This is a genomic window from Streptomyces sp. NPDC002896, assembly GCF_040295225.1.
Lineage (GTDB): Bacteria > Actinomycetota > Actinomycetes > Streptomycetales > Streptomycetaceae > Streptomyces.
In genome coordinates, this window is sequence record NZ_JBEOVA010000036.1 from 1 (window position 1) to 57,671 (window position 57,671).

The 57,671-nt window shown below is 70.5% G+C and carries 42 protein-coding genes, 10 tRNA genes, 1 other RNA gene and 1 riboswitch (1 of these 54 running past the window's edge); of the genes, 26 read left to right on the forward strand and 27 right to left on the reverse strand.

Features of this window, described 5'->3' with window-relative positions; all coding sequences use genetic code 11:
- Positions 1 to 91 precede the first annotated feature (91 nt).
- The 6 genes from ABT009_RS39440 to ABT009_RS39465 form a co-directional block, all read right to left on the reverse strand.
- A complete protein-coding gene (locus tag ABT009_RS39440; protein ID WP_351306179.1) occupies positions 92 to 304 on the reverse strand; it encodes a hypothetical protein in 213 nt (70 codons plus the stop codon).
- Positions 301 to 750 carry a hypothetical protein gene (locus tag ABT009_RS39445; RefSeq protein ID WP_351306181.1) on the reverse strand — a complete coding sequence of 150 codons (450 nt, stop codon included), beginning with the start codon at positions 748 to 750 and terminating at the stop codon, positions 301 to 303. The genes ABT009_RS39440 and ABT009_RS39445 overlap by 4 nt, the downstream gene beginning before the upstream one ends.
- A 259-nt stretch (positions 751 to 1,009) precedes the next feature.
- Positions 1,010 to 3,034, reverse strand: a complete 2,025-nt coding sequence (locus ABT009_RS39450; protein WP_351306183.1) for a DNA recombination protein RecN — start codon at positions 3,032 to 3,034, stop codon at positions 1,010 to 1,012.
- A gap of 5 nt (positions 3,035 to 3,039) precedes the next feature.
- Positions 3,040 to 3,618, reverse strand: a complete 579-nt coding sequence (locus ABT009_RS39455) for an ABC-three component system middle component 2 (protein WP_351306185.1) — start codon at positions 3,616 to 3,618, stop codon at positions 3,040 to 3,042.
- Between the two features lie 40 nt (positions 3,619 to 3,658).
- Positions 3,659 to 4,633, reverse strand: a complete 975-nt coding sequence (locus ABT009_RS39460) for a serine/threonine protein kinase (RefSeq protein WP_351306187.1) — start codon at positions 4,631 to 4,633, stop codon at positions 3,659 to 3,661.
- A 332-nt stretch (positions 4,634 to 4,965) separates the two neighbouring features.
- A tRNA-Ser gene (locus tag ABT009_RS39465) sits at positions 4,966 to 5,053 on the reverse strand.
- 72 nt (positions 5,054 to 5,125) lie between these two features.
- On the opposite strand from ABT009_RS39465, the gene ffs reads away from it, so the two are divergent.
- The 6 genes from ffs to ABT009_RS39495 all read left to right on the forward strand — a co-directional run bounded on the left by ffs (position 5,126) and on the right by ABT009_RS39495 (position 14,563).
- Positions 5,126 to 5,220: signal recognition particle sRNA small type (ffs, locus tag ABT009_RS39470), an RNA gene on the forward strand.
- A 133-nt stretch (positions 5,221 to 5,353) separates the two neighbouring features.
- On the forward strand, positions 5,354 to 7,714 hold the full coding sequence (locus tag ABT009_RS39475) for a DNA polymerase III subunit gamma and tau (protein WP_351306189.1): 2,361 nt from the start codon (positions 5,354 to 5,356) through the stop codon (positions 7,712 to 7,714).
- A gap of 229 nt (positions 7,715 to 7,943) precedes the next feature.
- Complete coding sequence (gene purD / locus ABT009_RS39480; RefSeq protein WP_351306191.1) at positions 7,944 to 9,203, forward strand: phosphoribosylamine--glycine ligase; 1,260 nt, start codon at positions 7,944 to 7,946, stop codon at positions 9,201 to 9,203.
- A 343-nt stretch (positions 9,204 to 9,546) separates the two neighbouring features.
- Positions 9,547 to 11,511, forward strand: a complete 1,965-nt coding sequence (locus ABT009_RS39485) for a hypothetical protein (protein WP_351306254.1) — start codon at positions 9,547 to 9,549, stop codon at positions 11,509 to 11,511.
- A gap of 273 nt (positions 11,512 to 11,784) precedes the next feature.
- The gene (locus ABT009_RS39490) at positions 11,785 to 13,464 is read left to right on the forward strand and encodes a N,N-dimethylformamidase beta subunit family domain-containing protein (RefSeq protein WP_502990046.1); all 1,680 of its coding nucleotides are present in this window, start codon (positions 11,785 to 11,787) and stop codon (positions 13,462 to 13,464) included.
- 199 nt (positions 13,465 to 13,663) lie between these two features.
- Positions 13,664 to 14,563 (forward strand): phosphoribosylaminoimidazolesuccinocarboxamide synthase, encoded by a 900-nt coding sequence (locus ABT009_RS39495; RefSeq protein WP_351306195.1) that lies wholly within the window; start codon positions 13,664 to 13,666, stop codon positions 14,561 to 14,563.
- 96 nt (positions 14,564 to 14,659) lie between these two features.
- Here ABT009_RS39495 and ABT009_RS39500 read toward each other — a convergent pair.
- From ABT009_RS39500 to ABT009_RS39515, 4 genes are all read right to left on the reverse strand, one after another.
- Positions 14,660 to 14,735 (reverse strand) — tRNA-Gly (locus tag ABT009_RS39500).
- 349 nt (positions 14,736 to 15,084) lie between these two features.
- Positions 15,085 to 15,157: transfer RNA gene (locus ABT009_RS39505), tRNA-Gly, on the reverse strand.
- 93 nt (positions 15,158 to 15,250) lie between these two features.
- Positions 15,251 to 15,322: transfer RNA gene (locus ABT009_RS39510), tRNA-Gly, on the reverse strand.
- Between the two features lie 195 nt (positions 15,323 to 15,517).
- Entirely contained in the window at positions 15,518 to 15,868 is a 351-nt protein-coding gene (locus ABT009_RS39515) for a histone-like nucleoid-structuring protein Lsr2 (RefSeq protein WP_351306197.1), read from the reverse strand.
- 364 nt (positions 15,869 to 16,232) lie between these two features.
- Between ABT009_RS39515 and purS the strand changes: the two genes are divergently transcribed.
- The 7 genes from purS (at position 16,233) to purM (ending at position 23,986) form a co-directional block, all read left to right on the forward strand.
- A complete protein-coding gene (purS, locus tag ABT009_RS39520; protein WP_351306199.1) occupies positions 16,233 to 16,502 on the forward strand; it encodes a phosphoribosylformylglycinamidine synthase subunit PurS in 270 nt (89 codons plus the stop codon).
- On the forward strand, positions 16,499 to 17,179 hold the full coding sequence (gene purQ, locus ABT009_RS39525; RefSeq protein ID WP_351306201.1) for a phosphoribosylformylglycinamidine synthase subunit PurQ: 681 nt from the start codon (positions 16,499 to 16,501) through the stop codon (positions 17,177 to 17,179). The genes purS and purQ overlap by 4 nt, the downstream gene beginning before the upstream one ends.
- Positions 17,179 to 19,428: a phosphoribosylformylglycinamidine synthase subunit PurL gene (gene purL / locus ABT009_RS39530; RefSeq protein ID WP_351306203.1), complete on the forward strand. Its 2,250-nt coding sequence runs from the start codon at positions 17,179 to 17,181 to the stop codon at positions 19,426 to 19,428. Before purQ ends, purL begins: the two co-directional genes overlap by 1 nt.
- 131 nt (positions 19,429 to 19,559) lie before the next feature.
- Positions 19,560 to 20,360, forward strand: coding sequence for a maleylpyruvate isomerase family mycothiol-dependent enzyme (locus ABT009_RS39535; RefSeq protein WP_351306205.1), 801 nt, complete (start codon positions 19,560 to 19,562; stop codon positions 20,358 to 20,360).
- A gap of 51 nt (positions 20,361 to 20,411) precedes the next feature.
- Positions 20,412 to 21,287, forward strand: coding sequence for an META domain-containing protein (locus tag ABT009_RS39540; RefSeq protein ID WP_351306207.1), 876 nt, complete (start codon positions 20,412 to 20,414; stop codon positions 21,285 to 21,287).
- Positions 21,288 to 21,344: 57 nt separating this feature from the next.
- Positions 21,345 to 22,871, forward strand: coding sequence for an amidophosphoribosyltransferase (gene purF, locus ABT009_RS39545; protein ID WP_351306209.1), 1,527 nt, complete (start codon positions 21,345 to 21,347; stop codon positions 22,869 to 22,871).
- A 47-nt stretch (positions 22,872 to 22,918) separates the two neighbouring features.
- Positions 22,919 to 23,986: a phosphoribosylformylglycinamidine cyclo-ligase gene (gene purM, locus ABT009_RS39550; RefSeq protein WP_351306211.1), complete on the forward strand. Its 1,068-nt coding sequence runs from the start codon at positions 22,919 to 22,921 to the stop codon at positions 23,984 to 23,986.
- Between the two features lie 192 nt (positions 23,987 to 24,178).
- Here the strand turns inward: purM and ABT009_RS39555 are convergent, their stop codons facing one another.
- Positions 24,179 to 24,445 (reverse strand): DUF3073 domain-containing protein, encoded by a 267-nt coding sequence (locus ABT009_RS39555; protein ID WP_067273880.1) that lies wholly within the window; start codon positions 24,443 to 24,445, stop codon positions 24,179 to 24,181.
- A 299-nt stretch (positions 24,446 to 24,744) separates the two neighbouring features.
- Positions 24,745 to 25,833: a Leu/Phe/Val dehydrogenase gene (locus ABT009_RS39560; RefSeq protein ID WP_351306213.1), complete on the reverse strand. Its 1,089-nt coding sequence runs from the start codon at positions 25,831 to 25,833 to the stop codon at positions 24,745 to 24,747.
- 188 nt (positions 25,834 to 26,021) lie between these two features.
- On the opposite strand from ABT009_RS39560, the gene ABT009_RS39565 reads away from it, so the two are divergent.
- Entirely contained in the window at positions 26,022 to 26,864 is an 843-nt protein-coding gene (locus ABT009_RS39565; protein WP_351306256.1) for a DUF8083 family protein, read from the forward strand.
- 479 nt (positions 26,865 to 27,343) lie between these two features.
- Positions 27,344 to 27,550 (forward strand): developmental transcriptional regulator BldC, encoded by a 207-nt coding sequence (bldC, locus tag ABT009_RS39570; protein WP_003949541.1) that lies wholly within the window; start codon positions 27,344 to 27,346, stop codon positions 27,548 to 27,550.
- A 516-nt stretch (positions 27,551 to 28,066) separates the two neighbouring features.
- Here bldC and ABT009_RS39575 read toward each other — a convergent pair.
- From ABT009_RS39575 to ABT009_RS39595, 5 genes are all read right to left on the reverse strand, one after another.
- Complete coding sequence (locus tag ABT009_RS39575; RefSeq protein ID WP_351306215.1) at positions 28,067 to 28,306, reverse strand: DUF6274 family protein; 240 nt, start codon at positions 28,304 to 28,306, stop codon at positions 28,067 to 28,069.
- A 298-nt stretch (positions 28,307 to 28,604) separates the two neighbouring features.
- Positions 28,605 to 28,679, reverse strand: a tRNA-Asp gene (locus ABT009_RS39580).
- Positions 28,680 to 28,797: 118 nt separating this feature from the next.
- Positions 28,798 to 32,757 carry an ATP-dependent RNA helicase HrpA gene (gene hrpA / locus ABT009_RS39585; protein ID WP_351306217.1) on the reverse strand — a complete coding sequence of 1,320 codons (3,960 nt, stop codon included), beginning with the start codon at positions 32,755 to 32,757 and terminating at the stop codon, positions 28,798 to 28,800.
- Between the two features lie 166 nt (positions 32,758 to 32,923).
- Positions 32,924 to 33,220 carry a S24/S26 family peptidase gene (locus ABT009_RS39590; RefSeq protein ID WP_351306219.1) on the reverse strand — a complete coding sequence of 99 codons (297 nt, stop codon included), beginning with the start codon at positions 33,218 to 33,220 and terminating at the stop codon, positions 32,924 to 32,926.
- Entirely contained in the window at positions 33,221 to 33,781 is a 561-nt protein-coding gene (locus tag ABT009_RS39595; protein WP_351306221.1) for a hypothetical protein, read from the reverse strand.
- 568 nt (positions 33,782 to 34,349) lie between these two features.
- Between ABT009_RS39595 and ABT009_RS39600 the strand changes: the two genes are divergently transcribed.
- The gene (locus tag ABT009_RS39600; RefSeq protein ID WP_351306223.1) at positions 34,350 to 34,715 is read left to right on the forward strand and encodes a hypothetical protein; all 366 of its coding nucleotides are present in this window, start codon (positions 34,350 to 34,352) and stop codon (positions 34,713 to 34,715) included.
- Positions 34,716 to 34,889: 174 nt separating this feature from the next.
- Here the strand turns inward: ABT009_RS39600 and ABT009_RS39605 are convergent.
- The 4 genes from ABT009_RS39605 to ABT009_RS39620 all read right to left on the reverse strand — a co-directional run bounded on the left by ABT009_RS39605 (position 34,890) and on the right by ABT009_RS39620 (position 37,143).
- A tRNA-Phe gene (locus ABT009_RS39605) sits at positions 34,890 to 34,963 on the reverse strand.
- Positions 34,964 to 34,987: 24 nt separating this feature from the next.
- A tRNA-Asp gene (locus ABT009_RS39610) sits at positions 34,988 to 35,062 on the reverse strand.
- Positions 35,063 to 35,101: 39 nt separating this feature from the next.
- A tRNA-Glu gene (locus ABT009_RS39615) sits at positions 35,102 to 35,174 on the reverse strand.
- Between the two features lie 298 nt (positions 35,175 to 35,472).
- Complete coding sequence (locus ABT009_RS39620; RefSeq protein WP_351306225.1) at positions 35,473 to 37,143, reverse strand: metallophosphoesterase family protein; 1,671 nt, start codon at positions 37,141 to 37,143, stop codon at positions 35,473 to 35,475.
- A 111-nt stretch (positions 37,144 to 37,254) separates the two neighbouring features.
- On the opposite strand from ABT009_RS39620, the gene ABT009_RS39625 reads away from it, so the two are divergent.
- Complete coding sequence (locus tag ABT009_RS39625; RefSeq protein ID WP_181660974.1) at positions 37,255 to 37,605, forward strand: metallopeptidase family protein; 351 nt, start codon at positions 37,255 to 37,257, stop codon at positions 37,603 to 37,605.
- A 206-nt stretch (positions 37,606 to 37,811) separates the two neighbouring features.
- On the opposite strand, the gene ABT009_RS39630 is transcribed toward ABT009_RS39625, so the two are convergent.
- Positions 37,812 to 38,240, reverse strand: coding sequence for a hypothetical protein (locus tag ABT009_RS39630; protein WP_351306227.1), 429 nt, complete (start codon positions 38,238 to 38,240; stop codon positions 37,812 to 37,814).
- 357 nt (positions 38,241 to 38,597) lie between these two features.
- Between ABT009_RS39630 and ABT009_RS39635 the strand changes: the two genes are divergently transcribed.
- From ABT009_RS39635 to ABT009_RS39650, 4 genes are all read left to right on the forward strand, one after another.
- Positions 38,598 to 40,889, forward strand: a complete 2,292-nt coding sequence (locus ABT009_RS39635) for a DEAD/DEAH box helicase (RefSeq protein WP_351306229.1) — start codon at positions 38,598 to 38,600, stop codon at positions 40,887 to 40,889.
- Positions 40,890 to 41,605: 716 nt separating this feature from the next.
- Positions 41,606 to 41,869 carry an FG-GAP repeat domain-containing protein gene (locus tag ABT009_RS39640; RefSeq protein WP_351306230.1) on the forward strand — a complete coding sequence of 88 codons (264 nt, stop codon included), beginning with the start codon at positions 41,606 to 41,608 and terminating at the stop codon, positions 41,867 to 41,869.
- Positions 41,870 to 41,994: 125 nt separating this feature from the next.
- A complete protein-coding gene (locus ABT009_RS39645; RefSeq protein WP_351306232.1) occupies positions 41,995 to 43,584 on the forward strand; it encodes an amino acid permease in 1,590 nt (529 codons plus the stop codon).
- 85 nt (positions 43,585 to 43,669) lie between these two features.
- Positions 43,670 to 43,742 (forward strand) — tRNA-Lys (locus tag ABT009_RS39650).
- A gap of 80 nt (positions 43,743 to 43,822) precedes the next feature.
- On the opposite strand, the gene ABT009_RS39655 is transcribed toward ABT009_RS39650, so the two are convergent.
- Entirely contained in the window at positions 43,823 to 44,191 is a 369-nt protein-coding gene (locus tag ABT009_RS39655; RefSeq protein WP_351306234.1) for a nuclear transport factor 2 family protein, read from the reverse strand.
- Positions 44,192 to 44,597: 406 nt separating this feature from the next.
- Here ABT009_RS39655 and ABT009_RS39660 point away from each other — a divergent pair.
- From ABT009_RS39660 to ABT009_RS39670, 3 genes are all read left to right on the forward strand, one after another.
- A tRNA-Met gene (locus ABT009_RS39660) sits at positions 44,598 to 44,671 on the forward strand.
- Between the two features lie 197 nt (positions 44,672 to 44,868).
- Positions 44,869 to 46,050 carry a PP2C family protein-serine/threonine phosphatase gene (locus ABT009_RS39665; protein ID WP_351306236.1) on the forward strand — a complete coding sequence of 394 codons (1,182 nt, stop codon included), beginning with the start codon at positions 44,869 to 44,871 and terminating at the stop codon, positions 46,048 to 46,050.
- A gap of 246 nt (positions 46,051 to 46,296) precedes the next feature.
- Positions 46,297 to 46,441: riboswitch (cyclic di-AMP (ydaO/yuaA leader) on the forward strand.
- Positions 46,442 to 46,452: 11 nt separating this feature from the next.
- Positions 46,453 to 47,613 carry a M23 family metallopeptidase gene (locus ABT009_RS39670; protein ID WP_502990047.1) on the forward strand — a complete coding sequence of 387 codons (1,161 nt, stop codon included), beginning with the start codon at positions 46,453 to 46,455 and terminating at the stop codon, positions 47,611 to 47,613.
- Between the two features lie 25 nt (positions 47,614 to 47,638).
- Here the strand turns inward: ABT009_RS39670 and ABT009_RS39675 are convergent, their stop codons facing one another.
- The 4 genes from ABT009_RS39675 to ABT009_RS39690 form a co-directional block, all read right to left on the reverse strand.
- A complete protein-coding gene (locus ABT009_RS39675; protein WP_502990048.1) occupies positions 47,639 to 49,063 on the reverse strand; it encodes a PrsW family intramembrane metalloprotease in 1,425 nt (474 codons plus the stop codon).
- Between the two features lie 44 nt (positions 49,064 to 49,107).
- Positions 49,108 to 49,935 (reverse strand): tRNA (guanosine(46)-N7)-methyltransferase TrmB, encoded by an 828-nt coding sequence (gene trmB / locus ABT009_RS39680; protein ID WP_351306262.1) that lies wholly within the window; start codon positions 49,933 to 49,935, stop codon positions 49,108 to 49,110.
- Between the two features lie 132 nt (positions 49,936 to 50,067).
- Entirely contained in the window at positions 50,068 to 51,297 is a 1,230-nt protein-coding gene (lhgD, locus tag ABT009_RS39685; RefSeq protein ID WP_351306238.1) for an L-2-hydroxyglutarate dehydrogenase, read from the reverse strand.
- 99 nt (positions 51,298 to 51,396) lie between these two features.
- Complete coding sequence (locus tag ABT009_RS39690; RefSeq protein WP_351306240.1) at positions 51,397 to 52,830, reverse strand: NsdA family TPR-like regulatory protein; 1,434 nt, start codon at positions 52,828 to 52,830, stop codon at positions 51,397 to 51,399.
- A 735-nt stretch (positions 52,831 to 53,565) separates the two neighbouring features.
- Here ABT009_RS39690 and ABT009_RS39695 point away from each other — a divergent pair.
- Entirely contained in the window at positions 53,566 to 55,659 is a 2,094-nt protein-coding gene (locus tag ABT009_RS39695; protein ID WP_351306242.1) for an asparagine synthase-related protein, read from the forward strand.
- Positions 55,660 to 55,800: 141 nt separating this feature from the next.
- On the forward strand, positions 55,801 to 57,671 hold the 5' portion of the coding sequence (locus tag ABT009_RS39700) for an AfsR/SARP family transcriptional regulator (RefSeq protein WP_351306244.1). 1,666 nt of this gene lie beyond the right edge of the window; 1,871 of the gene's 3,537 nt are visible here — the first part of the coding sequence; its start codon is at positions 55,801 to 55,803; its stop codon lies off the right edge, out of view.

The following is a 57,671-nucleotide window of genomic DNA, read 5'->3' on the forward strand; positions in this document are numbered from 1 at the left end:
CACCCGGACAGCCTGGCGACACCGCGCCGTCCGGGCCAGTACCCGAACGGCGTGTCACATCACAACAGGGCAAAGGTTCTCTGATGCGGCACTAGTACGGCTGGTCGTCGCCGGCCGAGCAACTGCACTCGGCGCCCTCGGCCGCCTCGTCCAGGTCGGCGATGATCTGGATCTCGTCGTCCTTGATCGACGGGGTGGGCAGCGGCACCGGCAGACCGCCGGTCGGAGCGGCTGCCGGACGGCGGCCGATGGTGAGGAGTACCGGCTCGCGCCGTGGAGTGAGTGTCGCGGTGGGCGGAGTCATGATCCGTAACCTGCATGCTGGCAGTAGAGCTCTCGTCGGTCCCCCGCCTCCTGGTAGAGCTTGGCCAGCGGTCGGCACGTGCGGCACGTGCCGACCTTCGTGCAGCCGGAGCAACCACCGGTGCGGAGCTGTAGGGACTCGGCGATGGCGCCGAGTCGGGGGAGGGCTTCGACGCCCTCGGTGATGAGGTTCGCGCTCGGGTCGCGGCCGACCTTGCAGATCGATGCGATGCCGTGCGGGTTGACGTGGAAGAACGTGTGGCCCGCGTTGCAGCCGGTGAAGATGCTCCGGGCCGTGAGGTGGCTCTGCGCCTGCATCGCCAGCGGGTTCGCCTCGCCGTCGATCGTGGGCGACATGTTGGTGAAGACTTGGTGGGGGAAGCCGTACCGCTCCGCGAGGCGGATCATCGCGTCGGTTTCATGCGCGTTGTCGTCCGAGACGATCACGTTCAGCCGGACCGGCAGCCTGTCCTCGCGACTACGAGTCCCGCCCCCTAGGCCGTGTATCGAAAGCAAACCTTGGGATCGTCGAGTGGCAGCTGAACGGGCCCATTAATTTGATCTTCCGGCTCCTGACCGTCAGCGCCGGTGAACCCGGCGATCTACAGCCATAACGACCACAACACCACCAGGGCGCGGGCGCGCCTCGAGAGCGCTGGCGGCCGATCGCCAACGCCGCGGCAGACGCAGGGGCGGGGGGAATGGCCTAGGCGGGGTGAGGAGGTTGTTCGGGGCTGCCTTCGTCTGTAGTGGTCTCGTCGTCGATCAGCCCGTAGGGGGGTCGGTCCTCGTTGCGGCTGTACCGGACCACGACGTTCTCTTCCGCGAGCACGGGTGGACTGTTGTCGACGATGATCACCTGGGCGCCGGCCCCCTGCTCAGCCAGCCAGCTGCTCAGGTGGCGGTAAAAGTCGTCGATGGCGATCGCGTCTGCGATTACCGCGTCCCGGGTGGCGCCGTGGCCCAGGTTCTTCTGCGGGCTGTCGATCATGAGGAAGCCGGGGTGGGCGGCCGATGTTTCGACGGCCACCTCGAAGACGGCCAGCTGCCAGGCCAGGGTCAGGAGTGTTCGGGCGCCGGATGATGCCTCGCGGTAGGAGTCGCCGCGTACGTGAGGAACCAGGTTCGTGTCGATCATCGGCTGGCTGAGTTTCGGGTAGCGCCACTGCCGCAGGAGGTCGCTGTACCGGCCGCTGATTCGGCCGACGACCAGGTCCCTGTCCTGTGCGGCATCTCCCAGCCGGTCGCGTTCCTCCCGCAGGCGTTCGATCTGTGCCTCCTGCCGCTCCACGAGCGCGGCGCGCTTCTCCAGGCCAGCCTGAAGCTTCCTCGCGTTCTCGGCGTGCTGGAGATGACGGAGGACTTCCTCGCGCCGGCGCTGGAGGTTGTCGCGAGCGGCGAGGAACGGGGTGACGGTGGGCGAAGTGGCTTCGTCGACCGCGGCCGCGGCACGTTCTTCGTCGATGGCGGCGTCTTCTGCCTGGAGCTTCAACGTCGCGAGCGAGCTGTCCAGGCCCTCGATGTAGGCAGTGATCTCCTTCAAACGGGCCTTGGTGGCCCTGACCTCGGCCGCGACGTCCAGCCGCCCTTCATCCGACGAGTGCTCGGCTGTGGCGGTGCCGAGCGTCAGGTGACCGTCGCCGTGGGGCAGCTCGTGGCTGCACAGACTGCACGAGCCGTTCTCCACCGACGGGGGAGCGGGCAGCCGATTCAGGCACGCCGGGCAGGTCGTGACGCTGAGGGGGTCGAACAGGCGCTGCGCTTCGGCCAGCATATTGAGCTTGACGAGGTCGTCCGCGTACTGCGCCCGCAGCGGCATCATCCGGGTGAGTTGCGTCTCGCAGTCACGTACCACGCCGGCGGCTCGCCGGGCGCGCTGGGCAGCTTGCTGGTGCTCGCGGCGCAGACGCCCGGCGAAGGTGGTGCCGGCTTGCGCTGCCTCGTCGAGGACCCGTAGCTGCTCGGTCAGCTCCCGCAGCTCGCCTTCGTACTGCTCAGCGATCAGCGCACCGACCGTGGGAACGTCCTGCTCGTCGACGAACGCCCGTGCTGCGGCGAGTTCGGAGCGTGCCTGGGTGAGTCGGGCGCCCAGTTCTTTGATGCGTTGCCCAAGCTCGACGGCGCGGTCGTCGTGAACGCCGAAGACGACGTCGACCACCTGCTTCAGCTTGTGCTTCTTCATGTACTCGTTCTCGAACAGGAAGTTCTTGGAGGCGACGCGCTCGTTGGGCAGGAACGCGAGGTTCATGAGGTCGCGGATGCTCAGGGGGTCGGTCCGGGACTCACGGCTGGAGGGGGCCTCCCGCAGCTGGACGCCTTCGAGCTTGCAGTGCCCCAGCAGCAGAGCGGAGAGGCTCTCGGGCGCTCCCGCCGGCTCGATGGTCCTGCTCTCAGGCTTGGAGAGCGGCGGGCTGTCCAGCGTCCCCCGGCGTACGTAGGCGACCTTCGACGGCTCCCCGACGGGCCGCTCGATGACGTGCGGTTCGCCGGACAGCTCGACTTCCAGAAGGCAGGAACGGACCTTCCGCAGCACCTCAGGATGCCGTGGATGGCGCTTCCCACCGAGGCCGTAGGCGATGAACTCCAACACCGCGGTCTTGCCCGAGCTGAATGCCCCGGCCACCACGGACAGGTCCCGCACCCGCTGGTCCTGCGTGAAATCGACGTCATAGTTTCGGCTGACGCCAGCAAGGCGCAGGCGCCGGATCCGGATGCCAGGCAGAGGCTGCATGGTGGTCATCCCTCCCAGGGCATGTCAGGTGCCTGCGGTCCAGGACCCAGCACGCTGAGGAGCGCGGCACCGGGACCGCCCTCTCCATCCGGCCGCAGCCACCGTGCGGTCTGTTCCCGCAGCGCCTTGTCGCTGAGCTTGCGGAGGCTACGCACGACGATGGACGCCGCAGTGGTGAACGACGCGGCGTAGGTGGCGGTGAAGCGAGCCCCGAGTTCCCGACCGCGGTTGCTGATCGAATAGGCGAAGGCGCCGTTGCGGTTGTGGACCTCGCAACACCCGTAAGCCACGAGCAGTCCGAGATCGTGCTGGATGCGCTCGCGTCGACTGGTGAAGCGCTGCGAGGAGGACGCGTACGAGAGCACCTGCGGATCGAACCCGGCCAGCCTGAGGATATTGCCCTCCCGGCCGTCGGAATCGACGACGAGGAAGGGATTCGCCGACAGGAAGTCGTAGTAGCCGATGCGCTCCAGGCTCGCCCCCTTCGCGTCCTGTCCGGCGACAGCGTCGAGAAGAAGCAGCAGCTGCGCCAGCCGGAAGGTCACCTCGTCCTCCGGCATCATCACCGGCCGGTGTGCTTCCACAGCGAACTCCTCGTAGGTCTGACAGGACAGGCGACGGCGGTCAGCCGTCGGAGTGCTCGGCGGCGATCTGCCGCCAGTGTTTGACCCAGCCCGCCTTGCGGTTGTCCACGAGCCGGTGGACCAGCCCCCAGCTGTGCACCAGCTCCAGGCGGAGCGACTTCGGCAGTTTGTCGTGCTCGTTGCGTACATCCCGCCAGACACGGGTGTGGAGAACCCGAAGCGCGTCCTCGGCCGCGCATTCGTTGAACTGCATCTCCCATAGCCCGTGGAGCGTCGCATCGGCGGAACTGAGCGCCGCCACCTCCGCCGGAACATCCTTGTGCGCGATCTCGCGAGCCACCAGATCGGCATTGAAGAACTGCCTCTTGGCCGAGTCCAGCTCCACGTGGCCGGCCTCGGTCATCTGCCGAATGAACAAGGCGGAGCCAAGGGCGGCTGCCTTGTCGTCCTCGACCTCGAGTACCAGCCGAAGCTGCTCCACGGGGGCGGGGGCGCCCTGAGCGTACGTCTCGTAGAAGCCGCGACGCACGTCGTCGCCCTCGGGGCTAAGCAGCTTCTTCCTGAGGGCGGTCTCGTCCCAGAGCTGGATGACGAGGCTGTGTTCCTTCTCCCTCGCCTTCGTCCACGTGTCCCACCATGCCGTCATGGGGCCGTCCATGCTGGAGGGGATGCACAGAATCCAGCTGGCAATGGTGTGGCCGTTCTTGACGGCTGCCTTCAGCACGTTGTCGAGTGAGTCTGTGACCTGCTGTACGTGCTTCTTGGTGGTGACCGGCATGAAGTACTTGGACTGCCACACTGTGATCGCTCCGCCGAGGTTTCCGGCGAAGGCGTCGATCCCCCAGTCGCCCGGGTTCGCAGCGACGGACCGTACGTTTGGGGTCGTCGCGGCGGCAAGCTGAGCGATCATCGTTTCGAAGTCGTCGCGGGCTCCGCCGAGGCTTCCCCCGCGGACTGCGTGCACGTCGAAGCTGATTGGCTGGACACCCGTCGGCACGGCTATCGAGTCAGGCACAGCCCACCCCCCTGCGCCGGTGGCTGCACACAGGATGTTCCCCGTGCGTCACACGCCGTATCGGTGGAGCCTATCCAACGGCCACTCGTCTGATCAAGAAGTGGAACGCGCCGGCATCTCAAATACGGTCCACCGCGCAGCACGGCAATCGCGCGAAACCTGCGGGCCACGGTTCAGGCGTGCAGGTCGTCTTGGCGAGAGGGCTGCAGCCCTCTCCCGCAGGGTGCCGTCGCGGCCTGATCGCGGCAACTGCAACCCAAACTGCAACCCTCAACGTCGAAGGGCCCCACCGCGAACGGTGGGGCCCTTCGACATCGTGCCCGGTGAGGCACTGGCGGAGGATACGAGATTCGAACTCGTGAGGGGTTGCCCCCAACACGCTTTCCAAGCGTGCGCCCTAGGCCTCTAGGCGAATCCTCCGCCGGAAACATTACATGACGGCGAGCAGTGCTCGCGAACTCGTTCGCGCCCGTCGAATCGGGTACCCTGTGCAGAGCCCCTCACGTGGCGCTATCTGACTGAACTCCCCCAGGGCCGGAAGGCAGCAAGGGTAGGTTGGCTCTGGCGGGTGCGTGAGGGGCGTTTTGCGTCTGCACCGGGTGACTTCTCGTGACGCAGGCGGGAGGGGCCCTCGAAGCCTCCGCGTCGAAGCGCGGGCAGAGCCCCGTGCACAACCGTGTGCAGTCCGTGTTGTCAGTGGGCGCCTATAACCTCGTATGCGTGTCGTCTCTCGCGCTGTACCGCCGCTATCGCCCGGAGTCGTTCGCCGAGGTCATCGGGCAGGAGCATGTCACCGGCCCGCTGCAGCAGGCGCTGCGGAACAACCGGGTCAATCACGCGTACCTGTTCAGCGGGCCGCGCGGCTGCGGCAAGACGACCAGTGCCCGGATCCTGGCGCGGTGTCTGAACTGCGAGCAGGGACCCACGCCGACGCCCTGCGGTGAGTGCCAGTCGTGCCGGGACCTGGCGCGGAACGGGCCGGGGTCCATCGACGTCATCGAGATCGACGCCGCGTCGCACGGTGGCGTGGACGACGCCCGTGACCTGCGAGAAAAGGCGTTCTTCGGGCCGGCCGCCAGCCGGTACAAGATCTACATCATCGACGAGGCGCACATGGTCACCTCGGCGGGGTTCAACGCCCTGCTGAAGGTGGTCGAAGAGCCGCCGGAGCATCTCAAGTTCATCTTCGCCACGACCGAGCCCGAGAAGGTCATCGGGACGATCCGGTCGAGGACGCACCACTACCCGTTCCGGCTCGTCCCGCCGGGGACCCTGCGGGACTATCTGGCAGAGGTCTGCGGGAAGGAGAACATCCCCGTCGAGGACGGGGTGATTCCGCTCGTCGTGCGCGCCGGTGCCGGATCCGTGCGTGACTCCATGTCCGTTATGGACCAGCTGCTCGCCGGTGCCGGCGAGGACGGTGTGACGTACGCCATGGCGACGGCCCTCCTCGGATACACCGACGGGTCCCTGCTCGACTCGGTCGTCGACGCCTTCGCCTCCGGAGACGGCGCGGCGGCCTTCGAGATCGTGGACCGCGTCATCGAGGGGGGCAACGACCCCCGGCGGTTCGCCGCCGACCTGCTGGAGCGGCTGCGCGACCTCGTCATCCTGGCCGCGGTGCCGGATGCCGCAGAGAAGGGGCTCATCGACGGTCCCGCCGACCTCGTGGAGCGGATGCAGGCGCAGGCCGGTGTCTTCGGCGGCGCCGAGCTCACCCGCGCCGCCGACATCGTCAACGAGGGGCTCACGGAGATGCGCGGCGCGACCTCGCCCCGCCTCCAGCTCGAGCTGATCTGCGCGCGCGCTCTGCTGCCCGCCGCATACGACGACGAGCGTTCCGTGCTGGCCCGCCTCGACCGGCTCGAGCGCGGGGGGAACTTCGTACCGGGCGGTGCCGGGCCCGCGATGGGATACGTTCCCGGGCCCGACGCCCATGCCCCGATGCCGCCGGCCGCCGGACCGGTTGTTCCTCCCGGCGGGGGACCTGCGGCGGCGCGCGCGGCGGTACGCGGGGGTGCAGGCGGAGAGGTGGCCCAGCAGGCTTCTGCGGCTCCCGCGGGCGCACCGGGAGCCCAGCAGGGCAACGTTCCGCAGGGCGCCCCCATAGGTCCGCCCACGCCCAGTAGTGCGTCCGCGCCCGCAGCTCAGCACGAGGCTTCCGCGCCCGGACCTCAGACCTCCGCCGCACCGAATCCGGTGGAAGCCCCTTCCGGGAACACTCCCGGGGCCTGGCCGACAGCGGCAGGTGCCGGTTCAGGCGGCGGGCGGCGCCCCGGCGGCTGGCCCACGGCGGCAGCTGCGGGCGGCGGGACCGGCCCGGCAGGAGCCGCCCCGTCCGGTGAACCCGCGCCGTCCGTGACCGCCGCTTCCCCGTCGGCTGCCCCCTCGGCACGGCCGGCGCAGTCGCCCCAGCCACCGCAGTCACCGCAGCAGACAGCATCGCCCGGGCAGCCCGCCTCCGGCGGTCTCGACCCGCGCGTCCTGTGGCCGAACATCCTCGAGTCCGTCAAGAACCGCAGGCGCTTCACCTGGATCCTGCTCAGCCAGAACGCCCAGGTCGCAGGGTTCGACGGGACGACCCTGCAGCTCGGCTTCGTCAATGCCGGTGCCCGCGACAACTTCGCGAGCAGCGGCAGCGAGGACGTACTGCGCCAGGCGCTGGCCGAGCAGTTCAACGTCCAGTGGAAGGTCGAGGCGATCGTCGACCCCTCGGGAGGCGGCGCCGCATCGCCGTCCGCCTCAGGCGGAGGGTTCAACAGCGGCTTCGCCGGCGGTGGCGCCGGACCCGCCGCGCCGCGCCCGGCAGCGCAGCAGTCGCCGGCATCGGCCCCGCGGCCGGCTGCTCCGTCGGCCCCGGCGGCCGCGGCCACCGCGCCGGCGGCGCCCACGCGGCCAGGGCCGCCGCAGTCGTCGCCTCCGGAGCCGGAGCCCCGCGAGCCGGAGCGGCCCCACGTCGCCCCGGAGGACGACATCCCCGAGGCCGACGACCCGGACCTCGACGAGTCGGCCCTCTCCGGCCACGACCTGATCGTGCGGGAGCTGGGCGCGACGGTCGTGGAGGAGTACTCCAACGAGTAGGCGGGCCCGACAAGGAGTAGGCGAGCCCGGCAACGAGTAGGCGAGCACACCATCCGAGCCGACGTCCGCGTCGTGCCAGAGCCGACCTCCGAGTGGTGCCCCGCGTGCGCGGCCGGTGCTGCCGCCCGACGCACGCGCGCCCTCTTCGGAGGAACGCACGAATGCCCGCAGCCCCCGCCTTCGGAAGCCCGTACAAGCGCATACGCCGTCGGCGGTTAGGCTGGCTGCCGTGAAGGTCCTCGTCATCGGCAGCGGCGCCCGCGAACACGCCCTGTGCCGCTCTCTGTCCCTCGACCCCGACGTCTCCGCCCTGCACTGCGCTCCCGGTAACGCGGGCATCGCCGAGGTGGCCGAGCTGCGCGCGGTCGACGCCCTCGACGGCGCGGCCGTGGCCGCCCTGGCCATGGAGGTGGAGGCCGACCTGGTCGTGGTCGGCCCCGAGGCGCCGCTCGTGGCCGGCGTCGCAGACGCCGTGCGCGAGGCGGGCATCCCCTGCTTCGGCCCCTCGAAGGAGGCCGCGCAGCTGGAGGGGTCCAAGGCCTTCGCCAAGGAGGTCATGGCCACGGCCGGAGTCCCGACCGCCCGTAGCTACGTCTGCACCACGCCGGACGAGGTGGACGAGGCGCTCGACGCGTTCGGCGCCCCGTACGTCGTCAAGGACGACGGCCTCGCCGCGGGCAAGGGCGTCGTCGTCACGGGCCACCTCGAGGCCGCGAAGGCCCACGCGAACGCGTGCGACCGCGTGGTGATCGAGGAGTTCCTCGACGGCCCCGAGGTCTCGCTCTTCGCGATCACGGACGGTACGACCGTCGTCCCGCTGCAGCCCGCACAGGACTTCAAGCGCGCCCTCGACAACGACGAGGGCCCGAACACCGGCGGCATGGGCGCGTACTCGCCGCTGCCATGGGCCGACCCGAAGCTGGTCGACGAGGTGCTCCAGACCGTCCTCCAGCCGACGGTGGACGAGCTGCGGCGGCGCGGCACGCCGTTCTCCGGCCTGCTCTACGCCGGTCTTGCGATCACCTCGCGCGGCGTCCGGGTCATCGAGTTCAACGCGCGCTTCGGCGACCCCGAGACCCAGGTGGTGCTGGCCCGTCTGAAGACGCCGCTCGCCGGGGTGCTCCTCGCCGCCGCCAACGGCACGCTGGTCGACCTTGAGCCGCTGCGCTGGAGCGACGATGCCGCCGTGACCGTGGTCGTCGCCTCGCACAACTACCCGGGCACGCCCCGCACCGGCGACCCCATCGAGGGCCTCGACGAGGTGGCGGCGCAGGACGCTCCCCACGCGTACGTGCTGCATGCCGGTACGAAGCATGACGGGCCCGCGGTGGTGAGCGCGGGCGGGCGCGTCCTGTCCGTGACGGCGACGGGCGCGGATCTCACGCAGGCGCGGGAGCGTGCATACGCGGCGCTGTCCCGCATCCGGCTGGAGGGCGCCCAGCACCGTACGGACATCGCCGCGAAGGCAGCGGCTGCCGCCGAGGACTGACACCGGCTGCCGCCTGGGACAGCGGTGGCCGCCGGTGACAAGCCGCCGGGGACTGGGCTCCCTCTCCGGCGGCCTGGCCGCTCAGGGCCCGAACCCCACCCGGCTGTCATCCACCTCTACCCAAAGCCCCTCCATCGAGTGAGCGTTGATCCATCCGGCTGACGCGAACGGAAGCCCCAACTAGGGTGCCGCGCAAGCATTCCGGCACTTGGCCCACCGGCATTGCGATGTCAGTGGCGGGTGCCACAGTGGGGGAGTGAGCAACGCCAAGGACGTCCGACGGCGGTGGCTGGCAGAGCACGCGCCGGGCGGGCAGTAGGGGGTGACACCGGTCGTGTCCGGTATGGCTGTGGAGGTGGGCGCGCAGTCCGCGCGGTCCCGGGCCCTCGCCGTGCTGCGTGTCCGCAGCAGGGCGCTGGCCCTCGCTCTGCTGCCCGCCGCCGTCGCCGTCGTACTGCTGGCGGGCGGCGCCACCGGGCACATGGTCGGCCGTGGCTGGGACGTCGCCCGGTGGATCGTGACGTTGCCCGCCGTCGTCGTGCTGGTCGCCGCCGCGGGCGTCGCCCTCGTCATAGCCCGCTCCAGACCAGCGGTCAGCCCCACCGTGCCGATCCCCGAGGCGTCCGCCCCCGACCTCTACCGGATGGTGCGGGATCTCGCGGACCGGCTCGACGTGCCCGCACCCTCGGCGATAGCGCTGACCCCGGACTGCGACAGCTGGCTCGAGGACCGCACACACCCGGCCCACGGCCCGCCGACTGCCCAAGGCAGGGACCGGATACGTGGCGTCATACGCCGCCTGATACGCAGCGTGCGCAAGGTCCCGGCCGGTTCCCACCGGGGCACGGCGACACCCGTCCTGGTCATCGGATCCCCGTTCCTGTGGTGGATGCGCGTCGGTGAACTGCGGGCCGTTCTCGCCCCGGTCGTCGCCGGTACAGGGCCCTCGGCGCACCCGGACATAGCCGCGGCCCGTCGCTTCGTGCGAGGCCTGGACGCAGCAGTCGCGGTGACGTCCGTACCAGGGAGGGGGCCGCTGTCCCGGATGGTTCTCGCGTCCGTCGGGTGGGTCACCCGGTTTCTGCTGCGCAGCTGTCGCGCGCATGCGGCCGAGATGGAGCGGGGTGTGGCGGCAGCGGCCGCCGAGCGTGCACAGGCTGTGGACTACGGCCTGCGGATCGTCGCCCAGGAACAGGTGGGCCTGGCGTACGCGGGGTGGGACCGGCTGCTGACCCGGGTCGCGCTTCCCGCGTGGCGGATGGGGCGCTGGCCGTCCCGGCTCGACGCGGGTGTGGTGGCCGCCCTCACCGAACTCTCGCGCCGCGACCGCCTTGCCGAGGGCTTCGCCTCCCGGCTCGGTGAGCGGCCGGCCTGCGACCTGCTGGAGGAACCGGGTGTGGTGGACGAGGCGGCGTCCCTGCTGGCCGCCCATCTCTTCCACGGCGGGCCCGCGGAGCCCGGGCCCGACTGGACACCGGTGAGCTGGCAGGAGTATCCGGACGAGGTGGTCGACCGCAAGTGGCGTACGGATGCGGCGCGCCTGCATCGCGTACTGGACGCGCTCCGGCCTCTGCCACGCACCGCCGCCCACGGCGCGGGCCACTCGGGGGACCCGACACTGGCGCGTGTGATGGACCACCTCACCGTCCGCGACCGGGGCGAGCCCAGGGGCTCGACGGCCTCAGCACCCACCGCGGCTTCAGGTCCCACGTCCCCCGCCGACCCAGCGCCTGCGTACGGGGCGGGTTGCCGGCCGGTGTCCACTCCCGCCGCGTCCGGGCCCGCGGCCCACGAAGCCGAAGCCGATGCCGATGCCGACACTGCGGATACCACCACGGCCCATACCGCCACGGCGAATACCGCCACGGCCGATGCCGGCACGCCCGCGGGTGAACACGGGCGGGGCGAAGCCCTCGCGGCGGGCCTCAGCGCGGAGCTGGCCCGGGAGGAGTCCGCGTCCCCTGACGTGCGATCTGCTCCGGCGGATCGTTCCGGTAGTGCGGGAGCCGACGACGCGCTGTGGGACGACGGCATGCTGCCCCTCTTCCCGTCGCAGCCTCCGCGTACCGGCCGTGAGCTGCTCACCGACCACGTCACGGCGATGGTGTGCTGCGCCGCCGTGGACACCGCCGGGGCCGCACCCGGCCTCGACTGGCTCGACGGGCCGGCGCTCATGGTCGGCGGCGAACGCGCGGTGGACCTGACGCCGCTGGTTCTGAGGCTGGTGGAAGAAGGCGATCCGGAGCCGTTGCGGGGCTGGCTCGTGCGCTTGGGTGTCCGGCCCGAGAAGCCGGTACGGCTGGTCTGACCTGCGTGTTCGTCCGCGGACAGCCAGCGTGGGCCGGCGGCCCGGGGCATGCGGCACGGGGGTCGCGACGTCCCGCCCGGCGACGACAGTTCCGGAGCCCGTCCATCCGGATCGAGCCAATTCACAACGAACGGTGACGGAGTGCGTGCGTAATGTGATGTGCTGGGGAGCGGCCGCTGATGCGCGGTCGCACGGCGCCGGATCCGAAAGTCCCTCCGGGATACGGCGCACGCAAGGACAAAGACTCCGGAACATGAGGGAGGGGAGCAGGCAATGGGGCCGGATCGCGGCGAGCAGGACACAAGGCCGGAGGGGACGGAGCAACCACCGAAGCGGGCCGAACGACCACAGCCGACGGAACAGTCACAGCCGGCTGACCGGCCGCAGCCGCCTGGGCAGACGCCAGAAGGTCCCCCACCCACGACTCCCTCGCCCCTGCCGCCTGCGGCCGCATCCCAGCCCCTGACGGCCGCGGCCCAGCCCGTGATCCGCCGATGGGAGTCCGGTGCCCTCGCGCACGCCGTGACCGACCCCTTCGGGCAGGGGCCCCTGCCCTGGCTCCGCGGCAGTGAGCACTACTTCGACGACACCGGGCAGGTCGTCCCGTGGTACGTCGACCACGTGCCGGCCCCCGGCGCCGCCAGGATCCCGGCCCCCCGTACGGGCGGCCCCCGGACCGCCGACGACGTGCACCGCCAGATCAAGGGGTTCACGTCCACCGGCGCCGCCGCCCCCGGTGAGGCGATCGACTTCCACGTCACCGTCGACCCGCCGCAGCAGTTCAGCGTCGACATCTACCGGATCGGGCACTACGGAGGCGACGGCGCGGCGAAGATCACCACGAGCCCGCGCCTCTCCGGCATCGTCCAGCCGCCCCCGCTCACCGCCGACCGCACGGTCTCCTGCCACCACTGGTGGCTGTCCTGGCGCCTGCAGATCCCGTCGTACTGGAGCATCGGGGCGTACGTAGCCGTCCTGACCACCGCAGACGGCTACCGCTCCCACGTCCCCTTCACCGTCCGCGACCACAAACCGGCCGATCTGCTCCTCCTCCTGCCCGACATCACCTGGCAGGCGTACAACCTCTACCCGGAGGACGGCCACACCGGCGCCAGCCTCTACCACGCATGGGACGAGCAGGGCCGGCTGCTCGGCGAGAGCGAGGCCGCCGTCACGGTCTCCTTCGACCGCCCGTACGCGGGCGCGGGGCTCCCGCTCCACGTCGGCCACGCGTACGACTTCATCCGCTGGGCCGAGCGGTACGGATACGACATCGCCTACGCCGACACCCGCGATCTGCACGCGGGCCGCGTCGACCCCACCCGCTACCGCGGCCTGGTCTTCCCAGGACACGACGAGTACTGGTCGGTCCCGATGCGCCGCGTCAGCGAGCTGGCACGCGAGCACGGCACCTCGCTCGTCTTCCTCTCCGCCAACACCATGTACTGGCAGGTCGAGCTCGGGCCGTCGCCCTCCGGCGCACCGGACCGCCTGCTGACCTGCCGCAAGCGCAGAGGCCCGGGAAAGCCCACGCTCTGGCGCGAGATCGACCGGCCCGAGCAGCAGCTGATGGGCATCCAGTACGCGGGCCGGGTACCGGAGCCGCACCCCCTCGTCGTACGCAACGCCGACCACTGGCTGTGGGAGTCGACCGGCGCGCACGAGAACGACGAGATCGACGGCCTGGTCGCGGGCGAAGCCGACCGCTACTTCCCGCGCACCGCGCTTCCCGAGCATCGACGGCGCATCCTGCTGGCCCACTCCCCGTACCGGGACGGTGAGGGCGTGCTGCGCCACCAGGAGACGTCGTTGTACCGCGCCCCGTCCGGCGCGCTCGTCTTCGCGTCCGGCACCTTCGCCTGGTCCCCGGCGCTGGACCGCCCCGGCCACGTCGACGAGCGCATCCAGCGGGCCACGGCCAACCTCCTGGACCGCATCTGCAAACGCGCCTGACGCGACCGCCCCCGGCCCCGGATGCGACCTCCCCGGGCCGGGGGCGCCCACCCCGACGCAACCTCCCGGGCCCCCGCGCCCCCCTCCCCATCCCCTGACCGGGCCACCGAAGCCGTGCCGCGGCAGACCCCTGCCCAGGGCCCCCGCACGCATACGGGAGAATCGAGGCAGCACTCAGACAGAACCACGGGGAGGAACCGTGTCCGGATTCGTTGAAAAGCCCGAACCGATCGAGGTTCCGGGTCTGGTGCATCTGCACACCGGCAAGGTGCGCGAGCTGTACCAGAACGAGGCGGGCGACCTCGTCATGGTCGCCAGCGACCGCCTCTCCGCGTACGACTGGGTGCTCCCCACGGAGATCCCCGAGAAGGGCCGCATCCTCACCCAGCTGTCGCTGTGGTGGTTCGAGCGGCTCGCCGACCTGGCCCCGAACCACGTGCTGAGCACCGAGCTGCCGCCGGGCGCCCCGGCCGAGTGGCAGGGCCGCACGCTGATCTGCAAGTCGCTGCGGATGGTCCCGGTCGAGTGCGTGGCCCGCGGCTATCTGACCGGTTCGGGCCTCGCCGAGTACGAGCAGTCGCGCACCGTGTGCGGTCTCGCGCTCCCCGAGGGCCTCGTCGACGGCTCGGAGCTGCCCGCGCCGATCTTCACACCCGCGACCAAGGCAGAGGTCGGCGAACACGACGAGAACGTGTCGTACGAGGAGGTCGCGCGCCAGGTCGGCGCCGACACCGCCGCCCAGCTGCGCCAGGTGACCCTCGCCGTGTACGCGCGCGCCCGTGACATCGCCCGGGAGCGCGGCATCATCCTGGCCGACACGAAGTTCGAGTTCGGCTTCGACGGCGAGGCGCTGGTGCTCGCCGACGAGGTGCTGACCCCCGACTCGTCCCGCTTCTGGCCCGCCGACGCCTGGCAGCCGGGGCGCGCCCAGCCGTCGTACGACAAGCAGTACGTACGGGACTGGCTGACGTCGGCCGAGTCCGGCTGGGACCGCAAGAGCGAGCAGCCGCCGCCGGAGCTCCCGGAGCACGTCGTGGAAGCGACGCGGGCGAAGTACGCGGAGGCGTACGAGCTGCTGACCGGCGCCAAGTGGTCGTAGGCCCGACAGGCCCCGCAGGCCCCCGGGCCCTACAGGCCCGACAGCCTGCGGAAACGGCGAAGCCCCCGGCGGTTCCGACCGCCGGGGGCTTCGTTCTGGAGCGGACGACGAGGCTCGAACTCGCGACCTCAACCTTGGCAAGGTTGCGCTCTACCAACTGAGCTACGTCCGCACTGCGCTGTTGCGCGAGAGCCACTATACCCAACTGCGTGCGCCAGCGAGACACACCTCCGTATCCCGGTTCTAGGCTCCCGGCTTCGGCCCGACGGAGGAGGGGCAGCGGGGCGGCCAACTCACCGCGATCAGCACCCCACAGACGGACAGGCGAGTCCGCAGCGATCCGGTCGAATGTGGCCACCATCACAAATGCCGGATACCGGATGCGGATCGCCCGATTCGCCGCACGGATCTCAGGGGGTCATTAAGCGAGCGAGGAATGCGGGGCAATGAGAAGGGCCGAGCGCGACGCCGGCTCGCATGCGAAAACCCCGGTCCCAACGGAACCGGGGTTTTCGATCAAGAGCGGACGACGAGGCTCGAACTCGCGACCTCAACCTTGGCAAGGTTGCGCTCTACCAACTGAGCTACGTCCGCATTGCCCCCGATCAGCTTTCACTGACCGGTGCGAGCACCAGCCTACCTGATCCACAACCATGCTCGGTAAACCGTGGTCGGTAAGCGATGCAGAGCGGGTGACAGGAATCGCACACTGCGCCTCCCCCTTGGAAAGGGGGTGTTCTGCTACTGAACTACACCCGCAAGACCCCGTGAGGTGCGGCTTTTTCGGCCTCGCCCCTCGGCGTGATCCAGACTCTAACTGATCAGCAGGGGTGCCGCGCAAGTCGATTGCCTGGAGGGCGGGATGGACCCCGGTTGGGCGGGCGGAAGACCCCGGGCCGCCCTTGCCTCCGCCCCTCCGGCATCGGCTGGGAGCCCCGCTCTTCCGCGCCGCCCTCAGTTGGCCGCGTCGAACGCCTCGTAGACCTTCTTCGGGATCCGGCCGCGCGGCGGCACGTCCATCTTGTTTGAGCGGGCCCAGGCGCGGACCGCCGCGGGGGACGCGGCCACCGCGGTGTGCGTGTAGTCCACGGCCGGCTTCGTCGCGGTCCCGGCGGCGGACCTCCCGGCGGCCGTCCGCTTGCGGCCGGCCTGCATGTAGGGAGCCAGTGCCTTACGCAGTTTCCTGGCATTGGCTGGATTGAGGTCGATCTCGTACGACTTGCCGTCCAGACCGAAGGCGATCGTTTCCGCCGCTTCTCCGCCGTCGATGTCGTCATAGAGGGTGACCACGACACGCTGCGCCACGAATATCGGTCCCTTCGCGCGGCATCACTGCGTTGACGTGCGGTGATGGCGACTGTTCGGCAGTACTTGAACAAAGTACGGAGCAAGTATCGGCTAATGCCAATTCCTTTGTACAGGGCTTGGCATTGCATTGTGAAGCCCGACTGAATACGCCCGCGTGTCCAGATTCGGGGCGAGGGTGGCGGTTGGAGAGCGACGATGCAATCCGGGCCCGCGGTTTTTTCCCTGAATTTTCCGTGAAGACGCCCGGGCCGATACCGGATCGTGATCGCGGTCACGTACGTTTCTCCATGTCTACGCGAGTAGAAATCGGGGCCGGGTAGTCTGAAGGCACTTGCTCACGCACCACACACCGGGAGTGCCAGTGGCACGCGTCGTAGTCGACGTCATGCTCAAGCCGGAGATCCTCGACCCCCAGGGACAGGCGGTGCAGCGTGCACTGCCGCGCCTCGGCTTCGAGGGCATCTCCGACGTACGTCAGGGAAAGCGCTTCGAACTCGAGGTGGACGGGCCGCTCGACGAAGCCGCCCTCGCCCGTATTCACGAGATGGCGGAGACCTTCCTCGCCAACACCGTGATCGAAGACTTCGTCGTAAAGGTCGAAGACGCCGAAGCTGTAAAGGTGGAGTCGTGACTGCTCGTATCGGAGTCGTCACCTTTCCCGGAACGCTCGACGACCGCGACACGCAGCGCGCCGTCCGGCTGGCCGGTGCCGAGGCGGTGCCGCTGTGGCACCGTGACAAGGACCTGAAGCAGGTCGACGCGGTCGTTCTGCCGGGCGGATTCTCGTACGGCGACTATCTGCGGGCCGGAGCCATCTCGCGCTTCTCGCCGTTGATGGAGACGCTCATCGACCAGGCGAAGGCCGGAATGCCGGTTCTGGGCATCTGCAACGGCTTCCAGGTGCTCACCGAAAGCCACCTCCTTCCCGGTGCGATGCTGCGGAACAACCATCTGCACTTCATCTGCCGCGATCAGAAACTGCGCGTGGAGAGCGACCGCACGGCCTGGACCGCCGACTACACCGCCGGCCAGGAGATCTCCATTCCGCTCAAGAACATCGATGGCCGTTACGTGGCCGACGAGCGGACGCTGGACATGCTGGAGGCCGAGGGCCGGGTCGCTTTCCGTTATCTGGACGTCAATCCGAACGGGTCGCTGCGCGACATCGCCGGCATCACCAACGAGGCGGGCAACGTCGTCGGCCTCATGCCGCACCCCGAGCACGCCGTGGAGCCGGGGATCGGGACCGGCCGCACCGACGGCCTCGGATTCTTCACCTCGATCCTGAAGAAGCTGGTCAACGTCTGATGACTCTCGACACCGTCAAGCACGCCACCGAATCGCCCGACGTCGAGCAGCCCTGGGCCGAACTGGGCCTGAAGCAGGACGAGTACGAGCGCATCCGCGAGATCCTCGGCCGTCGTCCCACCGGCGCAGAGCTCGCCATGTACTCGGTCATGTGGTCCGAGCACTGCTCGTACAAGAGCAGCAAGGTCCATCTGAAGCAGTTCGGCGACAAGGCCCCGGAGAACGACGCGCTGCTCGTCGGCATCGGCGAGAACGCCGGCGTCGTCGACGTCGGCCAGGGCTACGCGGTCACCTTCAAGGTCGAGTCGCACAACCACCCCAGCTACATCGAGCCGTACCAGGGCGCGGCCACCGGTGTCGGCGGCATCGTCCGCGACATCCTCGCCATGGGCGCTCGCCCGGTCGCCGTGATGGACCCGCTGAGGTTCGGCGCGGCGGACCACCCCGACACCAAGCGCGTCCTGCCGGGTGTCGTCGCGGGCATCGGCGGCTACGGCAACTGCCTGGGCCTGCCGAACATCGGCGGCGAGGTCGTCTTCGATGACTGCTACCAGGGAAACCCGCTGGTCAACGCGCTGTGCGTGGGCGTCATGAAGCACGAGGACATCCACCTCGCGAAGGCGTCCGGTGCCGGCAACAAGGTCATCCTGTACGGGGCCCGGACCGGCGGCGACGGCATCGGCGGTGTGTCCGTGCTGGCCTCCGAGACCTTCGAGTCGACCGGCCCGGCCAAGCGCCCGGCCGTCCAGGTCGGCGACCCCTTCCAGGAGAAGCTCCTCATCGAGTGCACGCTCGAGATCTTCAAGGAGAACCTGGTCGCGGGCATCCAGGACCTCGGCGGCGCCGGCCTGTCCTGCGCCACCTCCGAGCTGGCATCGGCCGGCTCCGGCGGCATGCGCGTCGAGCTGGACACCGTGCCGCTGCGTGACGCGACGCTCTCGCCCGAGGAGATCCTCATGAGCGAGTCGCAGGAACGCATGTGCGCGATCGTCGAGCCCGACAAGGTCGAGCGCTTCCTGGAGATCTGCGAGAAGTGGGACGTCATCGCCACCGTCATCGGTGAGGTGACCGACGGCGACCGGCTGGAGATCTTCTGGCACGGCGAGCAGATCGTCGACGTACCGCCGCGGACCGTCGCCCACGAGGGCCCGGTGTACCACCGGCCGTTCGAGCGCCCCGAGTGGCAGGACGCGCTGCAGGCCGACGACGCGAACAAGCTGCCGCGGCCCGCGTCCGGCGCTGAGCTCAAGGAGCAGGTCCTCAAGGTCGTCGCGTCGCCGAACCAGGCGTCGAAGTCCTGGATCACCGACCAGTACGACCGCTTCGTGCAGGGCAACACCGTGCTCGCCCAGCCCGAGGACTCGGGCATGATCCGGATCGACGAGGACACCAACCTGGGTGTCGCGGTCGCGACGGACGGCAACGGCCGGTACGCGAAGCTCGACCCGTACGCGGGCGCGCAGCTCGCGCTCGCCGAGGCCTACCGGAACGTGGCGACGACCGGCGCCAAGCCGCTCGCCGTCTCCGACTGCCTCAACTTCGGCTCGCCCGAGGACCCGGCGGTCATGTGGCAGTTCGCCGAGGCCACCCGCGGTCTCGCGGACGCCTGCCAGCAGCTGGGCACCCCGGTGACCGGCGGCAACGTCTCGCTCTACAACCAGACCGGTGAGACGGCGATCCACCCGACCCCGGTCGTGGCGGTCCTCGGCGTCATCGACGACGTGACCCGCCGTACGCCGGTCGCCTTCAAGGAAGAGGGCCAGCTCCTCTACCTGCTGGGCGACACCAAGGAGGAGTTCGGCGGTTCGACCTGGTCGCAGGTCGTCCACGGGCACCTCGGCGGTCTGCCGCCGGCCGTGGACCTGGAGCGGGAGCGGCTGCTCGCCGAGATCCTGATCTCGGCCTCCCGCGACGGCATGATCGACGCCGCGCACGATCTGTCCGACGGCGGTCTGATCCAGGCCGTGGTGGAGTCGTGCCTGCGCGGTGGCAAGGGCGCGCGCCTGGTCGTCCCGGACGGCCTGGACGCGTTCACGTTCCTCTTCTCCGAGTCGGCGGGCCGCGCCGTGGTGGCCGTGCCGCGCTCCGAGGAGGTCCGGTTCAACGACATGTGCGGGGCGCGCGGGCTGCCCGTGACCCGTATCGGTGTCGTCGACGGCGACGCAGTCGACGTCCAGGGCGAGTTCGCGCTGTCGCTGGCCGAGCTGCGCACGGCGCACGAGGAGACGATCCCGGCGCTGCTGGCCTGACCCACGCGCAGGACGCACGCAGGACACGCACTGGACAGCCCCCGCCCGGCTTCGGGCGGGGGCTGTCCTGGCTTTCCTGCAGCCGCCGGAAACCACAAGAACCGGATCCGGCGACCGATTAGCCTCGCCCCATGCCCCCGGCCAAGAAGCGCACCCGCACCCGCTCCTACGACTCCGCGAAGATCCGCGCCGCCGTCCTCACCCAGTTCGGCACCGTACGAGAGGCCGTACGCGCCCTCACCGACGAGCAGCTGGCGCTTCCCGCACAGCTCGGCGACTGGACCGTCCGCGAGCTGGCCGCACACATCGCCATGACCGTCGAGAGCGTCAGCCGGAACATCGAGCGCGAGGCACCGTCGAAGGCCGAACTGTCCCTGCTGGATCTGCTGTCCGCGTCCGCCTCCCGCGCCGACGACATCGCCGCCGGCACCCGGGACCTCGCCCGCAGCAACCCGGACCTCGACGCGCTCTACGCCCGCACCCAGGAACGCATCGCCACGCACCTGGCCACCACCCCCGACACCCGGCTGCTCGCCACGCCCGTGGGCGCCATCAGCCTCGGCGACTACCTGGTCACCCGCACCGTCGAACTCGTGGTCCACACCGACGACCTCAACCGCGCCGTCGGCCTCGACATCCCGTACGACCGCCAGGCGCTCGCCGCCTGCACCCGGCTGCTGGCCGACGCGCTCGCCGACAGGGCACCCGGCGCCTCGACCGAGGTGCGCGTCCCGCCCTTCGCGGTGGTGCAGTGCATCGAGGGCCCCCGGCACACCCGCGGCACCCCGCCGAACGTCGTCGAGACCGATCCGCTGACCTGGATCCGGCTAGCCACGGGCCGTACGACCTGGGCGGCCGAGCTGGCGGCCGCGCACGTCTCGGCGAGCGGCGAGCGGGCCGACCTCTCCGGGGTCCTGCCTCTCATGGGGTGACTTTGCTCACGGGGCAGGGAACCCGCTCCGCATCGGATACGTCACATCGCCGTGAAGCGAGTGATGAACGTGACGTACGCCGCCGTGGGCCTGCTCGGCACCGCCGCCCTGACCGCCTGCGGCACCCAGACCAGCACCGGCAGCGGCCAGGTCGGCAGCGACGTAGCCGTGGCCGGCGTCCGCTGGATCCCGGAAAAGCTCACCGTGGACGGCAAGGACATCCCCCTCCCGGACGAGGCCCACGACGCCCATGTGACGTTCAAGCCCGGCGCGTCGAAGCAGGGCGAGGCCGGCGGCGAGTCCGGGGGCTCGGTGGGCTGCAACAGCATCGGCGCCGATGTGGAGGTCGAGGGCGACACCGTCAGGGTCTCCGACGTGGCGAGCACCTCGATGGGCTGTCCCGGCCCTGTCCAGGAGTTCGAAGAACGGTTCGTCCGCATCTTCCGCGGCGACCTCGATGCCAGGATCACGGACCCGGACGGCAAGCCCAAGACCCTCACGCTGACCAGCGACGACGGCGACAGCATCACCCTCAGGTCGGAGGCCGCGCCGCCGCTGGAAGGCACCACGTGGACGGTCGACACCCTCATCGGCGCGAAGGGCGCCGAGGGAGTCGCCGAGCCTCTGCCGAAGGGCGCCCGAGGCAAGGCGTATCTCGTCCTGTCCAAGGACGGGACCGTGCACGGCAGCCTCGGCTGCAACACCTTCTCCGGCAAGGCCACGGTCAAGGACGGCACCGCCGGCACGATCGAGTTCGGCCGCCTGGCGACCACCCGCAAGCTGTGCTCGGCCCCCGTCATGAAGACAGAGAACGAGATCAAGGAAATACTGGACGGGAAGGTCGCATACGAGAAGGAACACGACGTCCTGACCCTGACAGCGGACTCCGGCAAGGGCCTCACCGCCCGGGCGGAAAAGGCAAAGTAAGAAGTCCCACTGTCCCCGAATTCGGACCAGTGGTCGATCTCGCCTACACTCGGTGGCGTGCCACGTGGTGACGGTCGACTCAATCACGATCTGCTCCCCGGCGAGAAAGGCCCCCAGGACGCGTGTGGCGTCTTCGGTGTCTGGGCTCCGGGTGAAGAGGTCGCAAAGCTCACGTACTTCGGGCTCTACGCCCTCCAGCATCGGGGTCAGGAATCCGCGGGAATCGCGGTCAGCAACGGCTCCCAGATCCTCGTCTTCAAGGACATGGGCCTCGTGTCCCAGGTCTTCGACGAGACCTCCCTCAGCTCCCTCCAGGGCCACATCGCCGTGGGCCACGCCCGCTACTCCACCACCGGCGCCTCGGTGTGGGAGAACGCGCAGCCCACGTTCCGGGCCACCGCGCACGGCTCCATCGCACTGGGCCACAACGGCAACCTGGTGAACACGGCGGAGCTCGCCGAGATGGTCGCGGCCCTCCCCAAGGAGAACGGCCGCGCCACCCAGGTCGCCGCGACCAACGACACCGACCTGGTCACCGCGCTGCTCGCCGGTCAGACCGACGACGACGGCAAGCCGCTGACCGTAGAGGACGCCGCCGCCAAGGTCCTGCCCCAGGTCAAGGGCGCCTTCTCGCTCGTCTTCATGGACGAGCACACGCTGTACGCGGCCCGCGACCTGCAGGGCATACGCCCGCTGGTCCTCGGCCGCCTGGAGCGCGGCTGGGTCGTCGCATCCGAGACCGCCGCCCTGGACATCTGCGGCGCCAGCTTCGTCCGCGAGATCGAGCCGGGCGAGTTCGTCGCCATCGACGAGAACGGACTGCGAACGTCCCGATTCGCGGATGCGAAGCCCAAGGGCTGTGTCTTCGAGTACGTGTACCTGGCGCGCCCCGACACCGACATCGCCGGCCGGAACGTCTACCTCTCCCGCGTCGAGATGGGCCGCAAGCTCGCCAAGGAAGCCCCCGTCGACGCCGACCTGGTGATAGCCACGCCGGAGTCCGGCACCCCCGCCGCCATCGGTTACGCCGAGGCGTCCGGCATCCCGTTCGGCAGCGGCCTGGTGAAGAACGCCTACGTCGGGCGTACGTTCATCCAGCCCTCGCAGACCATCCGCCAGCTCGGCATCCGCCTGAAGCTGAACCCCCTCAAGGAAGTCATCAAGGGCAAGCGCCTGGTCGTGGTCGACGACTCGATCGTCCGCGGCAACACCCAGCGCGCCCTGGTCCGTATGCTCCGCGAGGCGGGCGCCGCCGAGGTGCACATCCGCATCTCGTCCCCGCCCGTGAAGTGGCCGTGCTTCTTCGGCATCGACTTCGCGACGCGCGCCGAGCTCATCGCCAACGGCATGAGCGTCGACGAGATCGGCAAGTCCCTCGGCGCCGACTCCCTCGCGTACATCTCGCTCGACGGCATGATCGAGGCGACCACCATCGCCAAGCCGAACCTGTGCCGCGCGTGCTTCGACGGCGAGTACCCGATGGAGCTGCCCGACCCCGAGCTGCTCGGCAAGCAGCTCCTGGAGACCGAGCTGGCCGCGGGCACGGCGGACACCGCCGCGACCGACGCGATCCGCCGCCCGTAAACCCCGCAGCGCACGACAGCTGTACGACACGAAAGCCTTCATTTCTCATGTCCGAGACAACTGGTGCCAGCTACGCAGCCGCGGGCGTCGACATCGAGGCGGGCGACCGCGCCGTCGAGCTCATGAAGGAGTGGGTGAAGAAGACCCAGCGACCCGAGGTCCTGGGCGGCCTCGGCGGCTTCGCCGGCCTCTTCGACGCCTCCGCCCTCAAGAAGTACGAGCGGCCTCTCCTGGCCTCCGCCACGGACGGCGTGGGCACGAAGGTCGACCTGGCCCGGCAGCTGGGCGTCTACGACACGATCGGCCACGACCTCGTCGCGATGGTCATGGACGACATCGTGGTGTGCGGCGCCGAACCGCTGTTCATGACCGACTACATCTGCGTCGGCAAGGTCCACCCCGAGCGGGTCGCCGCCATCGTCAAGGGCATCGCCGAGGGCTGTGTACTGGCCGGATGCGCCCTCGTCGGCGGCGAGACGGCCGAGCACCCCGGGCTGCTCGGCCCGGACGACTTCGACGTCGCGGGTGCCGGCACGGGCGTCGTCGAGGCGGACCGCCTCCTCGGCCCCGATCGCATCCGCAAGGGTGACGCCGTCATCGCCATGGCGTCCTCGGGTCTTCACTCCAACGGGTACTCGCTCGTCCGCCACGTGGTCTTCGACCGGGCGAACATGCGCCTGGACCAGCATGTCGAGGAGTTCGGCCGGACCCTCGGCGAGGAGCTCCTGGAGCCCACCAAGATCTACTCGCTGGACTGCCTGGCCCTCACCCGCACCACCGAGGTCCACGCCTTCAGCCACATCACCGGCGGCGGGCTCGCGGCCAACCTGGCCCGCGTCATCCCGGACGGGCTGCACGCCGTCGTCGACCGCACCACCTGGACCCCCGCCCCGGTCTTCGACCTGGTCGGCAAGGCGGGCGACGTCGAGCGGCTCGAGCTCGAGAAGACGCTGAACATGGGCGTGGGCATGATGGCGATCGTCCCCGAGGAGTCGGTGGACGTGGCGCTCACCACCCTCGCCGACCGCGGCGTGGAGGCCTGGGTCGCCGGCTCGATCACGGACCGCGGCGAGCACACGACCGGCGCCGCCCTGGTCGGGGACTACGCGGTCTGAGCCGTCGGAGCCGACCGATGGACTGCCCGGTGGGACATTGCCCGACGGGGCAGCGACCGATGCCGCGGCCTGACGGCCGGCGACCGGGCGGCACCACCCGCAGCAGTGAAAGGCAGCACGAAACCCGGTCCGGCGCTAGGGCCCCGGACCGGGTGAGGTGCAGTTGCTACGAGAACTGCGAATGCTGCAAGGTCAAGCGCCGCGGCGCTGCGACGACGGACCGGACTCCTCGTCCTCGTCCTCTTCATCGTCGTCGTTGTACAGATCCGCGTACCGTGCGTACGGGTCGTCGTCCTCGTCGTCCTCGAACGGCTCGCCGTTCGGCGGCTGGCTCGAAATCGGACTCGAAGTCGATGCGCCCAGCTCGTTGGCCAGACGCGACAGGTCAGTCCCGCCGCTGTTGTACTTCAGCTGGCGGGCGACCTTCGTCTGCTTGGCCTTGGCCCGGCCGCGCCCCATGGCTCGACCCCCTCGGTGACGGGGCTCGACGGCCCCAGAGTCTTGACACGCGTTCATGATCTGGAACGGGCTCTCCGTGGAGAGACCCGTCCGTAGGGCTTCAACGGTACCTGCTTCCGCGGCCATACGGTACGTCGCCCGCAGCACGTGCCTCGGTGCAGGACCTGCGAGGCGCCCCGTCCTCGCTGGTCAACTGCGATTTTAACCTCTTCCCGGGGCACGACCCGCCGACAGCGTGACACTCGTCTCCCTTGCTGTCGGCGGGACCCTGTCAAGAAGGCACCGGAGAAGACATCGGATCAGTGCAGACGCGCCTCCGCCATCCGCTGCTCGGCGATCCGGTCGGCCGCGGCGGCCGGCGGAATGCCATCCGTCTTCGCACGAGCGAATATTGCCAGCGTGGTGTCGAAGATCTTCGCGGCCTTCGCCCGGCACCGGTCGAAGTCGAAGCCGTGCAGCTCGTCGGCGACCTGGATGACGCCGCCCGCGTTCACCACGTAGTCGGGGGCGTAGAGGATCCCGCGGTCGGCGAGGTCCTTCTCCACGCCCGGGTGGGCGAGCTGGTTGTTGGCCGCGCCGCACACGACACGCGCCGTGAGCACCGGCACGCTCTCGTCGTTCAGCGCGCCGCCCAGCGCGCACGGGGCATAGATGTCGAGGCCCTCGGTGCGGATCAGCGCGTCCGTGTCGGCCACGGCCGTGACACGCCCGCCGGGGTGCTTGTCGAGGACACGGCGTACGGACTCCTCGCGGACATCCGTGACGACGACCTCGGCGCCGTCCTCCAGCAGGTGCTCCACGAGGTGGTGCCCCACCTTGCCGACGCCCGCGATGCCGATCTTCCGGCCGCGCAGCGTCGGATCGCCCCACAGGTGCTGGGCCGAGGCACGCATGCCCTGGAACACTCCGTACGCGGTCAGCACCGACGAGTCGCCGGCGCCGCCCCTCTCGGGCGAGCGGCCGGTCGTCCAGCGGCACTCGCGCGCCACCACGTCCATGTCCTCGACATAGGTGCCGACGTCGCACGCCGTGACGTACCGACCACCGAGCGAGGCGACGAACCGGCCATAGGCCAGCAGCAGCTGCTCGGTCTTGATCTGCTCGGGGTCGCCGATGATCACCGCCTTGCCGCCGCCGTGGTCGAGCCCGGCCATGGCGTTCTTGTACGACATCCCGCGCGAGAGGTTCAGCGCGTCGGCGACGGCCTCCTCCTCGGTCGCGTACGGGTAGAAGCGGGTGCCGCCGAGGGCGGGGCCCAGGGCGGTCGAGTGGATGGCGATCACGGCCTTGAGGCCGCTGGCGCGGTCCTGGCAGAGCACGACCTGCTCATGGCCTCCCTGGTCCGTCCGGAACAGAGTGTGCAGGACGCCGTCGGTTACGTCGGTCACTGTGGTGACTCCAGGGTAAGTAGCGGCGGTTGGAGTGCCGGTCCCGTACGGGTGGCGGGTCCGTGACATGAGCCTAGAGCCCGGACGCGCCCGCCATGGGCGCAGTGCCGAGGATCACCCTCTCCTGGAGTATGGGCATGGGACGATTTGCAGTGTTTTCCGGCCTGCCCGCGGGGGAGGGAGCTGCTGTGCCCAAGGTGTCGTCGGTGATCGTTCCGTACACGTGCTACCTGCGTGTGTACGAACCGCTGGCCGCCTTCCCCGAGCCGGAGCGCACGCACTGGGCGCGCTATGCCCGGCGCCCCGAGCGCCCCTCGTACCAGGACGAACTGCGCCGTTCGCTCGCCGACTTGCTGCCCACGCCGCCCGTCGCGGTGCCGGTGCACGAGAGCGACGACGCCTTCGTCGCGGATGTCGACGGGGTGCTCTGCATCTGCCCCTGGCGCACCCGGCTGCGCGCCTGGGAGGCGATGGGTGAGCTGGCTGGAGAGCTGCCCGCGGCGATCCTGGACGCGGTGCTGCCGCCGGTGGTGCGCCGCCAGACGGTCGCGGACTACGAGCGGTGGCTCGAGCGCAATCCTGACGCCCGTCCCTGGATCCGCACCGCGCGCTGGCAGGTCCCCCTCAACTGGTTCGTGCTCGTCTCGGACGAGGAGCGCGAGTACGAGAGGCGGTCCGGCGAGGCGCCGTCGCTGCTGCGCTACCGGACGCCCATGGTGCAGGCGCGCCGGCGTGTCGCGCGCGGCCTCAAGGCGCTCAAGGACGCCATGGACGAGGGGCCGATGATCGACGGCCTGGTAGATGTTGGTCGATGGCTCGAAGAGTTCCATCCGCGCTCGCTCGTCGAGCTCGACTACGGCGGCCTGGTGCACGCCCTGCCGGAGGACCACCTCGACGGGGACCACTCGGCGGCCGATGTGGCCGAGGGCATCGACGCGCTGCGCGCCGGCGACGGCGCCGCCGCCGGCGAGGCGTACGCACGACTGGTGGAGCGCTGGCGGACGGTACGGAACCTGCAGTCGGCCAACTGAAGCCGTTACGGCAGTGCCCGTTACGGGTCGGCGGACGTAGGTTTCGATCCGGGACTTTGGCCCCAAGCGTGACGGACCACACTTACAGGTACCTTGCGTCCATCGGTCCCCCTCGTGCCAAAATAGGACAAGGAGTCCGGGGAGGGCTCCTTCCGTCCAACTTTGCGCCAGATGCCGGGCATTGCGTGTTTTGGGGGGTCCTGTTGCCTCCTGATCGTCCTGTGACTGATCGTCACAGTGGCGTGACTGTCCGCTATGGCATGGTCCATCGGCTTCCGTCGCTGATGAACACCTGGGAGGGCAATTCCATCGGTTTGGCCGACGCGGCTGGACAGATGGTGTAGTTGTAGTGCCGAGGACAAGCCGTTCGTCCTATAACCGACTCGACTCGCGTCCGCCCATTTCGGGCAACGCGGGTCAAGGTGCAGAATTTAGAGGAAAGAACCGAGATGGATTCGGTTCTCCCGAGGAGGCCGCTCATGACCGCTCGCACCCCTGATGCCGAGCCGCTGCTGACCCCGGCTGAGGTCGCCACGATGTTCCGCGTCGACCCCAAGACGGTCACGCGCTGGGCCAAGGCTGGCAAGCTCACGTCGATCCGTACGCTCGGCGGGCACCGCCGCTACCGCGAAGCCGAGGTCCGCGCCCTGCTCGCGGGCATCCCGCAGCAGCGCAGCGAGGCCTGAAACAACCGAATAACGGGCATTCCGGTCCGGTCCCCCAACCTGGCCGACGCCCAACACGCAGCTCCACACGACGCGGGTCCCGCCCCAACGGGGCCCCCACCCAACTTCACCCCAAGGGTGCGTCGTTGATCGCGCTGGACTCCGCCGGGTCCGGCGCGATCTTTTTTGTGCGTGGAGTCTGTCACCTCGCGGCGGCGCCGGTCCGACTGTGCGTCGCCAGGGGCCCTGTGAGCGGCCTGGCCGTCCTCTGAGGTGCCCTGTCGGGGTCGTTGTGAGCGGCCTTGGCGGGAGCTCTGCGAGGCGCCGGACGGCTCTCAGCCGGTAGTGCAATTGCACATATTAAATTGAGCCGATGTAGACGGGGTGTAAGTAAGGGTGGTTCCAAAACTCATTTGGTGACACCCGTCACATGGCCCAACTCTTGCTGATGGTGTGTCACCTGAGTTATTGAGTCCCACTGCTGAAGACGTGCCTCCAGCTTCCCACTCCGCCAGCGGGAGGGCGGGGCGGCTTTGGTCACGTCCTGGGGAGACTTTGGTCCTCGCCGGCCTCGCGCGCGCTCTCGCCGCCGGTCTCATCGACCGTGCTGCTGTCGCTGCCCCTGCCGTCGTCCGAGGGGCGCGCTGTTGGCTCCATGGCGAGCCGCAGGAGCTGGTGGCAGATCGGGCAATGGCGCGTCAGATGGCGGTAGCCGGAGGCGGCCGACAAATGGGCGCGCAACAGAGCGCGCGTCTCGTGCCTGGCGGACACCGGCATGCGCCACCTCCTGCGGTCGCGGTCCCTGTTGTCTGGGTACCGGCGGAATGTGACGCAGTCAAGACGCGGGAGGGTAAGCCGAACGGCTGCAGGGGTAGGCAAGCCGACCTGCCGCAACGAGTGGGCAAGCCGAAGGGCCACATTCCACCGGGATGCGGCCCTTCACTGTGCGGTCCTGACGGGATTTGCTGTGTCTGATTGCGGCTGCGCCGCGGGCGCAGCCTCCGGCTTGGCGGGCGGCGGCGGTGGGTATGTCGAAGGGGCCGCATCCTCAATGGGATGCGGCCCCTTCATCGTGCGGTCCTGACGGGATTTGAACCCGCGGCCTCCACCTTGACAGGGTGGCGAGCACTCCAAACTGCTCCACAGGACCAGGTCTCGCAGCCACTCTCCTGCGCTGGGCTGCAAGAAGAGACTCTACAGCAGTGCAGGGCCGACGGTCGAACTCACGCAGGGCGATGTCGCCGTCACACCCTGGTGGGCGGGAACCGCTACGGAACCGCCGCGTCGATCGCCTTCACGATGCGCTTGTCCGAGACCGGGTACGCGGTGCCCAGCGCATGCGCGAAGTAGCTCACCCGCAGCTCCTCGATCATCCAGCGGATGTCCAGGACCTCCTGCGGCACAGGACGCCCCTGCGGCATCTGCTCGAGGAGCCAGGCGTGCTCGTCCTGCATCTCCTGGACCTTCTCCATGCGCGTGGTGTCCCGCTGGACGTTCGTCGGCATCTGCTGGAGCCGGCGGTCCGCCGCGACCAGATAGCGCATCAGGTCCGGCAGCCGGCGCAGCCCCGTCTCCGTCACGAAGCCCGGCCTGACGAGGGCGGAGAGCTGCTTCCGTACGTCCGTGAGGTTGGCCAGCAGTGCAGGGCTCGTCGTGGACTTCAGACGGCGCTCGCAGGCCTGCCACGCCGCCAGCACCTGCTGCACCTGGCCGACCGTCCGCACCGTCGTGTCGACGATGTCGGCGCGCACCTTGTCGTAGAGCTTGCGGTACGACTCCTCGTCCCAGGCCGGGCCGCCGAAGTCGGCGATCAGCTTGTCCGTGGCGGCCATGGCGCAGTCGTCGAAGAGCGCCTGGATGGAGCCGTGCGGGTTCGCGGAGAGGGCGAGCTTCTGTGGGTTGGTGAGCTTCTCGGACGCGAACTTCGCGGGGTTCACCGGGATGTTGCGCAGGATCAGACGGCGGGTGCCCTTCCACATCGCCTGCTGCTGCTCCGCCTCGGTGTCGAAGAGGCGTACGGACACGGTGTCGCCGTCGTCGACGAGCGCCGGGAAGGCCTTCACGGGCTGGCCCGCGCGGCGCGTCTCGAAGACGCGGGTGAGCGAGCCGATCGTCCAGTCCGTGAGGCCGGTCTGCTCGAGCGAGCTGCCCCCGGAGCGCTCCGCCGTGGCGGCCGCCGCCTGGGACAGGGCCTGGAGGGCCTTCGGCTTCAGCTGGAGCCTCAGCGTCTCCAGGTCCTTGTCCTCGACGAGCTTGCGGCGCCGCTCGTCGGTGATCCGGAACGTTATACGCAGATGGTCCGGGACCTTGGCCCAGTCGAAGTCGTCCGCCGTGACGGGTACGCCCACCATGCGCTTCAGCTCGCGGGCGAGCGTGACCGGCAGCGGTTCCTGCAGGGGCTCGGCCCGCTCCAGGAACGCCTTCGCGTAGTTCGGTGCGGGCACGTAGTGGCGCCGGATCGGCTTGGGCAGGGAGCGGATCAGTTCGGTGACCACTTCTTCGCGCAGGCCGGGGATCTGCCAGTCGAAGCCCTCGGGCGTCACCTGGTTGAGCACCTGCAGCGGGATGTGGACGGTCACGCCGTCCGCGTCCGCGCCCGGCTCGAACTGGTACGTCACGTTGAACTTGAGCCGCCCCTGGCGCCAGCTGTCCGGGTAGTCGTCCTTCGACACGTCGCCGGCGCGCTCGTTGATGAGCATCGACCGCTCGAAGTCGAGCAGTTCCGGCTCCTCGTGGCGCTTGCGCTTCCACCAGGAGTCGAAGTGCGCACCCGACACGACGTGTTCGGGCACCCGCTGGTCGTAGAAGTCGAACAGCGTCTCGTCGTCGACGAGGATGTCGCGACGCCGTGCCCGGTGCTCCAGCTCCTCGACCTCGGTGAGCAGCTTGCGGTTGTCGGCGAAGAACTTGTGGTGCGTACGCCAGTCGCCCTCGACGAGGGCGTTGCGAATGAAAAGCTCGCGGGAGACCTCGGGATCGATCCGCCCGTAGTTGACCTTCCGCTGGGCCACGATCGGCACGCCGTACAGCGTCACCTTCTCGTATGCCATCACCGCCGCCTGGTCCTTCTCCCAGTGCGGCTCGCTGTAGGTGTGTTTCAGCAGGTGCTGCGCGAGCGGCTCGACCCACTCCGGCTCGATCTTCGCGTTGACACGGGCCCAGAGGCGGGACGTCTCCACCAGCTCCGCGGACATGAGGAACCGCGGCGGCTTCTTGAACAGCGCCGAGCCCGGGAAGACGGCGAACTTCGCGTTCCGCGCGCCCAGGTACTCGTTCTTCGCGCCGTCCTTGATGTCCTTCATGCCGATGTGGGACAGCAGGCCCGCCAACAGCGACACATGGATGGCCTGCTCGGGTGCGTCCTCCTCGTTCAGATGGATGCCCATCTGCTTCGCGACGGTCCGCAGCTGCGTGTAGATGTCCTGCCATTCGCGGATGCGCAGGTAGTTGAGGTACTCCGACTTGCACATCCGGCGGAAGGCCGAGGAGCCGAGCGTCTTCTGCTGCTCGCGCAGATAGCGCCAGAGGTTCAGATACGCGAGGAAGTCGCTCGTCTCGTCCTTGAAGCGGGCGTGCTGCTGGTCGGCCTGCGCCTGCTTGTCGACGGGGCGCTCGCGCGGGTCCTGGATGGACAGCGCGGCCGCGATCACCATGACCTCGCGTACGCAGCCGTTCTTGTCCGCCTCCAGGACCATCCGGGCCAGGCGCGGGTCGACGGGCAGCTGCGCGAGCTTGCGGCCCTGCGGGGTGAGGCGCTTGCGTACGTCCTTCTGGGCGGGGTCGAGCGCGCCCAGTTCCTCGAGGAGCTGCACGCCGTCCCGGATGTTGCGGTGGTCCGGCGGGTCGATGAAGGGGAACTTCTCGATGTCGCCGAGGCCGGCCGCGGTCATCTGGAGGATGACGGAGGCGAGGTTCGTACGGAGGATCTCGGCGTCCGTGAACTCCGGGCGGGCGAGGAAGTCGTCCTCGGAGTACAGACGGATGCAGATGCCGTCACTCGTACGGCCGCAGCGGCCCTTGCGCTGGTTGGCGCTGGCCTGGCTGACGGGCTCGATGGGCAGGCGCTGCACCTTGGTGCGGTGGCTGTAACGCGAGATGCGGGCCGTGCCCGGGTCGATGACGTACTTGATGCCGGGGACGGTGAGGGACGTCTCGGCGACGTTGGTTGCCAGAACGATCCTGCGGCCGGTGTGCGGCTGGAAGACGCGGTGCTGCTCGGCGTGCGACAGCCGGGCGTAGAGGGGCAGTACCTCGGTGAATCTGTACTTCTTCTTGTTCAGCGCGTCCGCGGTGTCGCGGATCTCGCGCTCGCCGGAGAGGAAGACGAGGATGTCGCCCCGGGCCTCGCCCATCAGCTCCTCGACCGCGTCCGTGATCGCCGTGATCTGGTCGCGGTCGGCGTCGTCCGATTCCTCTTCCAGGAGCGGGCGGTAGCGGACCTCGACGGGGTACGTACGCCCGGACACCTCGACGATCGGGGCGTCCCCGAAGTGGCGCGAGAAGCGCTCGGGGTCGATGGTCGCCGAGGTGATGACGACCTTGAGGTCCGGGCGGCGCGGCAGCAGCTGGGCCAGGTAGCCGAGCAGGAAGTCGATGTTGAGGGACCGCTCGTGGGCCTCGTCGATGATGATCGTGTCGTAGGCGCGCAGCTCGCGGTCCGTCTGGATCTCGGCGAGCAGGATGCCGTCCGTCATCAGCTTGATGAACGTCGCGTCCTGGTCCACCTGGTCCGTGAAGCGGACCTTCCAGCCGACGGCCTCGCCGAGCGGCGTCCTCATCTCCTCGGCAACGCGCTCGGCGACCGTACGGGCCGCGATGCGGCGCGGCTGTGTATGGCCGATCATGCCGCGGACGCCGCGCCCCAGCTCCAGGCAGATCTTGGGGATCTGCGTGGTCTTGCCGGAGCCGGTCTCGCCCGCGACGATCACCACCTGGTGGTCGCGGATCGCCTCGAGGATCGCGTCCCGCTTCTGGCTGACGGGCAGCGACTCGGGATACGTGATCTCCGGAACCCGGGCCGCACGCCCGGCCAGCCGGTCCGCCGCCTTGTCGATCTCCCCGGCGATCTCGGCCAGCACCGCGTCCCGCGCCTGCGGCTTGCGGATACGGCGGGCCCCGTCGAGCCGGCGCCCGAGCCGCTGCGCGTCGCGCAGGGACAGCTCGGCCAGCCGTGAGCCGAGGTCGGCGAAGGCGGCGGGAGCGGAGGCGGAGGCAGGGTGCGTAGACATACGGGGACCAGGATCGCATCCGGGGTGTGCGTGCGGCCAACCTATTCCGGGCGCGGCTTGGGGAGCGACGGTCCGGCGGGGTCGGTCAGGCGGGGTCCAGGCGTGGAGTCGACGGCTGTGTTGTTGTCCCCGGCGGTGATCAGGCTGCCGTTCCTCCCCCATTGCCTTAAGGGCCTGGGAGGTACCCCCAGACCTTGCCGACGCGGTGGATGAGCAGGCGCGGCGGCCGTGCGGGGTCGATCACGACGACGACCTGACCGCTCCGGGGAGTGCGGCCCTGTAGCGGCTGGTACACGACCACGTCCCGGGCCTCAGATGCGGGCGCATGGAGTCGCCGAGGACGACCGTGCCAGCCGATCAGGAGTGCGGGCGCATGGGCCCAGATCAGCAGGCCGGCGGCCATGCTGAGCCCCATGCGCGCCGCGATCACTGTGAGCAGTCGGAACCAGGACCTGACGGACATCTACGCGGTTTGGGCTTCCCAGGTGAAGTTCACGTTGGGTGTGGAGCCGCCCTGCGTGGAGTCGGGAGCCGTGGCCCTGAACGTCCAGGTGACGCGGTAGGTCTTGGTCTCGGGCGGGTTCCCGGTGAGCGCCCAGGGCCCGATGCCGTTGGCGTAGTTGGTACGAGTGGTGGTCAGGTTCTCGAGGGTGCCGGTGTAGTCCACGGCGCCGGCGGGCGAGAAGCCGGTGCAGGAGTCGAACGAGCCACCCGTGCCGTCCTCGACGGTGACGTCGATGTAGGGGCTGATGTCGTTGGCCGGCGGGCTGGCCGTGGACGTGTAGAGCTTGATGTTCGTCGGGACGGTGGCCTGGGACGTGATGGCGATACATCGGGTGCCCGTGTCACCGGGCGTGATGTTCGTCAGATTGAACATGGGCTGGCCGCCGCTGTCATTGCTCAGATTGACCGACCCCGCCGTCCACGAGGTGCCGGAGCTGGTCGTCCGTCCCGAGAACGCGGCGTGAGAGGCTTGCCAGACCAAGCCGCCGCTGAGTACCAGGCCGATGGGTACGGGCACCACATAGGCAACCAGCCTCAGCCGGGATCCCCGAATTCCAATGGATCTGCTTTTCATCGCCATGTGGGAACGAATAACCTGTGCACCATCCCGAAAATCGGGTGATTTCGCCGCCCGGGTGAATGCCGTGTGCCGTGTTCATCCAATTGGGCTGGGATGCGCCGCCATTCGCCGCACAGACACATTCGTTCGTCCCATTGCCGGGTTGCTGTACGAGCCGGGCAGGGCTTCCTGGCGGGCACCTCGGGAGAAGCCCCTGGCAGCGTGGTGATCTGTGGTGAGCCGTGGTGAGCATGGAGAGTCCCGCCGCGTCGAAAGCAGAACCGCACCGCATGTCCGCGCCTTGCCCCGTGCGAGCCGTCGATATGAATTCCGGCGCGTCGGTACGGGTTCGGCCGAATCCTCACACGAAATGCATCGGCGCATTGCAGCACATCTCGGGGCCGCCCGCGCATTGTGCGGGCATCCGGGCTCCCGCTGTTCAGGCGAATGAATCGGAATGCGCTTCCGTTAAGCGATGCCGCCCATCAATCTTGAGGCGTCATATTCGCTGCGCCTCACAGGAGTGCATATGCGCGCACCTGCTTCCGTCCACCGTCTGTTCCGCACGGCGGCCCGTACCGCCGTCGCCGTCTTCGGTGCGACGGTGCTGGCCACCACGCTCGCCTCGGCCCCCGCCTCGGCCCAGTCCGGTGCCTTCGTCTGGTACGACGAGGACGGCGAGTCCCATGTCATGGAGGACCCGTTGGGCGCGTGTATCGAACTGGTGCCGCCGGCGGACCCGCGCTACCCGGTCGACAACGCCACCGACACGATCGTCCAGATCTTCACCAACAACTGCTTCGCCACCCCGGTCGCCACGCTCCACCCCGGCGAGCGGGCCATGCTGAGCACGGACGAGCCGGCCTACCGCATCAAGGTCTGGTCGACGGACTGACCGACCCCGAACGCCTGCCTTCAGCGCCACATGCACTGCCCCCGCCGAAGATCTTCGGCGGGGGTATGCCCAGGTGGGGGCCGTCGAGTGAGAGTCCGGGCGGGGGCACGTGGGCTTGCGGGGGCTTGTGGAGACGCGAAAAGGCCCCGTCCAGGGGACGGGGCCTTGTGGTTGTGGCTGGGGCCGGGGTCGAACCGGCGACCTTCCGCTTTTCAGGCGGACGCTCGTACCAACTGAGCTACCCAGCCACGCGATCCGCGAGCGAATCGCAGCGGTCCTGACGGGATTTGAACCCGCGGCCTCCACCTTGACAGGGTGGCGAGCACTCCAAACTGCTCCACAGGACCAAGCTGTTGTGTACGAACAGTGTCGCACACGGTGTTGCGTGCCCCCAACGGGATTCGAACCCGTGCTACCGCCTTGAAAGGGCGGCGTCCTGGGCCACTAGACGATGAGGGCTAAAGGCCCGCCTGGGCGCTTCTCAGCGCGTCGGGGACGTGAGAAGCATATGGGATGCGAGGAGCTATCGCCAAAACGGTTTACGGCGGGGTCGTGCGGGACCCGGCGGAGAGTGCGCAGGCACTGGTCAGTGACGGCCCGGGAGCCCCCGGCCGTAGGCATTGGTTCAGTGGCCAGGGAGCCCCGGCCGCAGGCGCTGACCAGGGGCCGGGGAGCGGAGCCTCCGGTCCCTGACCGGTGGCCGGGCGGCGGCGCGGGCGTCTCCCGAGACCTTGAGTCGCACGTCGGAGCGGCCCGGCTACGGCGACGGCCGGGGCGTCGACGGTGTGCCCGGTGAGGGCGTCGACGGCGTGCCCGGTGAGGGCGTGGACGGCGTCGGTGTCGTCGTGGCGCCCGGCTGGTTCTCTTCCGGGAGGTGGCGGCTGACCTCGGCCGTCGTCAGGCCCAGGCCGCCCAGCCTGATCTCGTCCCAGGCCTGGAGGCGCTTGGTGTCCCGGTCCAGATAGAGGACCGACGCCTCCACCGGATCGGGGTGCTTGCCCTCGACCGCCCGCAGCCCGCTGCCGCCCGTCGACCCCTCGATCCGCAGCCGGGTGCCGAGCTTCATGACCTCCATCTCCTCGTGATGGACGTGGCCGGCGAGGACGAGCGGTACCTCGCCGTCCGTCTCCCGGGCAGCCACCGGGTTGTGGGCGATCGCGATGTCGACCGGCGTACCTGCCGCCTGCTGGTCGCGCAGCGCCGATGCGAGCCGGATGCCCGCCATGCGCTCGGCCGGATCGCCCTCCGCCTTGACCGAGCGGTCGGGCGTGTACTGCGGGTCGCCCGTCCCGGCGAACCGCAGGCCGCCGACGGAGACCGCCCTGCCCTCGTCCAGCACGTGGACGTTCTTCATGTCCTCCAGATAGCGCTGGGTGGTGAGCGAGTCGTGGTTGCCGCGCACCCAGACGTAGGGGGCGCCCAGGTCCTCGATGGGGTCCAGGAAGGCGTTCTCTGCGGACGTGCCGTGGTCCATCGTGTCGCCCGAGTCGACGATCACATCGATGTCGTACTGCTCGACGAGCGAGGAGATGATGTGCCAGCTCGCCGGATTGAGGTGGATGTCCGAGACGTGCAGTACGCGGATCGTGGACGGGTCCGGCTGGTACGCGGGGAGCGTGGACGTCACGTCGTACAGCTTGGTCACGTTGGTGACCAGGCGCGCCAACTCCTTCTGGTAGACGTCGAATTCGGTGACGATGCTGCGCGCGTTGCCGACGGCGGACGGGGCGCCGGAGAGCAGGCCGGAGAACTTCGGCTCGAGGACCGAGTTCGGGTTCCAGGTGGCGAAGGCCGTGCCGGCCGATGCGGCGAGCAGCGTGAGGGCGAGGCCGCCGGCCGCGAGGGCGCGGCGGGGGCGGCGGTAGACGGCGAGCCCGAGGGCGGTGGCGCCCGAGACGACGGCGACGCAGGAACGTACGGCCAGGTCACGCGTGCCGTCCTCGACGTCGCTGGTCACCTCGTCCTGCAGGCCGGACAGTCGTTCCGGATGGCGGACCAGGGCCTCGGCCCGCACCGGGTCGAGCCGGTCGACGTCCACGTCCAGGCGGATGGGTGCGATGTGGGAGCGGAGCTCCAGGTCGCCCAGCGGGGAGATGTTGATCTTCGTGCCGCCGGTGAGGGACGGCCGCAGCGCCATCTGGGTGTCAACCGGCCCGACCGGCGCGCGGACGCTGCCCACGACCAGCAGTCCCAGCCAGGCCCCGAGCAGCACGACCGCGACGAGGCCGAGCGCGCGGGCGAAGGGATGCGGGGGAGGGACGTGGACCAGTGCGCCGACGGGGTCGGGGCGGCGGGAGCGGCGGCGGCGCAGGAGCGCGGCGGGCACGTGGCGTACGAGCGCGGCGGGAGCACTCCGTATGCGCAGCGGCACGCGGCGCGGGACGCTGCGCTGTAAACGCTCCAGGAAGCGGGTGAGGACGCGGACCATTGGTCCCGTATGCCCAAGTGCACCGCCCCGTATGCCCTGGGCGCACCGGTGGATGCGCGGCATGCGCTCCTGCACCGGTCGATACGCGGCGGCGTGGCCGACAATGGCCGTGTGCTGGAGATGACGCGCGAGGAGTTCGAGGAACTGGTCGCCGAGGCGCTGGACCGGATCCCGCCGGAACTGACGCGGCTGATGGACAACGTGGCGGTGTTCGTCGAGGACGAACCGCCTGCCGACGATCCCGAGCTGCTCGGGCTCTACGAGGGGACTCCGCTGACCGATCGCGGCGAGTGGTACGCGGGGGTGCTGCCGGACCGCATCACGATCTACCGGGGGCCGACGCTGCGCATGTGCGAGTCGCGCGAGGACGTGGTGGTCGAGACCGAGGTGACCGTGGTGCACGAGATCGCGCACCACTTCGGGATCGACGACGCGCGGCTGCATGCGCTGGGGTACGGCTGAGGGCCGGGGCCCGGCAGCGCGGTCGGCGGGGTAGCGGGAGACGGGGTGCCGGTGCCGGGTCCCGTTGCGCCCTCCGGTGCGGGATCCGTGTCTTCTTGCGCGCTACGGGAGTTGGGTAGAGGGAACCCGTTCCCCTGCACTGATGTCAGCCCCCTGCACTGATCTCAGCGTGCCGCGCCCCGGAGGTACCCGCCCGTGCGCCAGTTTCACCTATCCGTCCGCTGGGCCGCCGTGGCGGTGGCCGTCGCGGCGACCGCAGGCTGCATGAACGTGAGCGACGACGGGGCGGGGCAGACCCCTTCCCACTCGGCCGGGCCACGCGGCGCCGCCGCTCCCGACGGCGGCGGGGCGGGGTCGGCCGGTGGTGGCTCCGGGTACGGAGGCGGGCGCGACGGTGCGAAGGGCGCGCCGCACCCCAGGGGGTCCGCGTCGAAGTCGGCCCTGCCCTCGGAATCGGCCTCCGGGGACGACGCATCCAAGTCGAAGGCGAGCAAGAAGCCCGGGGCATCGAAGGCGTCGCCGACCAAGTCGAAGCCCGGGACGAAACCCAAGCCCGACCCCGAGCCGACGACGACGCCCACGCCCCCCGACCCGTCACCGACGGAGCCGTCGCCGACTCCGAGTACGGATCCCACGACCGCGGAACCGTCGTCGTCGGCCCACGAGCAGACGTCCGTGCAGAGCGCGGCGGTGCCTGCTGCGCGGGAGCCCTCGCCGGAGGCGGGGCAGCCGGCGTAGGCGGCGGGCTCCGGGAGTGTGGCGCGCTCTCCCCTCCGCTGTCCTGAGCTGCGCGTATGGGGGTCAGTTTGCGTTCGGGGGTGGAGGGTGCGTATGGTGGCAGATCGTTTGATCCCATTTGCCCGGCGCCATGAATGATGCGCCGCGTGTGGCGCGTACTCTCCCTTGCCGTGGCCGGACCGCATTGAGGCGGTCGATTGTGACTTCACGGAGTTTGGGCGCGTGCCGAGACTCCGGAAGGTTTCGCATTTCGCATGTCCGTTTCCAGTACTGACCGTTCCGTCCTGCCCGAGAACGAGGTCGAGATCGCGGAGGTCGTCGTCTCCGAGGACGTCGCCGACGCGGCGCCCGAGGACTCCGCCGACGCCGCGCCCGAGCTCACCTTCGCCGACCTCGGCCTGCCCGAGGGCGTCGTCCGCAAGCTCGCGCAGAACGGGGTCACCACGCCGTTCCCGATCCAGGCCGCGACCATCCCGGACGCCCTGGCCGGCAAGGACATCCTCGGCCGTGGCCGCACCGGCTCCGGCAAGACCCTCTCCTTCGGCCTGCCGCTGCTCGCCACCCTGGCCGGCGGCCACACCGAGAAGAAGCACCCGCGCGGCGTCATCCTCACCCCGACCCGCGAACTCGCGATGCAGGTCGCGGACGCGCTGCAGCCGTACGGTGACGTGCTCGGCCTGAAGATGAAGGTCGTCTGCGGCGGTACGTCGATGGGCAACCAGATCTACGCCCTCGAGCGCGGCGTCGACATCCTCGTCGCCACGCCGGGCCGGCTGCGCGACATCATCAACCGCGGCGCCTGCTCGCTCGACAGCGTCCAGATCGCCGTACTCGACGAGGCCGACCAGATGGCCGACCTGGGCTTCCTGCCCGAGGTCACCGAGCTCCTCGACCAGGTGCCGGCGGGCGGTCAGCGCATGCTCTTCTCCGCGACGATGGAGAACGAGATCGCGACGCTGGTCAAGCGCTACCTGAACAACCCGGTCAGCCACGAGGTCGACGCCGCCCAGGGCGCCGTCACGACGATGACCCACCACATCCTGATCGTGAAGCCCAAGGACAAGGCGCCGGTCACCGCCGCGATCGCCTCGCGCAAGGGCCGCACCATCATCTTCGTCCGCACCCAGCTGGGCGCCGACCGCGTCGCCGAGCAGCTGCGGGACGCGGGTGTCCGCGCCGACGCGCTGCACGGCGGCATGACGCAGGGCGCGCGCACCCGCACCCTGGCCGACTTCAAGGACGGCTACGTCAACGTGCTCGTCGCCACGGACGTCGCCGCGCGCGGCATCCACGTCGACGGCATCGACCTCGTCCTGAACGTGGACCCGGCCGGCGACCACAAGGACTACCTGCACCGTTCGGGCCGTACGGCGCGTGCGGGCCGCAGCGGAACCGTCGTGTCGCTGTCGCTGCCGCACCAGCGCCGCCAGATCTTCCGGCTCATGGAGGACGCGGGCGTCGACGCCTCGCGCCACATCATCCAGGGCGGCGCCGCGTTCGACCCCGAGGTCGCCGAGATCACCGGCGCCCGTTCGATGACCGAGGTGCAGGCCGAGTCCGCGGGCAACGCCGCCCGGCAGGCGGAGCACGAGGTCAAGGACCTTGCCAAGCAGCTGGAGCGCGCCGAGCGCCGGGCCGCCGAACTCCGCGAGGAGGCCGACAGGCTGACCGCCCGCGCGGCTCGTGAGCGGGGCGAGGATCCGGCTGCCGCGGTGGCCGAGGCGGCTGCCGGCGCCGACGCGTCCGCGCAGGCGGTGGCGGAGGCCGCCGACGAAACGGCGACCGTTTCGCTGCCGGAGCCAGCCGCCGGTGACGAGCGTCCGGAGCGTGAGGACCGTCCGGTGCGTGAGGACCGTCCGTCGTACGAGCCGCGTCAGCGCCGTGACGAGCGGGGCAACTACGAGCGCCGTGACCGCCGCGACTTCGACCGGGACCGTGACCGCGGTGGTTTCGGTGGCCGCGACCGGGACCGCGACCGTGGGTTCAACCGGGACCGTGGCGACCGTGGGTTCGACCGGGATCGCCGGGACAACGACCGCGGCGGCCGTTCGTTCGAGCGTCGCGACGACCGGGGTGACCGTGGCGGCTTCCGCCGGGACGACCGGGGTGACCGCGGTGGCCGTTCTTTCGAGCGCCGTGACAACGACCGTGGGTTCAACCGCGACCGCGGCGACCGCGGGTTCGACCGGGATCGCCGGGACAACGACCGCGGCGGCCGTTCGTTCGAGCGTCGCGACGACCGGGGTGACCGTGGCGGCTTCCGCCGGGACGACCGGGATGACCGCGGCGGCCGTTCCTTCGAGCGCCGTGACAACGACCGTGGCGGCTTCCGCCGGGACGACCGTGGCAGCAGCCACCGCGGCCACGACCGTCCGTACAACCGCGACCGCCGTGACGACCGTCCCTCCGGCGGCTTCCGCTCCGGTGGCCACGACCGTCCGTACAACCGACGTGACGACCACCGCGGCAGCGGCTCCGGCACCGGCACCGGTACCGGGTCCTTCGGCCGCCGCCAGGACAAGCCGCGCTGGAAGCGGAACGGCTGACCCTGCCTGACCGGGCCCTTCAGGGCCCGGAACCAGCCCCGGAAGGGCCCGGACGACTTCGGTCGTCCGGGCCCTTCGGCGTTCGCCTCGATATTGGCCATGACGTAACCGAAAACCCCTCCTGACCCACAAGTACCCCTTGGTACGCTCCCGTTGCCCTGCTCAGAGCGCGCGCATCTCGCGCCCTCCTCGCGCACTTCTTGCGCACAGCACACAGCACACAGCCCTTGGGGCTGGGGAAACACATGGCTCAGCACAAACTCGTACGCCGGCGTGCGCTCAGATGCGGGGGGTCAACGGCAAGGGCACCCTCGACTGGAAGCGGTCCGCCTCGGGCTGGCCCGCGGGCACCCTCGCCGTCCCCTTCGGCGACATGGGCAGCGACCGCTGCTCCGAGATGCTGGTGCGGATGCCGAACGGCGAACTGCGCCGCTACTCGGGCCACTGCGGCAGCTCCTACTCGCCGGGCAGCAGCCACACCTCGCTCGGCACCGGCTGGAACGCGTACAACGTGCTGGTCGCGCCCGGCGACCTGACCGGCGACGGACGCACCGACCTGCTGGCGCGCAAGGCGTCGACCGGCGACATCTACGTCTTCGCCAACGACGGGCACGGCAAGCTGGCGGCCGGGAAGAAGATCCGCGACCACTGGACGACGAAACACGAAGATCGTCGGCGCGGGCGACCTCAACGGCGACGGGTTCGGGGACGTCCTCGTGCGGCACAAGGACGGCACGCTCTACCGCTACGACGGCCTGGGCAACGGCCTGTTGAAGGACCGCGTGAAGATGTACACGAACTGGGGCGCGTCGTACAACGCGATCGTCGGGGTCGGCGACATCACCGGCGACGGGAAGAACGACCTGGTCCTGCGGGACACCGGCGGCGGTCTCTACCGGTACGACGGCAAGGGGAACGGCTCGTTCGCGCCGCGGGTGAAGATCGCGAGCGGTTGGCAGGGCTACAAGGGCCTCTTCTAGCCGCGTGCCCGGCCGGTCGTACCGCGTGCACGCCGATCGGCTCCGAGCCCGGCCGGTCGGTTACGGTCGAGTTTCGGCCGTTCTGTGGCGCATGTCATGCCCCCAGCGAGGGAATCGCTGGGGGCATGACAGATGACGCCGTCGGTGGTGCCGCGGAAACCACCGGTAAGCCATCGCCGGACGCGTCAGCGTCCGGCACCGCGCACGTGACGGACGAGGAGCGGCTGGCCCAGCTCGGCTATACGCAGGTCCTCGCGCGCAGTATGTCCGCGTTCTCCAACTACGCGGTCTCGTTCACGATCATCTCGGTCCTCTCCGGCTGCCTGACCCTCTACCTGTTCGGCATGAACACGGGCGGTCCCGCCGTGATCACCTGGGGCTGGGTCGGCGTCGGCCTGATGACGCTGTTCGTCGGGCTGGCGATGGCCGAGATCTGCTCGGCGTATCCGACGTCGGCCGGGCTCTACTACTGGGCCTACCGGCTCGCGCCGTCGCGGAGCGCCGCGGCGTGGGCATGGTTCACGGGCTGGTTCAACGTCCTCGGCCAGGTCGCGGTGACGGCGGGCATCGACTTCGGCGCGGCGTCGTTCCTGGGCGCCTACCTGAATCTGCAGTTCGGCTTCGAGGTGACGCCCGGCCGTACGATCCTGCTCTTCGCCGCCATCCTGCTGCTGCACGGCCTGCTGAACACCTTCGGTGTACGCATCGTCGGCCTGCTCAACAGCGTCAGCGTGTGGTGGCACGTCATCGGCGTCGCCGTGATCGTCGGCGCGCTCACCTTCGTACCGGACAGCCACCAGTCGGCGAGCTTCGTCTTCACGGAGTTCGTCAACAACACGGGCTGGGGCAGCAGCGCCTACGTGGTGCTGCTCGGCCTGCTGATGGCCCAGTACACCTTCACCGGGTACGACGCCTCCGCCCATATGACGGAGGAGACCCACGACGCCTCGACGGCGGGTCCGAGGGGAATCGTTCAGTCGATCTGGACGTCGTGGATCGCGGGCTTCGTCCTGCTCCTCGGCTTCACCTTCGCCATCCAGTCGTACGACAAGGCACTCGCGTCCCCGACCGGCGTACCACCGGCCCAGATCCTGCTCGACGCGCTTGGCGCGACGGCGGGCAAGCTGCTGCTCCTCGTCGTCATCGGCGCCCAGCTGTTCTGCGGCATGGCGTCCGTCACCGCCAACAGCCGTATGATCTACGCCTTTTCGCGCGACGGCGCCCTTCCGCTCTCGCACGTCTGGCACACGGTCAGTCCGCGAACCCGCACGCCGGTCGCGGCGGTCTGGCTCGCCGCGGGTGGCGCGCTGGTGCTGGGCCTGCCCTACCTGATCAACATCACGGCCTACGCGGCCGTCACCTCCATCGCGGTCATCGGCCTCTACATCGCCTACGTCGTCCCGACCCTGCTGCGCCTGTGGAAGGGCGACGCCTTCGAGCGCGGCCCGTGGCATCTCGGCGCCTGGTCACGGCCGATCGGGATCGTCGCGGTGGTGTGGGTCGCCGTCATCACGGTCCTCTTCATGCTGCCCCAGCTGTCCCCGGTGACCTGGGAGTCCTTCAACTACGCCCCGATCGCCGTCCTGGTCGTGCTGGGCTTCGCGGCAGCCTGGTGGCTGGCCTCGGCCCGCCACTGGTTCCTCAACCCGGAACACGAGCGCACGCTGGCCCGTGAAGCGGCGCGGAAGGGGGCGTTGGAGCCGTTGGAGCCATGAGATCGGGAGGCCGATGGGCCCGTGGTCGCCGATACCCGATCGGAGACCCGGGCTCGTCCGGCTATGCTCGGGGATGCAGTAGCGCGGGCCGTTAGCTCAATTGGCAGAGCAGTGGACTTTTAATCCATTGGTTGTGGGTTCGAGTCCCACACGGCCTACCGGGCCCCCTCGGGGTGGGAACCCCCGTTGACCTGCGTCAACGGGGGTTCTGTCGTGTCGGGGGCGCGCTTCCTTCCACTTACTCCTCGTCCCATGCCTGGATCAGTGTCTGGTCGACGATCTTGCCGTCCCGTAGCGACATCATCGAGCTGGCCAGCACCTTGACGCCGTCGGGGTACTCGCAGGACTCGGTGAACGCGACGTGGTCGCCCTGCACCACGCACTGCTCCAGCTTGTGGGTCATCTCGCGGCTGTAGACGTCGCTCAGCAGCTCGCTGATCTCGTTGCGGCCGTGCTTGACCGCGGGGTGGCTGGGCTGGCTGTTGCGGTCGACGACGCGGAGTTCCGCATCGTCCGCGTAAAGCGACAGGAGCGTGTCCGCGTTCTGGCCTTCGATGCCCTGGCGCAGGATTTCGGTGTCGAAGGCGGGGCTCGCCGAGGTGCCCATGATGACCTCCTTGTGACCTCTATTCCGAGGCTCCTCCGCCGGATGAGCCGCGGCAACCGTTGCCGCACGCCCCAGCCGGGCCGGCCGTGGGGCCGCCGCGGGGCTGGCCGTGGCCACCATCGTGGGGCCCCGGCCGTGGGCCTACCGTGGGGGCCGCCGCGGGGCCGCCGGCCGAGGGCAGGGGGAGGACGGCGGCCCCTCCCGCACAACCGCTGCCCAGTCGGTGCAGCCGGGTGCGACCGGTGCCACCGAGGCTCGGCGCTGTGCGGGTCCGCCGACAGTGGACCGCCGCCGCTCGTGCGCCGGGAGCGTGCGTGAGCCACCGGCGTGAGTGCGCGGTTCACACGGGGCGCGAACCGGGCTGGTCAAAGGGGCCTCGCGGATGGCGTACACTTGTGTTTAACGACGCGGGGTGGAGCAGCTCGGTAGCTCGCTGGGCTCATAACCCAGAGGTCGCAGGTTCAAATCCTGTCCCCGCTACTGAAGGCCGAGGGGCCGGAACCAGACAATGGTTCCGGCCCCTCGGTGCGTTGCGTGACAGTGCCTTCCACGGTGCTCGGTCGGGGCCTTCCATGGTGCTCACTCGGGCGGCCCACCGCAGGCCGCGTCTCGTGCCGCGGCGGGAATGCCTGAGGGGATACGGCGACGGGCGCGGGCGACGCGGCGGGAGACGAGCGGTGCGGCAGCGAGGAGATCGCGACGCAGGGAAGGGCGGCGGCGAGCCCGCCCGGGATGGCGGCTGGCAGGACAGAGAGGTTGTAGGGGACGGGACGGAGGAGGCCGAGCAGCGGGGTTTTGCGGCCGTGCGGGCCTTCGTGCGGTTCCTGCCCGCGCTGCTCATCGCCGCCGGAACGCTCTACGATGCCCTCACGCCCGCGGTCTTCACGGGGGCGCCCCTCTTCACCGCGGCCCCGCTCGTCGCCGCCGCGCTCTACTCGCTCCGCGGCACGGTCCTGACGGGGCTCGTCGCACTCGTCGCCGTGCTCGCCGTGCGCCTCAGACCCGGTGCCGACGTCGATGTCGGCGCCGTTACCGAAGTGGTGACGGTCGCCGTCGTGGCCGTGATCGCCGTCGTCATCAACCGCGTCGTACGCCGCAGCGGCCAGCAACTCGCCTCGGCCCGCGAGATCGCCGAGGCCGCCCAGCGGGCCGTGGTGCCCGAGCCGGCCGAGCGGATCGGCGGCCTTGACGTCGCGGCCCGTTATGAGGCGGCGCAGGCCGGCGCGTTCATCGGCGGCGATCTGTACGCGGTGCAGGACACCCCGCACGGCGTACGGCTCGTCGTCGGCGACGTCCGCGGAAAGGGCATGGGCGCGGTGGCCGCCGTCGCGGTCCTCATCGGAGCCTTCCGGGAGGCCGCCGAGCAGGAGGCGTCCCTGGAAGCGGTGGCGCAGCGCCTCGACCGGGCGCTTGCGCGGGAGGCCACGCGGCGGCGCGGGGTCGAGCTCCTCGAAGGGTTCGCCACCGTGGTTCTCGCCGAGGTCCCGCACGGCCGGGACATCGTACGGGTGATCAACCGCGGCCATCCCGAACCGCTGCTGCTGGACGCGGAAGGGGCCCTGTGCGTGATCTCCTCCGGTGAGCCCGCGCTGCCGCTCGGCATGAGCGATCTGGGGACGTGGCCCGACCGCGCGTACGAGACCGGCTTCCCGAGCGGGACCATGCTGCTGTGCTACACGGACGGGCTTTCGGAGGCGCGTGACGAGCACGGCGAGTTCTACGATCCGGCGGGCCGCCTCGCCGGGCGGGTCTTCGACGGCCCGGGCGCCATGCTGGCCGCCCTCGCTGCCGAGGCGCGCCGGCACAGCGGTGGCGGGATGGCGGACGACATGGTGCTGCTGGCGGTGCGGCGGCCATGAGAGGTACGGCGCGTCCATGTCACCTTCCGTGACCGAACAACCCCCCTCCGCATAACAAATGACACACCGTCAAAAAAGCCTGGGTCGCGGCTGGGTGGTCAACTCGCCCGATTCCGCCCGATCGTGCCCCGTAAAGTCCAGACCAAAGGCTTAATGATCAGCCGGAACGGCTTGGAATTCGGTACCCCCGTCTATTAACGTTCGATAACGCAGCGCGGTCGTCCCAGCCGTCACAAGAGGCGGCTCCGTGCGCACGCGCCGAATCCCGTAAGGGAACCGGGGAACCACCAACTTGGGGTGAATCGGGCGCCTTTCGCATGAAGGGCGGTCGTAGGAGACCTTCCTGCTCCGAACCCGTCAGCTAACCCGGTAGGCGAGAAGGAAGGAAAGGAGTGCGCCCCAGTGGCGTCCAACCCGCCTGCCCCGCAAGCCTCTTTCGCGCCGTACGACCCTGAAGGCGCCGGATCCGACCCCGGCACCGGAACCGGATTCGAGCCCGGCACCAGAACCGGATTCGGCACCGGAACGGGCTCTGGCTTCAGCACCGGCAACGGCCTGGGTACCGGCCTCGGTACCGGCACCGACTTCCGCCAGGACGAGGGGCCCTGGGAGGAATGGAACCCCACTGAGGAGTCCGTCCGACCCGTCCGCGGCCGGCACCGCGTCATCAAGCAGCGCGGCGGAGGACTCGCGCGCAGCTCCACCGTTCTCGGCGTGGGCGTCATCGCCGCCGTCGGCGCGGGCGGCATCGCCACCGCGCAGGGCGGCAAGCCGCCGGTGCAGATATCCATGCCCGACCTGTCGTCGGTCACCGACTCCCTCCCCAGCGTCAGTGCCCTGATGCCCGGCGGCTCGTCGGACTCCGACGACGCCAAGGCCGCGCCGCTCACCGGAGCCGGCGTCACCGCCGCCGACTCCGAGCAGGGCGCCACCGACGCCGGCGAGGCACTGCGCACCCGCATCATGCAGCAGGCGGAGCAGCAGCAGGACCAGGCGGAGAACGCGGCCGCGCAGGCCGCCGAGGAGGCCGCCGCCAAGCAGGCCGCCGAGGAGGCGGCCGAGAAGCAGAAGGAGGCGGAGGCCAAGGCCGCCGCCGAGAAGAAGGCGGCGGAGGAGGAGGCCAAGCGCAAGGCCGAGGCGGAGCGCCTCGCCAAGCTCGCCGCGAGCTTCGCCCTCCCCACGTCCTCGTACACGCTGACCTCGCACTTCGGTGACGCGGGTTCCATGTGGTCCTCCGGCTACCACACCGGCCTGGACTTCGCGGCCCCCACGGGGACGCCGCTCAAGGCCATCCACACCGGCACGGTCAAGGAGGCCGGCTGGTCGGGTTCGTACGGCTACCGCACGGTCATCGAGCTCGAGGACGGTACGGAGGTCTGGTACTGCCACCAGTCCTCGATCAGCGTGAGCGTCGGCCAGAAGGTCACCACGGGCGACGTCATAGGCCGCGTGGGCGCCACCGGCAATGTCACCGGGCCGCATCTGCACCTCGAGATCCACCCCGACGGCGGCGACGCGATCGACCCGCTCGCCTGGCTGCTCAGCAAGGGCGTGAACCCCTGATCCGACGGTGTGAGCTGAAAGGGCGTCAGGACAGGTAGGGGTTGTACGCGGGATACGGCGCCGTGCCGCCGTACGGTGCCTGCCCCTGCGGGACCTGCCCGTACGGCGGCACGGCGCCGGGCGCCACCTGTCCCAGCGGATACCCGTACCGGGGGACGTAGGGCACGACCACCACCGGCGTCGTCGCCGCGGCCGCGTGTGCCAGCGCGGGACGCGCCACGTCCTTGCGGCGCCACAGCTCGTGCAGCAGCTCCTGTTCCCGTACGACGAAATCGGCTCCTGCGCGGCCGCGGCGCCCGCGGTGGCGCAGGAACGCCAGAGACGTCGCATACGCCTCGTACTCGGCGACCGCCCGTGCCGCGGGCTTGCCCAGGTGGCGGCCCGCGTACTCGCGGGCCAGTCGGCGTGCGCGCATCGAGCCCAGGGCGAACGGCTCGGGCGGCGTCAGCCAGCCCGCGGCCGCGTATGCGGGCAGTTCGCGGCGGATGGTGCGCAGCTCACGCTGTCTGGTCCAGATGACCAGCCAGGTGAGCAGCGCGAACGCGGGCACCATGAAGGCGGCGTAGACGGCGAAGAACCCGTACGGGCCGAAGCTCGACGAGCCGTTCCAGGCGGCGTGCATGCCCATCGCGAGGAGCAGGCCGGCGAGCGGCAGCAGGACCCGGCGTGCGCGGTGGCGCTCGGCGGACAGCGCCGTGATGCCGAAGCCGATGCCGCTGAGCACGGTGAACAGAGGGTGCGCGAACGGCGACATCACGATGCGGACGAAGAAGGTCGCCGCCGTGACGGAGGCGAAGCCGCTCTCTCCGCTGAGCTGGTCGGTGCCGAAGGCCGTGCCGAGGTAGAGGATGTTCTCGGTGAACGCGAAGCCGGTGCCGGTGACACCCGCGATGACGACACCGTCGACGATTCCGGTGAAGTCCCGTCTGCGGAAGAGGAAGATCAGCAGGACCGCCGCCGCCTTCGCGCACTCCTCGACGACGGGCGCTATGACCGTGGCGCCCAGCGTGTCGGCGCTGCTGGGGTCGGCGGTCGCGACGGCTATCCAGTGGGTCGCGAAGCTGTTCGCGACGATCGCTATCAGCGCGGCCGCGCACGCTCCCCAGGCGAAGGCGAAGACCAGGTTGCGCCAGGGGCCCGGTTCCACCCGGTCCAGCCAGCGGAAGGCGGCGATGAGCAGCGGCACCGGCAGCACGGCGAGGCCGAGTCCCGCCAGGAAGCCTTCGGTGCCGGTCTGTTCGCGGACCAGGGCCAGGATGACGAGCCCGGAGAGCGCGAGCAACGTGATGAGGGCCCCTGCGCGCACCGCCCGCCGCTGCCACCAGTGTGCGTGCCGCAGCGCGGTACCGGTGCCGGTGTCCGGGGCGGGGGCGCCGGTGCCGGGGCCGGGTGGCAGGGCGGGGTACGTGGGGAACGGCGGATGCGAAGGATGCGGGGGGCAGTTGGCCACGTCATCGACCCTAACGAGGGATGGCAGGTGGCCGCGACGGTACGTCAGGGGGCCGTGGGCGGTTCGCCGGTCCGAGCTGTCTTCCCGGGTGCAGCAGTGTCGCCGGGCTCGCCTGGCCCGGTGGTCTCACCTGGCCCGGCGGTCTCGGGCTGCATGCGGCGGAACAGCAGGTCGTGGACCACATGGCCCTTGTCCAGCCCCTGTCCCTCGAAGCGGGTCCGGGGGCGGAAGGCGGGACGGGGCGTGTAGCCGCCGTCCTCCTGGGTGTTCTCGAAGTCGGGGTGCGCGGTCAGTACCTCGAGCATCTGCTCGGCGTACGGCTCCCAGTCGGTCGCGCAGTGGATCAGCGCGCCCGGCTTGAGGCGGGTCGCCGCGAGCGTGAGGAACTCCGGCTGGATGATGCGGCGCTTGTGGTGCCGCGTCTTCGGCCAGGGGTCGGGGAAGTAGACACGCAGCCCGTCGAGGGACGCGGGCGGCAGCATTTCGCGGAGGAGGATGATCGCGTCGCCGTTGGCCACCCGGATGTTGGACAGGCCGTTCCGGTCGGCGAGGTTGAGCAGATTGCCCTGGCCGGGCGTGTGCACGTCCACGGCGAGGATGCCGGTGCCGGGGTCGGCGGCGGCCATCTGCGCGGTGGCCTCGCCCATGCCGAAGCCGATCTCCAGTACGACGGGGCAGTCGCTGCCGAAGAGCTCGGCGAGGTCGAGGGTGCACTGCCCGTCGATGTCCAGGCCCCACTTGGGCCACAGGCGCTTCAGAGCGTCTGCCTGGCCAGTGGTGACCCGGCTCCGCCGGGGCTGGAAGCTGCGGATCCGCCGCTCGAAGTGGGAGCCGGCGGGGTCGGGCGCGGGGCCGGTCCCCTCGGGGAACATGCGCTTCCCGGGGCGCCGGCGCTCGGTGGCGCCCGCCTGGGACTTCTCGTGGTACTCGGACACAATGGGTTCGATTCTACGGAGGTCTCTGGAGTCTCCGGGCCGCTGCCCACAGCGGGACGGGCCGGTGCCTCAGCCCCGCGCCAACGCCGCAAGCGCCCGCCGCGCCACCTCCCGCCCCACAGGGAGGGAAGCCGTAGCCGCAGGAGACGGCGCGTTCAGCACATGCACCGCCCGCACCCCTTCCCGGATGAGGAAGTCGTCCACCAGCGCCCCGTCCCGCAGGACGGCCTGCGCCCGCACCCCGCTGGGCGCCGGCACCAGATCGTCCTCGGTCACGGCCGGCAGCAGCCGCCGCACCGCGGTGGTGAACGCCGACTTCGACACCGAGCGCCGCAGCTCCCCCGCTCCGTACCGCCAGTGCCGGCGCGCTATCCGCCAGGATCCGGGCCAGGTGAGGGCCGCCCCCAGCTCCCGGGGGCGCACCGTGCCCCAGTCGTACCCCTCGCGGGCCAGCGCGGGCACCGCGTTCGGCCCGATGTGCACGCCTCCGTCGATGCCGCGCGTGAGGTGCACGCCGAGGAAGGGGAACGCCGGGTCGGGCACCGGATAGACCAGGCCCTGCACGAGCTCGGGCCGCGCCAGCTCGTAGTACTCCCCGCGGAACGGGATGATCCGCATCCCCGGGTCGTCGCCCGTGAGCCACGCCACCTCGTCGCAGTACAGTCCCGCGCAGTTCACCAGGACCCGCCCGCGGACCACCGCGCCGTCGGCCGTGCGGACGGCGACCCCGAGGTCCGCCCGCCGGTCGATGCCCGTGACCTCCGCGCCGTACCGGATCTCCGCCCCTGACGCCTCCGCGAGCTGCTGTGCGACCGCCGTGAAGTCGCAGACGCCCGTCGTCCCGACATGGATCGCGGCGAGGCCCCGCACCTCGGGCTCCAGCTCCGCGATCTGGGTGGGGCCCAGCTCGCGCACCGGAATGCCGTTCTCCCGGCCGCGCTGCACGAGTGCGTGCAGCCGCGGCAGCTCCGCCCGGTCCGTGGCCACGATCAGCTTGCCCGTCACGGCGTGTGCGATGTCGTACTCGGCGCAGAACTTGACCATCTCCGCGGCGCCCTTGACCGCATACCGCGCCTTGAGCGAACCCGGCCGGTAGTAGATCCCGCTGTGGATCACGCCGCTGTTGCGCCCCGTCTGGTGCCGGGCCGGGCCCGGCTCCTTCTCCAGCACCGTGACGCGCGTGCCCGGTGCGGCACGCGTGATCGCATACGCCGTCGACAGGCCGACGATCCCGCCGCCGATCACCAGCACGTCGCAGTCGAGCTCACCGCGCGCTCCACGCCTGCCTGCCGCCACCACGTCCCTCACCTCCTGCCCCCGATAGTGCACTGCGCCACTGACAATGCCCTCAAACCCCGGAGGTGAGGCGGGGCCACCGCTGGTGGCCCGGCCGTGGCGCTAGGCGGGGGCCATCAGCAGCGGCCGGGCCCGCTCGCGCAGCTCCACGACCCGGGGCTCGTCCCCGTACGGCTCCAGCCGGTGCAGCAGGTCCTTCACGTACTCCGTCGTCCGGGCGGACGATATGCGTCCGGCGACCTCCACCGCGCGTACGCCCTGCTCGCAGGCCGCGTCCAGGTTGCCGGACTCCAGCTCGGCCACGGCGGACACGACGAGGCGCAGGCCGTGCGAGCGCACGAACTCCTCCGTGGGGCGCGACAGGGCCTGCTCCGTGAAGCGGCGGACCTGCCGGGGTGCCTTCAGGTCGCGGTAGCACTCGGCCGCGTCGGCCGCGAACCGGTCGTAGGAGTAGAAGCCGAGCCAGCCCGGATCGTTGTCGCCGTCGCGGGCCCGTTCCAGCCAGCCCTCGGCCCCCTTCAGCGAGGCACCGGCGGCCTGTGCGTCACCCCCGCGCGCGTGCGCGCGTGCCTCGACCAGCCGGAAGAAGCTCATGGTGCGGGCCGTGGCCAGGCCGCGGTTGCGCTCGAGGGCGGCCTGCGCGAGGTCGACGCCCTCGTCGCCGAAGCCGCGGTAGGTGGCCTGGAGGGACATCGACGCCAGGACATAGCCGCCGAGGGGCACGTCCGCAGCCGCGCGGGCGAGGCGTAAGGCCTGTATGTAGTAGCGCTGGGCGGCCTCCTGCTGGCCGGTGTCGAACGCCATCCAGCCCGCCAGACGGGTCAGTTCGGCCGACGCGCCGAACAGGGCGCGGCCCACCTCGTCCGAGTACGAGCCGAGCAGCAGGGGCGCCGCCTCGACCCGCAGGCACTCGGGGACCATCGACGAACGCCAGTCCCCGCCGCCGTACTTGGAGTCCCAGCGGCGGGCGTCCTCGGCGGCCTCGCGGAGTTTCTGCACATCGCTGTGGCCGACCTTGAGCGGCGTGCCGCTGCTCTCGGCGCCTTCGGAGGTGTTCGCCTCGCGTGCGACCGACGAGTCGGCGGGGGTGATCAGCCAGCGGGATGCGGGCGTCGCGTACGCGCTCACGGCGAAGGAGCCCGCGAGCGACTGCCAGATGCCGCCGCTGCCGGCCCGCCGGCCCGCGAGATCGAGCCGGTACAGCTCGGTCGCCGACCTGACGGCGGCCCCTACGTCGCGCGGGAAGGCGAGACCCACCTCCGGCGCGGGGTCCGCGTCCGCCAGGCCGATCTCCTGGAGCGGGACCGGGCGGCCGAGCTTCTGGCCGATGGCAGCGGCGATCAGATGCGGGGCGGCGCCCTGCGGCACCATGCCCTTCGACACCCACCGGGCCACCGACGTCTTGTCGTAGCGGAGTGTCAGACCGCGTTGGGCGCCGAGGTCGTTGACTCTCCGCGCCAGTCCCGCGTTGCTGATTCCCGCGAGGGCGAGAACGGTGCCGAGCTTTTCGTTCGGCCCGCGTTGCTCCCTGGACATGCGCCACCCCTCGACACAAGACGGCTGCCGCGCCGGGCATTGGCACGCGGCGTTCGTGCTGCGTCATCCCGGGGAGCGCACCCGCGGCGGTTCGGCCGCGAGCCCCGGATCCCGGCCGTGAAAGCGTGTGGCCGGGCCCCGGGGAATATGCCTCCCGCGAAAACGCAGGCATACACAGCGTAGTTCGCTGCATCCCAAGCGTTAAGAGGCATAGGTCCGGATGGCGAGATTATGGTCCGTGGGGAGGGAACGGGCCGTGATCCGCGTGCTCCGGCCGTGTGGCCGTGCGCCCGGCCGTGCGCTCTTCTCCGGCCATGGCGGGAGCGCTTCCATGGGTCGTGCGTGGGTCGGCCCGCTGTACTGGATCCAGCGGGCTGGGGGACACCGCCGCCTTCATCCCCGCGGGTGGCGGACCGGTCCGGGAGGCGAACTCCGCCTCCCGGACCGTGCGTTGTGCCCACATGGTGGGGAGTTGTGAACATCCCCGGCTCATTTGGCCGAATCTCAACTGTGCGCCGCCCCTGCGTATGCCCTTGTGGTGCTGCGCATGCGCCCCGCGCGGGCCTGCACCTTCACCGTTCAACTCCAGCACCGCGCCGTCTCGGTGGGGGCTTGCCAGGGGCGCATGCCAGGGGGCGCAAGCACGCCCGTAACCACCTCCGTGCGCCTCCTTCATGGCAGCATTGTCCCGAGTTCGTACGGTGCACTGGTTGTCCACAGCCTGTGGAGGCGGCGATGCGGTGGTTGGTGGGGTGGAGCAGTGCCGCCGCTGGGTCCGCCGGTGCGGGTTCCGCCGGGGCCACCGGGATCGACGGGGAGACCGTCCACCCCGTGGGCTCCCAGCTGCTGTGGGGCGACCCAGATCCGCTGTGGGCGGTGGGCGACTGGCGGCCCGACGAGGTGCGCGTGGTCAAGGCGGACGCCCAGACCCGGATCGCCGTCCTCGGCACCTGCGGAGCGTCCGACGAGCAGCTCAAGGTGGCCCTCTTCGCGGCGCGCGGCGGCGCACTCCGGCATCTGACCGCATGGTCCGGCAGCTACACGGCGGTCGTCCAGGTCGGCCGGCGCGTCACCATTGCGGGTGATCTCGCGGGCGTGCGCCCCGTCTTCCACACGCCATGGGCGGGCGGCACGGCGTACGCGACGGCGGCCCTGCCGCTCGCCGACCTCATCGAGGCCCATCTCGACATCGGCCACCTCGCGGCCCTGCTCGCCGCCCCCGACGTACCGGAGGCGCTGCACGACTCGACGCCCTACCAGGGCGTACGGCGCATTCCGCCCGGGCACGCGCTGATCCTGCGGGCCGGTGCGCGGGAGATCGCCGGATACGAGCCCGTGGCCTCTCTCGCCGTCGCGGCTCCCGCTGCCGACGCGGCCAGCGCGGTGGACGGCGTACGCGACGCCCTCGTGGAGGCCGTACGCACGCGCCTCACCGCCCCGCGCCATGTGCCCGGAGCGGACATCGACCCCGGTCCCGTGCCCGGCATGGGCCCAGCCGAGCGGCGCGCGGCCCGCGGCATGCCCGTGCCCGGCATCGGCGCCGACCTCTCCGGAGGACCCGCCTCCGGAACCCTCGCGCTGCTCGCCGCGGGCCTGCCCGGCATGCCCGGCACGGTCCTGGGCCACGGCACCGGTGCGGGCGAGCGACTGCTGGCCGTCACCTTCAACGACCTGGCGACGGGCGGCCGCGAGGCCGAACTGGAGCGCGCCGGGGCCATCGCCGCCAACCCGCGCCTGCACCACGTCGTCGTCACCGGCGGCGAAGAGACCCTCCCTTACGTCGACTTGGACGCCCCGCTGACCGACGAGCCAGGGCCGTCCCTCGTGACGGCCGCCCGCCACCGCGCGCGGCTCGCCTCCGGCAGCGCCGACCACCTCACGGGCTACGGCGCCCGCCAGGTCATGGACGCCCACCCGGCCCGCCTCGCAGACCTCCTCATGGACCGCAAGCGCCGCCATCTGGTGAAGCCGGTGGCCGCACTGACCAAGGCGGACGGCTCGGTGATGGTCCCCGCGCGCGTGTACGCCGCGGCACGGCGGCTCGCCCGTACGCCGTACCGCGCGGGCGTCGAAGGGCTCGCCGACCGGCTGCTGCACCGCAGGTTCGACGAGCCGGGAGGTCTCGTGGGCGCCTCGCTCGCCGCGCTCGCGTGGGGCAGACCCGGGCCGGCCGCGCGCTGGCTGACCGGTGAGGCGCTCGCTGAAGTATCGGTTCGTCTTCAGGACACGGTGATCCGTCCGGGGGCCGGGCCCGGACAGCGCCCGGGCGAATTCCGCGCCCGCGCCGCGCTCGCCCGCCACGCCGCCGACCTCCGGATCCTGGAGCAGGCAGCGGAGATCCGCTTCCAGCGCCTCCACGTGCCGTTCCTCGACAACCAGGTCGTCCGCGCGTGCCGGGCCCTGCCCGAGGCGCTGCGCGTCCAGCCGGGCGCCCGCGCCTCGATCCTCCGTACGGTCCTGGAGGGCGCCGGAGTGTCCGATCTGCCGCCCGGCTGGGGTGCCCCCTCGCACGCGTCGTCGGCCGCTGCCGCCCGCATCGGCCTGCGTGTCGCCGTCGAGGAGCTGATCGCCCTCTTCGACACCCCGCTGCTCGCGCAGGCGGGCCTGGTCGAGGCCCGCGTCGTACGCAAGGCCCTGCGCGCCGCCGCCCAGGGCGAACCCCTCCCGCTGGACGGCCTGGCCGACCTGGTCTCCCTCGAACTCTGGCTCCGCCGCATCGTGGCCCGCCGCGGTACGTGCTGGACGGGGACGCCGGCGCGGCAGCGGGCGGTGCCCACGGGGACGGTGCGGCCGCAGAGGGGGGCGCTGGGGGCGGCGGGGAGGCCGTAGCGGTTGGAGGTCGCCCTGGGGCAGCGGCTGTAGGCCTACCGGCAGCGGACGTACCCGGTCGGTTCAGGTCAAACCGGGTGGGGCGCACCAGCGAACCGTAAACCGCAGGACCGGCCCGACGCCCCGGGCGAGAATGGGCGCGTGCGGTACCGAATCCTGGGCGTCACAGAGGCGCAGACCGAAGAGGGCGCCCCCGTACCCATAGGCGGTCCCCGCCTCCGCGCGCTCCTTGCCGCCCTGGCCCTCCGCGCGAACCGCCCCGTCCCCGTCGACGTGCTCATCGACGAGGTGTGGGCCGGCGAGGCCCCATACGACGCCCCTGCTGCCCTGCAGGCGCTCGTCGGCCGTCTGCGCCGGGCGTTGGGCCGGGATGCCGTCGTCTCCGAGACGGGCGGCTACCGCCTCACCGCGACGGCCGACGACATCGACCTGCACAGGTTCGAACGCCTGGTACGCGACGGAACTGCGGCGCTCCACGCGCGCGACGCGGTGTCCGCCGCCCGAATCCTGCGCGAGGCGCTGGCCCTGTGGCGCGGGCCCGTCCTCGCCGATCTGCCGGACCGCAGCGTCGCCACGCGCCTCGAGGCGCAGCGCCTGGAAGCCACACGCGCGCGTGCCCAGGCCGATCTGGCGCTCGGCCGCGCCCCCGGTCTCGTACCGGAGCTGCGGGAGCTCGCCGCCGCGCACCCGTACGACGAGCCGCTCCACGCGCTCCTCATCCGTGCTCTGCGCGACGCGGGGCGCCCAGCGGACGCTCTCGCCGCGTACGAGCACGTCCGCCGCATCCTGGCGGACGGCCTCGGTACCGATCCCGGTCCCGAACTGCGGGCTCTGCATGCCGGATTGCTGGCCCCGGAGGGTGCGGAGCGGGCTGGGGGTCCGGTGGGTGCTGTGGTCCGCGAGTCCGCGTATGAAGCGCTCGGCGAATCAGCGTCGGGTGAATCAGCGTCGGAAATGCATGGGGCATCCGCGGCGGGAGTGTCCGGGGATTCCTCGTCGGTCGCGCCCCCGCATGCCGCGCTCGGCGCGTCCGCGCCCGCCGTGCACGAGGAGCCCCCGCAGCCCGCGTCCACCCCCTCCTCCCGCCGTCCCGAGCGGAAGGGCAATCTCCGGCCGCGGCTGAATTCCTTCGTCGGGCGGGAACCCGAACTGGGCTCCATCCGTTCGGACTTGCAGAGGGCACGCCTGGTCACGCTCACCGGACCCGGTGGCTCGGGCAAGACCCGCCTCGCAGAGGAAGCCGCCGCCGGGCATTCCGATGCATGGCTGGTCGAGCTGGCCCCGCTCGACCATCCCGAGGCGGTCCCGGGTGCCGTCGTCAGCGCGCTCGGCCTGCGCGAGACGGTGCTGATGACGAGCGAGCTGACGGCACCGCAGGACGACCCCCTCGCCCTGCTCGTCGAGTACTGCGGGCCGCGAGGGCTGCTCCTGATCCTTGACAACTGCGAACACGTGATCGATGCTGCCGCCCGGCTCGCCGAGACCCTGCTGACCCGCTGCCCGGACCTCACCGTGCTGGCCACGAGCCGCGAGCCCCTGGGCGTACCCGGTGAATCCGTGCGCCCCGTAGAGCCGCTCCCGCCCCATCCGGCGCACCGCCTCTTCACCGAACGGGCCACGGCGGTAAGGCCGGGTTTCGCCGCCACTGCGGATGCCGATGCGGAGGCCGTCGCCGAGATCTGCCGCCGTCTCGACGGGCTGCCGCTCGCCATCGAGCTGGCCGCCGCCCGGCTGCGGATGCTCACGCCGCGGCAGATCGCCGACCGCCTCGACGACCGCTTCCGCCTCCTCACCAGCGGAAGCCGTACCGCACTGCCGCGTCAGCAGACCCTGCGGGCGGTCGTCGACTGGTCCTGGGACCTGCTCGACGAGCGTGAGCGGACCGTGCTGCGGGAGGTGTCCGTCTTCGCCGGCGGCTGGGACCTCGGGGCCGCGGAGGCCGTCTGCACGGGACCGGCCGCGGACGTCGTCGGCGCGCTCGTCGACAAGTCCCTCGTCGTCGCCACGCCCTG

What these genes read in the sequence shown, in the direction of transcription:
- ABT009_RS39440 (WP_351306179.1), bottom strand. Translation starts at nt 304, where the DNA reads ATGACTCCGCCCACCGCGACACTCACTCCACGGCGCGAGCCGGTACTC.
- ABT009_RS39555 (WP_067273880.1), bottom strand. Translation starts at nt 24,445, where the DNA reads ATGGGGCGCGGCCGGGCCAAGGCCAAGCAGACGAAGGTCGCCCGCCAG.
- ABT009_RS39620 (WP_351306225.1), bottom strand. Translation starts at nt 37,143, where the DNA reads ATGGTCCGCGTCCTCACCCGCTTCCTGGAGCGTTTACAGCGCAGCGTC.
- ABT009_RS39490 (WP_502990046.1), top strand. Translation starts at nt 11,785, where the DNA reads ATGGGGCCGGATCGCGGCGAGCAGGACACAAGGCCGGAGGGGACGGAG.
- ABT009_RS39600 (WP_351306223.1), top strand. Translation starts at nt 34,350, where the DNA reads ATGCGCGCACCTGCTTCCGTCCACCGTCTGTTCCGCACGGCGGCCCGT.
- trmB (WP_351306262.1), bottom strand. Translation starts at nt 49,935, where the DNA reads ATGTTCCCCGAGGGGACCGGCCCCGCGCCCGACCCCGCCGGCTCCCAC.
- ABT009_RS39655 (WP_351306234.1), bottom strand. Translation starts at nt 44,191, where the DNA reads ATGGGCACCTCGGCGAGCCCCGCCTTCGACACCGAAATCCTGCGCCAG.
- ABT009_RS39645 (WP_351306232.1), top strand. Translation starts at nt 41,995, where the DNA reads ATGACAGATGACGCCGTCGGTGGTGCCGCGGAAACCACCGGTAAGCCA.
- ABT009_RS39635 (WP_351306229.1), top strand. Translation starts at nt 38,598, where the DNA reads ATGTCCGTTTCCAGTACTGACCGTTCCGTCCTGCCCGAGAACGAGGTC.
- ABT009_RS39590 (WP_351306219.1), bottom strand. Translation starts at nt 33,220, where the DNA reads ATGTCCGTCAGGTCCTGGTTCCGACTGCTCACAGTGATCGCGGCGCGC.
- purM (WP_351306211.1), top strand. Translation starts at nt 22,919, where the DNA reads ATGTCCGAGACAACTGGTGCCAGCTACGCAGCCGCGGGCGTCGACATC.
- ABT009_RS39695 (WP_351306242.1), top strand. Translation starts at nt 53,566, where the DNA reads ATGCGGTGGTTGGTGGGGTGGAGCAGTGCCGCCGCTGGGTCCGCCGGT.
- purL (WP_351306203.1), top strand. Translation starts at nt 17,179, where the DNA reads ATGACTCTCGACACCGTCAAGCACGCCACCGAATCGCCCGACGTCGAG.
- ABT009_RS39450 (WP_351306183.1), bottom strand. Translation starts at nt 3,034, where the DNA reads ATGCAGCCTCTGCCTGGCATCCGGATCCGGCGCCTGCGCCTTGCTGGC.
- ABT009_RS39485 (WP_351306254.1), top strand. Translation starts at nt 9,547, where the DNA reads ATGGCTGTGGAGGTGGGCGCGCAGTCCGCGCGGTCCCGGGCCCTCGCC.
- ABT009_RS39575 (WP_351306215.1), bottom strand. Translation starts at nt 28,306, where the DNA reads ATGCCGGTGTCCGCCAGGCACGAGACGCGCGCTCTGTTGCGCGCCCAT.
- ABT009_RS39535 (WP_351306205.1), top strand. Translation starts at nt 19,560, where the DNA reads ATGCCCCCGGCCAAGAAGCGCACCCGCACCCGCTCCTACGACTCCGCG.
- bldC (WP_003949541.1), top strand. Translation starts at nt 27,344, where the DNA reads ATGACCGCTCGCACCCCTGATGCCGAGCCGCTGCTGACCCCGGCTGAG.
- hrpA (WP_351306217.1), bottom strand. Translation starts at nt 32,757, where the DNA reads ATGTCTACGCACCCTGCCTCCGCCTCCGCTCCCGCCGCCTTCGCCGAC.
- ABT009_RS39690 (WP_351306240.1), bottom strand. Translation starts at nt 52,830, where the DNA reads ATGTCCAGGGAGCAACGCGGGCCGAACGAAAAGCTCGGCACCGTTCTC.